Origin of the sequence: Levilactobacillus huananensis (assembly GCF_003946145.1) — a bacterium.
Taxonomy (GTDB): Bacteria; Bacillota; Bacilli; order Lactobacillales; family Lactobacillaceae; genus Levilactobacillus; species Levilactobacillus huananensis.
The window spans coordinates 172,762-230,432 of the sequence record NZ_RHOC01000001.1; the positions used below are offsets into that span (position 1 = coordinate 172,762).

A 57,671-nucleotide genomic window follows, 5' to 3' on the forward strand; every position below is an offset into this window, starting at 1 on the left:
GCCGGGACAGACCGTGGCCTTAGTTGGACAAACGGGATCCGGGAAGACCTCAACGATTAACGTGCTCATGCGGTTTTACGAATTTCAATCTGGCCAAGTGCTCATTGATGATCGCGATATTCGAGAATATCCGGCTCAGGAGTTGCGGCAGAAGATGGGACTCGTCCTCCAGGAACCCCAGCTCTTCTATGGTGATATCCAGACCAATATTCGGATGTTTAATCCAGATATTTCAGATGCTCAAGTCGAACGAGCGGCTCACTTTGTTCAGGCCGATGATTTCATTGAACAGTTGCCTCAAGGTTATGCGACGCCGGTCTTAGAACGAGGAACTGAGTACTCTGCTGGGCAACGACAATTGATTACCTTTGCCAGAACGGTGGTCACTGATCCTAAGATCTTGATTTTGGATGAAGCGACGGCTAACGTGGATACTGAAACGGAAAGTATGATTCAAACCGGTTTGTCACGGATTCAAGAAAACCGAACAACAATTGCGATTGCGCACCGGTTGTCGACGATTCAAAACGCCGATCTTATCCTGGTTCTTCATCAGGGAAAAATTGTGGAGCGCGGAACCAATGATGAACTGATGCAACAACATGGGTATTACTACGATATGATTCAACTCCAAAATACCGCTAAGGATTAAGCTGGCGGCGAAAAAAGTCTCGGACAACTTGTCCGAGACTTTTTAGACTATTTCTTTTCGGCATGTTCCGCGGTAACATCAACATAGTGGAAATCAGGATCGATCTGTTGATCCAAGGCGTCAAAGGCCGCTTGCATCTGTTGTTCAATGGTTGCTTGGCCGTCTTCGTCGAGCTTAAGGTGGCGGTCGATAGTGATGGGATCACCGAAGGCTACGGTGACGCGTTTACGAGAAAATAGGCGTTTGAAGGTCAATGGGCCTTGATAGACAGCTGGCACCAGCGGTACCTTGGCCATCTTCGCGATCAATGCGGCGCCACCCTTTAATTCGGAAGAATGTCGTGATCCGGAAGGAAACATGATCAGGGATAGATCACCACGACGGAGTATACGCACCGGCGTCTTGATGGCGGAAGGTCCGGGATTGTCTCGATTCACCGGAAAACCATTGACATGGTGGAGTAACCATCGGAAAATGGAATTCTGGAAGAGTTCTTCCTTAGCCATGAAGCTAAATTTCCGTGGACTTGCTGCTAAAGCAAAGTAAACGGGGTCGAACCAAGTTCGGTGCGGGCCAACCAGAATGTATGGGCCGTCAGGCAGACGGTCCCGATTCAAGTAGGTTGCCTTACCATTAACAATAAATAAAATTATGCGGATAACCACGCGTAGGAACGAATAGAACATGGGTCGCACTCCTCTCTCGTTGTTACTAATGAATCTAGTATGCAAAAAAAGTCACGGGGTTGCAAGCGATCTTAATAAAAAACAAAGGGTGACAAACGGAAGATGACAGCTACAAACTTAAAACCGGGAGAACGCATTGACCAACTCTACAGCCAAGATATCCAAGTTATTCAGAGCCCGGACGTCTTTGCCTTCTCACTAGATGCCGTGTTACTAGCGGATTTTGCCAAACCATTAGCCAAGGCCAGTAGCCAAACGGTGGACCTCTGTGCTGGCAACGGAGCGGTCGGCCTTTTCATGAGTCACAAGACGCGCGGTAAAATTGCCGAGGTCGAGATTCAACCGCGATTGGCAGACATGGCACGTCGCAGTGTGACACTCAACCAGCTCGACGATCGGGTCACAGTCTATGAGGCGGATTTGGCCAATGTTACGGACCGGATTCCTAAGGATTCAGTGGATGTCGTTACGTGTAATCCGCCATACTTTGCCGATTTACCAGACAGTCAGAAGAATCCTAACGAATACTTGGCGATTGCCCGGCATGAGATTACCACTAATCTGGCAACTGTTGTCGCCACCACCAGTGGTCTGCTGAAGATGGGGGGCAAGGCCTACTTCGTTCATCGGCCGGATCGGTTGCTTCAATTGTTAGACCTGATGGCTACTAATCGCTTGGCTCCTAAGCGAATTCGATTGGTCCACCCGAAGCCAGGTAAAGAGGCAAACATGGTCTTGGTCGAAGCAATTAAGGATGGTAAGCCCGGCGGAATTCGCTTCCTGTCCCCCCTGATGGTGTACGATCAAGCCGGAAAATATACGGCAGAAGTGCAGGCGTTGCTCTATGGCCAGTCATAAAATCTACTATTTTTACGTGCTATTATGTGAAGATCGGTCTCTCTACGGGGGCTTTACCACGGATGTGGGGGAACGGTTTGCTACGCACCGTGCCGGCAAGGGGGCTAAATACACCCGGTTACACCGGCCAATTAAGGTGCTATTCAGTCAGGCTTTCGATAATAAGCACGATGCTCTCCATGCCGAGTGGGCCTTTAAACATCAGTCACGACAAAAGAAGTTAGCCTTTCTAGCCGAGCAAGGTGTCACGATTGACTAAAGTTTGGGCACGCATTGTCGAGGCCCAGGCAAGTGGTTAACTCAACTAAGCAATTTGACCAATAAATGACTTACTCTATGGTACACTCTAAGCACATCAGCAGACTATTTTAAAATTTGTGAAGGAGGAACTGACCGTGAAAATTATTGCTTATGGCATTCGAGAAGATGAACGGCCTTACTTAGAAGAATGGGCGCAGGACCAAGGAATTGAGGTCCGTGTCGTTCGAGAGTTATTGGATGAACAAACGGCTGATCTCGCTAAGGGCTATGATGGGGCAGTTGTTTACCAGCAGAAGCCTTACTCTGGGGCAATTTTAGATCGATTAGCCGCTAATGGCGTGACAAACCTCTCGTTACGTAACGTTGGGGTGGACAACGTGGATGCGGATGCTGTGAAACGCCATGGGTTCAAGGTGACAAACGTTCCAGCTTATTCACCAGCGGCTATCGCGGAATTTACTGTGACGCGGCTTATGCAATTACTGCGTCGGACGCCAACCTTTGATCGGAAGCAGGCCCTGGGTGACCTGCGTTGGGCACCGGATATTGCAGATGAACTCAATACGATGACGGTGGGAATCGTGGCGACTGGCCGAATTGGCCGAGCTGCCATGAAGATCTATCAGGGATTTGGCGCCAAGGTCATTGCTTATGACGTTTACCACAATCCCGAATTGGAGAAACAGGGAATCTATGTCGATACGCTCGATGACCTTTATGCTCAAGCCGATGTGATCTCGTTACACGCTCCTGCCACTAAGGACAATGAGAAGATGTTAAACGATGCGGCTTTTGCCAAGATGAAGCCCGGTGTTTGGATTCTAAATCCTGCTCGAGGAGCATTGATCGATACGGACGCTCTGATCAGGGCCTTAGACAGTGGTCAGGTCGCCGGTGCAGCACTGGATGTTTATGAAGACGAGGTAGGGATCTTTAACACCGACTTCGGGAGCTTTGCGGCAATTCCAGATGAACGACTCAAAAACCTGATGGAACGTGACAACGTCTTGGTTAGCCCACACATTGCGTTCTATACGCGGACAGCCGTGAAAAATATGGTGCAATACGCTTTGACTAACAACCGAGATCTGATTGCCACCGGTCATGCCGAAAATGAAGTGCAATTCTAAACTTTAAGACAAATAAAAAGCGTCGCCAATCGGCGACGCTTTTTTGAGACCTAAGCCTCTGAAATTGTGGTGAGTGCAAGAAGTAAATCCTGAAGTTCAAAGGGATCGGTGACCGTTTGGTCGGGGATCCACTGACCATCAGGTTCCTCTAAGTCACGGTGGTTAAACCAAAAGGATTGCCAGCCGGCTTGTTTAGCTGCTCTGACGTCCATGCTGTAGCAGTCGCCAACATAAGCGACTTCACTAGCCCGTAGATTTAATCGACGGTTCATTAGGGTGAAAATTTGGGGATCCGGTTTGGCCAAGCCGGCTTCTTCCGAAGTCACGATGGCCTCTCTGTCAATCCAACGATGCATTTGGAGTTGCATCACCTTTGCCAATTGAAATTGGGTGTTACCATTTGTCAGGATTCCCAGCTGATATTGTTGGCTGAGACTATCGAGGGCCGTTGATAGGCCGGGGAAAAGTTTAATGTCAGCCAAACCAGTGCGATAGGCTTCTTCGAAGCGCAATGCGTTTTGAGCATCGACGGTGGGCAAATGCTGGGCCAGCAAGGCGGTATTCAATCGCTTGACGGCCATCTCTTGTTCAGACCAGTGTCCATTAACCACATGGGCGTACGCCTGGCGACTTTGCTGGCGATACGCTTGAAACGTTGTATTCAGATCAACCTCTGGTGCCAATCCTAGAATTGGCGCGAGAGCGGCCTCAAAGGGCGCCTTTTGATCATAGAGCGTGTCATCGACATCGAAGACGACCGCTTTAATCATGTTCGTTTCCTCCTCAGTAGTGCCTAAGCAGTGTAACATACCCAGGAATAAATGCCAATTTTTTCAAAAAGACTGTCGAATTAACTTGTGTTCAGTTCAGTTGTTTTGTATAATGATTGTCGGTGCTTATGCGCCAATTCACACCTCGCGTGATGGTCGAAGGGGTGCTCGTAAGAGTTCTTCGACTGTGAGAGCGTGGGGGAGGAAATCAAAAACTATTTGGAGGCATTTTATCATGGCTGTTATTTCAATGAAACAACTGCTCGAAGCCGGTGTCCACTTTGGTCACCAAACCCGTCGTTGGAACCCTAAGATGAAGCAATACATCTTTACGGAACGTAACGGTATCTACATCATCGACTTACAAAAGACGGTGAAGTTAATTGACGTTGCTTACAACTACATGAAGGACGAAGCTGCTAAGGGCGCCGTTGTTCTGTTTGTTGGGACTAAGAAGCAAGCTCAAGACTCTATCGAAGAAGAAGCTACCCGTGCCGGTCAATACTACGTTAACCACCGTTGGTTAGGTGGGACTTTGACCAACTGGGAAACCATCCAAACTCGGATCAAGCGTCTTAAAGATTTGAAGAAGATGGCTACTGACGGTACTTTTGACGTTCTTCCTAAGAAGGAAGTTTCCTTACTTAAGAAGTCACAAGACAAGTTGGAACGTTTCTTAGGCGGTATCGAAGACATGCCTAAGCTCCCTGACGTTATGTTCATCGTTGACCCTCGCAAGGAACAAATCGCTGTTCACGAAGCACAAAAGTTGAACATTCCGATCGTTGCTATGGTTGATACGAACACTGACCCAGACGAAATTGACGTGGTTATCCCATCTAACGATGACGCTATCCGTGCCGTTCGTCTGATCACTTCTAAGATGGCTGATGCCATTGTTGAAGGTCGTCAAGGTGAAGACCAAGTTGACGAAAAGACTTTCGAAGGTAAGAAATCAGCTGACAAGAAGAGCACAAAATCTTCTGACAACTCGATGGAAGACATCGTTAACGCCGTTGAAGGCGACAACAAGTAATTTAATGCAAGGTGGCGGGCAACCGCTACTTTCCAAATACTAGATTTAAAGCACCTTAGGCTGGCTTAATGTTTAGGACCGTTCATGGCCTGAGATTGAGTCAGTCTTTTTTGCGACTATATGCCTAACATTGATAAAGGAGGCCATTAAACATGGCAAGCAAAATCACTGCAGCACAAGTTAAAGAATTACGTGACAAAACCCAAGTTGGGATGATGGATGCTAAGAAGGCTCTTGTTGCTTCTGAGGGTGACATGGACAAGGCGATCGATTTCCTGCGTGAAAAAGGGATTGCTAAAGCTAAGAAGAAGAGCGGTAACGTTGCTGCTAACGGTTTAGCTCGTGTGATGGTTAGCGGTAACACTGCGGCGATCATTGAAGTTAACTCTGAAACTGACTTCGTTGCCACTAACGACACGTTCAATGCTTTGGTTGACAAAGTTGCCAACACGATTGCTACAAAGAAGCCTGCTGACATGGATGCAGCCTTAGCCTTAACTGCCGACGATGGCGAAACGTTAAACGAAGCCATTATCAAGACGACACAAGTAACGAGCGAAAACGTTAAGTTACGTCGTTTCGCGGTTGTTAATAAGACGGATAGTCAAGTATTCGGTGCTTACTTACACCAAGGTGGCCAAATCGCTGCTGTCGTTGTTTTAGACGGTGCCGATGAAGCAACCGCTAAGGACGTGGCTATGCATGTTGCAGCCATTAACCCAGAATTCGTTTCCAAGGATGATATTCCTGCCGACCGTTTGGCTCACGAACGTGAAGTCTTGAAGCAAGAAGCCTTGAACGAAGGTAAGCCTGAAAAGATCGTTGAAAAGATGGTCGAAGGCCGTCTTCACAAGTTCTTGTCAGAAATCAGTTTAGCTGACCAACCATTCGTTAAGGATGGTGATCAAACTGTTGGCCAATTCGTTGCCAGCAAGGGTGGCAAGTTGGTAAGCTTCGTCCGTTACGAAGTTGGTGAAGGAATCGAAAAGCCTAAGTCTGACTTGGCTCAAGAAGTCCAAGACCAAATCAACGGTTAATTTTGACCGAAAAGCGTAGTTTCCGTTCGGGAACTGCGCTTTTTTATTAAGTTAGTGCGGCAAAACGGTTAAATCGCTGACCCGTGACTATCACTAGTGGCGGGAATATGATAGAATTATTGTCAGAATACAATAGGAGGAAACACAATGGCGGACGTAAAGTATAAACGGATTATGCTGAAGCTCAGTGGTGAGGCTTTAGCCGGTGACAAGGGCTTTGGTATTAATCCGCCGGTAATTAAAACCGTAGCAGAAGAGGTTAAGAGTGTCTATGAGTTGGGCATTCAGATCGCTATTGTGGTAGGTGGCGGTAACATGTGGCGTGGTGTCTCCGGAGAACAAATGGGGATGGAACGGGCCCAAGCCGATTATATTGGGATGTTAGCGACCATCATGAACGCTTTAGCGCTCCAGGATAATTTAGAGTCAATTGGGGTGCCAACCCGAGTTCAAACTTCTATTGAGATGCGGCAGATTGCTGAACCGTACATTCGGCGTAAGGCAATTCGGCATCTCGAAAAGGAACGTGTCGTGATCTTTGCTGGGGGGACGGGTTCACCGTACTTTTCAACTGACACGACGGCCGCATTGCGGGCAGCAGAAATTAATGCCGACGCAATCCTCATGGCTAAGAATGGGGTCGATGGTATTTACTCCGCCGATCCTAAGAAAGACCCAGATGCTGTTAAGTTTGACCAATTAACGCAATTGGACATCATTAACAAGGGCCTGCACGTGATGGATACAACGGCCAGTTCGCTTTCAATGGATAATGATATTCCGTTCGTCGTCTTCAATCTCAATGAGAGTGGTAACATTCGCAAGGTGGTTGAGGGAGAGAACATCGGAACTACAGTAAGGGGTAAATAGATATGGCAGATCAGATCATTACAGATGCACAGGATCGTATGAAAAAGGCAGAGGACGCACTCAAACGTGAATTGGGAACAATTCGTGCTGGGCGGGCCAATGCTAGCATTTTAAACCGTGTTATGGTGCAATATTACGGTGTGGCGACGCCATTGAACCAAGTGGCTGCCATTACCATTCCAGAACCACGGATCTTAATGGTAACGCCCTACGACAAGTCTGCTCTTGAAGATGTCGAGAAGGGAATTCTGGAATCTGACGTTGGAATTACACCAGCTAACGATGGGACTGCTCTTCGTTTAGTGATTCCGCAACTGACTGAGGAACGTCGGAAGGAATTAGCTAAACAAGTGAAGGCAACCGCCGAACAAGGCAAGGTTGCTGTTCGTAACGTTCGTCGCGACGCCATGGATGACGTCAAGAAGGGCCACAAGAACGGCGATTACACCGATGATGATCTCCACAACATGGAAGACCAAGTTCAAAAGGTGACGGATAAGTCTATCAAGGATATCGATGCCATCTCAGCGGACAAGGAAAAGGAAATTTTAACAGACTAGACTAACCCTTTTGGGGAAGGAGCGTTTTATTATGGCAGAAGAGAATCAAAATAACCAAGACGATATCGAAATCACCCCCGGTTCTAAGGAATTTGGGAAGATGGTCTTTCGATTAAGCAACGCGGTCAATGCTGAAAACGTGTCAATCTTGAACTACAATGGTGCGGAACTTGAAGAAATTCAAGAAGGGGTTTATGCCCAACCTGCCTTTGTTAGTGATGATTTCAACCTGTTCTTCGTCGTTACGCAACTGATTGGAGATGACTGGATTGTGGCCTTCTCTAAGGCAACAATCGAGCATGGTAACGAAATTACCGACTTGTCTGATCCAATGCCAACTGGTGAAGGCCTGAACCTGCTAGGGCAAGTCAGTGCCGATGATGCCAATAACTTGCTGAGTTATTTCGGAACGTTGGCCGATGCTAAGCGCGGTGACTGGCGGTTAATTGAATAGCGAGAAACCTTAAAGTTTTCGCTCAATTTGAGAGCTGGGATAGTTTCCCGGCTCTTTTTTTGTTATGATGGGAGGTTGTAAAGACTTAATGGAGGTGCGCTGTGTTTTCATTTTTAAATAAAGATCAGGCGACGGGCGAAGTCACGGAACGGCAATTGGACGAAAACAATATTCCCGCTCACATCGCCATTATCATGGATGGCAACGGTCGGTGGGCGCAGCAACGTCATTTACCACGGATCGCTGGTCATAAACAAGGTATGAATACGGTCAAAACGGTGGCAAAGGCTGCCAGTCACTTGGGGGTCAAGGTTCTCACGTTATATGCCTTTTCAACGGAGAATTGGTCACGGCCGTCGACGGAAGTGAATTATCTCATGAAGCTTCCCGTTGATTTCTTTAGCACGTTTGTGCCGGATCTCATCAAAAATAATATTCGTGTCAAGGTGATGGGCTACGTGGACCAACTGCCTAAGGCAACACAAAAGGCTGTTCAAGACGCGGTTGCTGATACCGCTGACTGTACGGGCATGGTGCTGAACTTTGCCCTTAACTATGGTGGTCGCGCGGAAATTATTACGGCGGTGCAAGAGCTTGCCAAGCGCGTTCAGACGGGTGATTTGGCTCCTGAAGATATTGATGAAGCACAGATGGACCATGAGCTCATGACAGGCGACCTGGGTAATCTGGCCGATCCGGATCTGATGATTCGGACCAGTGGCGAGCAACGACTCTCTAATTTTATGCTGTGGGAGGCTGCTTACAGTGAGTTTGTCTTCGTCCAGGAACATTGGCCAGACTTTGACCAAAACGCGCTTGAAACAGCGATCTATACCTATCAGCAGCGTCATCGCCGCTTTGGTGGGCTGGAAACGACGGAATAAAAATAACGACATTGAGGAGCATGTAGAATGAAACAACGGGTTATTACGGCGGTTGTCGCCTTAATTATATTTATCCCCATCATCATTGCGGGGCATATCTGGATAGATTTAGCCGGTTTTGTCCTGGGACTAGTGGCTTTATCAGAAGTCTTGATTATGCGCAAGAAGCTTTTGGTGAGTCCCGAAGCTTTTATCTCTGGCTTGGGAATTTTAGCAGTTATTGCGCCAATAGGCTGGTGGGAGGATTTGCCTCACTTTCTCGATCCTTGGTACATTATCTACTTATTTGTTCTGCTATTATTGATGCGGACAGTGGTTTCTCGTAACCGGTTCTCGTTTGATGATGCTGGGGTGATTACGCTGAGCATGCTCTATATCGGGATTGGGTTCCATTTCTTCATCGCCGCACGGGACGTTAGTCTAGTGGCCTTGTTATACGCACTATTCATCGTCTGGACGACGGATTCCGGTGCCTACATGATTGGCCGGAAATTAGGGAAGCATAAGTTGGCGCCACACATCAGTCCTAATAAGACCTGGGAAGGGTCGATTGGCGGATCACTGGTGGCCACGATTGTCGGCAGTGTCTTCTGGTACTTCTTTCCAACGGGGCACTTCAGTCTGGGCGTTATGATTCTTTTAACCCTAATCTTTTCGATCGTGGGTCAATTCGGGGATCTTGTGGAATCTGCGCTCAAACGGTATTACGGCGTCAAGGATTCTGGAAAGATTTTGCCGGGTCACGGGGGTATCCTCGACCGATTTGATAGTCTATTGTTGGTTCTGCCCGTGATTCATCTCTTCGGGCTGATCTAACGACCGCAAGTCACTTGCACCACGACTATTGCTTACGGTATGCTAGACAGCAGAAAAAAGTAAGTGAAGCCAACAGGAGAAGGGACGACAGCTGTGATTACAACCATTATTACCTTTATTATCGTGTTTGGGATTTTGGTCATCGTGCACGAATTTGGGCACTTTTACTTTGCTAAACGCGGTGGGATTCTGGTCCGCGAATTCTCAATCGGAATGGGTCCCAAACTCTTCTATCATCGAGGCAAAGATGGCACCACGTATACGGTACGGTTACTGCCAGTCGGTGGGTATGTCCGGATGGCCGGTGCTGAAGATGACGAGGAAGAACTACAACCCGGAACGCCGGTGAGTCTCTATCTTGGCAAGAACGATTTGGTTGAGCGGATTAACACTTCCAAGAAGACCAGTCTCTTTAACGGAATTCCCTTAGAGGTGACCGCTACCGATCTCGAGAATGAACTGTGGATTGAAGGATACGAAAATGGGGATGAATCCGCCGTTAAACGTTATCCGGTTGCACATGAGGCCACGATCATCGAGAGCGATGGGACCGAACTGCAAATTGCTCCCAAGGATGTTCAGTTCCAGTCAGCGTCACTGGGTCGGCGATTAATGACCAATTTTGCCGGACCAATGAACAATATTTTCTTGGCAATTGTGACGTTCATGTTAATGTCCTTTGTTCAAGGTGGGGTTGCCATGGGCACCAACCAGGTTCAAGTGGCGAGTTCACCAGTATCCGTCGCTAAGAAGGCTGGTTTGAAGACCAATGACAAGATCCTTGCGGTAAATGGGAAGGCTACCAAGGACTGGACCGCGTTGAGTACGGCGATTCAGCCCCGGGCTAACCAAAAGACCACACTGACTATTCAACGTGGTCAGAGCAAGAAAGCGCTGACGTTGACCCCAGAGGGCCAGAAGTCCAATGGGAAGACTGTCGGCATGATCGGGATCACGCAAGCACAAGACAAGCACATCGGAGCCATTCTAGCGTCTGGATTTACCCAGACCTGGTCGATGACTAAGGCCCTGTTTGGTGCCCTTTGGAGCATGGTTTCCGGTCACTTCAGCTTAAATGATTTGGGTGGACCCGTGGCGATCTTTGCCACGACCTCTCAAGCAACTAAATTTGGCCTGGTGGGGATCCTGAATTTCTTGGCCTTTCTGTCAATTAACTTGGCAATTGTCAATTTACTACCAATTCCGGCCCTCGATGGTGGTAAAATATTATTGAACTTTATTGAAGCCATCCGGCGCAAGCCACTCTCAGAAAATGTTGAAGCAGGGATTACGCTGGTGGGGGTCGCATTCTTAGTTTTACTGATGTTATTGGTCACTTGGAATGATATTGAACGCTACTTTATTCACTAAAGATTTAACGTTGTAACGAGAAGGGGATACAAGACGATGAAACAATCTAAACTATTGATTCCAACCCTAAAGGAGGTGCCGAATGACGCCGAAGCCCTGAGCCATCAAATGATGCTGCGGGCCGGATACATTCGGCAGGTCACGGCGGGAATGTACGCCTACCTACCCTTGGCCTACCGGGTCTTAACCAATATTGAAAAGATTATCCGTGAAGAAATGGAAAAGATCGACGCCGTTGAAATGTTGATGCCAGCCGTTCTACCAGCCTCACTGTGGCAGGAATCCGGTCGATATGAGACATATGGTCCCAACTTGTTTAAGTTCAAGAACCGCCACGACAGTGACTTTATTCTGGCCCCAACGCATGAAGAAACTTTCACGATGCTGGTCAGAGACGCTATCAAGTCTTACAAGAAGTTACCACTGGTGATGTACCAAATTCAACCCAAGTATCGTGACGAAGATCGGCCACGTTATGGTCTCTTACGAGGACGGGAATTCATCATGAAGGATGCTTATTCCTTCTCAATTGATGATGAAGACCTCGACCGTATCTATGACCAAATGGAAACGGCTTACGAAAACATTTTCAACCGAATTGGCTTGAACTATCGGGCCATCGTTGGAGATGGTGGTGCCATGGGGGGGAGTGACTCCAAGGAGTTCTCCGCCATTGCTCCCGTTGGGGAAGACACGATCGTCTACTCCGACTCATCCGACTATGCTGCTAACCTTGAGATGGCACGGAGCCTCTTTATCAGTAAGAAGTCTCATGCGCCATTGGCCGAACTTAAGAAGATTGAGACGCCAGGGGTTCACAGCATTGACGAACTCGCAGCCTTTTTGGACGTGCAACCCAACACGCTTGTTAAGAGTATGCTGTACGTTGTCAACAAGGAACAACCAGTGATGGTCTTGGTTCGTGGGGACCACGAAGTTAATGAAACGAAGCTGAAAAATTACTTGAATGCTGACTTTTTGGATCCAGCAACGCCAGAGCAAGCGCAAGAATTCTTAGGGGCTAACTTTGGTTCCTTAGGCCCCGTAGGTGTTGGTGAGGACGTTAAGATCCTAGCTGACCAATACGTGGGTGACATGGTGAACGTTGCTGTGGGTGCCGATGAAGACGGTCACCATTACATCAATGCCAATGTCGATCGTGATTTCCGGGTGGACGCTTACGCCGATTTACGGGCAGTTCAGCCTGGTGATTTATCACCAGATGGAGCTGGGGTCTTGAAGTTCACCAAGGGGATCGAAATCGGGCATATCTTTAAGTTGGGCACCCGTTATTCCGATTCATTAGGGGCCACGGTTCTTGATGCTAATGGCCGCCAACAGCCAGTTGTCATGGGATCCTATGGAATCGGTGTCAGCCGGTTACTGTCAGCTGTTGCCGAACAGCAAGCTGATGAAAATGGATTGGTTTGGCCACGAAACATTGCGCCATTTGATATTCACTTGATTCCAGTTAACTTGAAGAAGACCGACCAAGCCGATCTGACCGAAGAACTGGACCAACAGCTGACGGCTGCTGGTTACCGGGTTCTGACTGATGACCGTAAGGAACGTCCTGGTGTGAAGTTTGCTGATTCCGATCTGATGGGAATCCCTGTGCGGATTACTATTGGGAAGAAGGCCGGCGAAGGCATCGTTGAGATTAAGATTCGTAAGACTGGTGAAACGGTCGAAGTCATCAAAGATGAAGTCGCTAGCACCGTTGAAATCCTCTTTAAGGACATTGATTAATAACTAAAACGACAGACGTCAGTTGACGTCTGTGACCGAATCCAAGGGGGCTGGGACAATTGTCCTGGCTCTTTTTTAGACAAGATGAAAGGAGTTCGCTTGTGGACGAAGATCGCCATGCATTATTCAAAAAACTATTACAACAACTGGACTTAGCTGGGGAAGCTGAGCAACCTTATTTTGCTACGGCCAGTATTGACCGTCTAACGGTGCACGAACAGTCCCGACGATGGCAATTTTATCTCAAGTTCGACCAGTTACTTCCGTTCACGGCATTCGTTGACTTTCAGAATCATTTACAGGTTGCCTTTCGAGACATTGCGACAGTCGAGGCGACTTTTCTAGTTGATCAACCGGAGCTCACCAATCGCGTGCTGGGAGACTACTGGGAATGGGTCGTTAAAAACAGTCAGCTGACGGGAAGCCTCGTGCAGGAACTCTGCCAGTCGCAGGTGCCTCAACTCGATCCGGATGGCCGCGTGTTGTTGTACGCCCAAAATGAAGTCGTCAAAAACTTCCTCAGTAACCAAGCTTTGGGGCCGTTGGAGGCCACTTACCGGCAAGTTGGGTTCCCAAAATTCAATATTCAGGTGAAGGTCGACGAGTCCAAGTCGCAGGCTAAGATTGAGGAATTCAAGGCTCGACAACAAAAGACTGATGCCCAGTTGGCACAACAGGCCGCTGCGGCCATTGAGAAGGCTAATCAAAAGCGGCAGAGCCAAGGAGACGTTGTGGCTGCTAGTGGGCCAACACAAATCGGAAAGACCATTAAGGGAGACCAACCGGTCACACAGATGGTTGAGATCACGCAAGAGGAACGGTCCGTCATCGTTGAGGGTTACGTTTTTGACAAGGAAGTACGTAAACTGCGTTCTGGTCGTCAACTTCTGACCTTAAAGATTACAGATTACACCTCGTCAATTGTGGTCAAGAAGTTCTCCCGCGGGGCGGAAGATGAGGCTCAATTTGCCGGAGTTGATGAAGGCAGCTGGGTCAAAGTTCGTGGGAGCGTCCAAGAGGATAGCTACATGCGCGACCTGGCTTTGAATGCTTATGATATCAACGAAGTGAAACACGCCACGCGTCAAGACACAGCACCCGCCGATGAGAAGCGCGTTGAACTTCATCTGCACACGACCATGAGTCAGATGGATGCTACTAATCCAATTGGGGATTACGTTAGTCGGGCTAAACAGTGGGGAATGCCGGCCATGGCCATTACGGACCATGCCGATGTTCAAGGCTTCCCGGCGGCCTTTAATGCCGGCACGAAAGCCGGAGTCAAGATGCTTTACGGTGTCGAGGCCAACCTGGTTGATGACGGGGTTCCGATCGGGTATAACAGTGCCCATGTGCCATTAGACGGCGCAACCTATGTTGTTTTTGACGTGGAAACCACTGGATTATCTGCTATTTATGACAAGGTGATCGAACTTTCCGCCGTGAAGATGGAGCATAAGAACGTTGTCGACCAATTCGAAGAATTTATTGATCCCGGATTTCCTCTATCGGAACAGACAACCAACCTGACCAGTATTACTGATGATATGGTGGCTGGGTCAAAGTCTGAAGAAGAGGTCTTCAGACTCTTCCGGGAATTCTGTGGGGATGCCATCATCGTTGGGCATAATGTGACCTTCGATGTTGGGTTCATGAATACCGGGTATCAGCGTCATGGTATGCCGGAGATTCCTAATCCCATTATTGATACGTTAACCTTGGCACGTTTTCTTTATCCGACGTTGAAGAGTTACCGGCTGAATACGTTAGCCAAACGTTTCCACGTCAGCTTAGAGCATCATCACCGGGCGGTCTACGACGCTGAGTCAACGGGTCATTTGAACTATCTCTTCTTAAAGGACGCCGAGGACCGCTATGACATCCAGTATCACGACCAGTTGAATGATCACATGACGGATAACGATGCTTATAAGCACGCTCGTCCCAGCCATGCGATTCTGATCGCGAAGACACAGGATGGATTGAAGAATATGTTCCGGCTGGTGTCTGCCTCCAACGTAGATTACTTCTATCGCGTACCACGGGTGCCACGAAGTCTGTTGGATAAGTACCGTGATGGCATCATCGTGGGCTCTGCTTGCTCTTCGGGTGAAGTGTTCACAGCTATGATGCAAAAGGGTCAGGTAGAGGCCGCTGCTAAGGCCAAATACTATGATTATCTGGAGGTTCAACCCAAGGCGGCTTACCAGCCATTGATTGACTCTGGCTTGATCGCTGATGAGGCGAACCTCGAAGAGATCGTGAAGAACATGGTAACGTTGGGGCATGATCTCAACAAGCCCGTGGTGGCTACGGGGGATGTTCATTACCTTGATCCCGAGGATTACATCTATCGTAAGATTTTAATTCATTCACAAGGTGGGGCGAACCCGCTGAATCGACAGGAATTACCAGACGCCCATTTCATGTCAACCAACGAGATGTTGGACGACTTTGCTTATCTGGGGGCCGAGACGGCTAAAGAAATTGTGGTTACCAATACCCAAAAAATTGCCAACGATGTGGATGAGGTTCACCCGTTGAAAGACAAACTCTACACGCCACGAATGGAAGGGGCCGAAGACGAAATTCGGCAACGGACCATGGATACGGCGCATGCGTGGTATGGTGATCCACTTCCTGAATTGGTGCAACATCGTGTCGACCGGGAATTAAAGTCGATCATTGGAAATGGGTTCTCCGTGATTTACTTGATTGCCCAACGACTGGTAGCTAAGTCTAATAAAGACGGTTATTTGGTTGGGTCTCGTGGGTCCGTTGGATCCAGTGTTGTGGCGACATTCACCGGAATTACTGAAGTAAATCCCTTACCACCACACTACCGCTGTCCAAACTGTCAGTATTCTCACTTCTATACCAAGGGGGAATACAGTTCCGGATACGATTTGCCAGAAAAGAACTGTCCTAAGTGTGGGACACTCATGATTGGTGATGGCCATAATATCCCATTCGAAACCTTCTTAGGGTTCAAGGGAAACAAGGTGCCTGATATTGATTTAAACTTCTCTGGGGACTACCAGCCCATCGCTCATAACTATACCAAGGTGTTGTTCGGAGAAAAGAATGTTTATCGAGCCGGAACCATCGGAACTGTGGCCGATAAGACTGGTTACGGGTACGTCAAGGCCTACGAACGTGATACTGAACAGACATTACGTGGGGCCGAGATTGATCGGTTAGCGAAGGGTGTGACTGGGGTTAAGCGAAACACAGGGCAACATCCCGCGGGAATTATCGTTGTGCCAGACTATATGGATATTTACGATTTCACGCCGATCCAGTATCCAGCCGATGACCAGAACGCGGCTTGGCAAACGACCCATTTTGATTTCCATTCGATTCACGATAACATTTTGAAAATTGATATCCTGGGGCATGATGATCCTACGATGATCCGGACCTTGCAAGATTTGTCTGGCGTTGATCCGCAGACAATTCCAATGGATGATCCGGGTGTCATGGCGTTGTTCTCCGGAACGGATTCACTCGGGGTTACACCCGAGCAGATTCAGTCCAAGACTGGGACGCTAGGTGTGCCTGAATTTGGGACGCGATTCGTTCGTGGAATGCTGGAAGAAACGCATCCACAGAACTACTCACAACTCCTGCAAATTTCTGGACTATCCCACGGGACCGACGTTTGGTTGGGAAATGCTGAAGAATTGATCAAGAATGGTACGGCTACCATCGCCAACGTTATCGGTTGTCGGGATAACATCATGACCGACTTGATTAACTTCGGATTGGACTCTGAAACTTCCTTCCAAGTCATGGAACACGTGCGGAAGGGTCGAGGGATTCCTGATGAATGGCAAGAAAAAATGAAGGCAACCGACTGTCCAGACTGGTATATTGATTCTTGTTTGAAGATTAAATACATGTTCCCACGGGCCCATGCTGCAGCCTACGTGTTGATGGCACTCCGAGTAGCTTACTTTAAGGTCTATTTCCCGATTATTTATTACGCAGCTTACTTCTCCGTCCGTGCTGATGACTTCGATGTCGTGGCGATGTCTCAAGGCAAAACGGCTGTGAAGGCTGCGATGAAGGCCATCAATGACCAGGGGATGGACGCGTCTACTAAGGATAAGAATCTCCTGACAGTGTTGGAACTCGCAAACGAAATGTTGGAGCGGGGTTACAATTTCAAGATGATCGACCTAGAGAAGTCAGATGCTGCCGATTGGATTATCGATGGTGACACACTGATTGCGCCGTTCCAAGCCGCACCTGGTTTGGGGTTGAACGTGGCCAAGCAGATTGTGGCTGCCCGTAACGACCGACCATTCATTTCCAAGGAAGACCTGGCCAAGCGAGGCAAGGTTTCCAAGACCATCATTGACTTTATGACTGAGAATGGCGTTTTGACGGGCTTGCCCGATGAGAATCAGCTCAGCTTGTTTGATGATATGATGTAGACCTTTCCAACCCGCAAATAACCGGCTTAGACACCATGGCAACGCTTACAATACCCGCTAAGTATGTTACAATAAAAGTGAGAAATAAAGAACTTTGATCACTTTAACGAAAGCAGGTGTTCACCATGCTCCGGCACTTTACGAGGTTACCAGATGGGTGGATTTTTCTGGCAGGTTATTGTTTGATTGGTTTAGGTTACATTCTGTGTGGACTTGTAGCTAGCGTCACGGCCGTCCCGTTTCTGACGGTCGTGGTGGGTTACTTCTTGATAGCGTTCATTTTGACAACGATTAAGGCCTTTAGTTTAAAAGAAATGGCCCTGAATCGACTTAATTTATTGGTATTTGAATTTATCACGATTGTGGGATTTGTGATCCTCTTGGTGACAGAGTTCTAGTCACCGGCGGATCGGTTGCAATCCCGCGGCAGATGTAGTAAAGTAATGGTTGTAGTTAAACTCGTTTTTAAATGAGTGAGCAGTTTATGCTCACTCTTTTTAATGGAAAAATGTAGGAGGCGGAATTCTTTGAGTACTGTCGTCGAGAGCGTGACGGCCTTAGCCCAGCCAATTGTGGCGCATCATCAGTTTGAATTAGTTGACGTGGAGTTTGTCAAAGAAGGTAAGAGCTGGTACCTACGGGTCTACATTGATAAGCCCGGAGGCATTAATATTGAGGAGTGTGCAATGGTTAGCGACGAACTATCTGAGAAGTTGGATAGCTTGGATCCAGACCCAATTCCTCAGGCCTATTTTCTCGAAGTATCCTCTCCGGGTGCTGAGCGGCCATTGAAGAAGCCGGCCGATTTTGAACGAGCCGTGGGTGATTACATCCACGTTTCCCTGTATCAAAAGATTGGTCAGAGCAAGGTTTACGAGGGAACCTTGGAGAAATTAGAGGCAGAATCCCTAGATCTCAAGGTCAACCTCAAGGGACGCATTAAAACGTTAACCATTCCACGTGATGCGATTGCCCAAGCCCGGTTAGCCGTCAAGTTCTAACTTAATTAAGGAGCGAAACACAACATGAGTAAAGAATTATTGGGTGCCTTAGACGTCCTTGAGACGGAAAAAGGAATCGCAAAGTCAGTGGTTATCGATGCCTTAGAAGCAGCCTTAGTGTCTGCTTACAAGCGTAATTATGACCAAGCACAAAATGTCGAAGTCGAATTCGACCAGAAGAAGGGGAACATTCACGTCTTTGCCGTCAAGAAGGTTGTGGACCAAGTCTACGATTCTCGTTTGGAAGTCGGCTTGGATGAAGCTTTGGCGATCAACAAGGGTTACGAATTAGGCGATGACATCAAGTTTGAAGTGACGCCTAAGAACTTTGGCCGGATCGCTGCACAGACGGCTAAGCAAGTTATCTTGCAACGAGTCCGTGAAGCCGAACGGAATATCATCTTCGATCAATACAGTCAATATGAAAATGAAATCGTGACAGGTGAAGTTGAACGTCAGGATTCTCGATTTGTTTATGTGAGTCTGGGCAAGGTGGAAGCTGTTATGGGTCGTCAAGACCAAATGCCTAACGAAACCTACCGAATTCACGACCGCATCAAGGTTTACGTGACGCGGGTGGAAAATGCCACCAAGGGCCCACAGGTCTTCGTTAGTCGGACTCACGCTGATTTATTGAAGCGTCTGTTTGAAGAAGAAGTTCCTGAAATCTACGACGGAACCGTTGAAATCATGGCAATTGCCCGTGAAGCCGGCGACAGAGCTAAAGTTGCCGTTCGTTCGAACAATCCTGACATCGATCCTGTTGGGACCAGTGTTGGCCCTCGTGGACAACGTGTTCAGACGATTGTTAACGAACTCGGTGGCGAAAACATGGATATCGTTGAATGGACTGAAGACGAAGCCAAGTTCATTGCCAACGCTTTGAACCCAGCTGAAGTGCTCGACGTTATCTTTGATCCCAACAACGAACGTGCTTGCGAAGTCATCGTACCTGACTATCAATTGTCATTGGCGATCGGTAAGCGTGGACAAAATGCCCGGTTAGCCGCAAAGTTGACAGGTTACAAGATTGATATTAAATCAGAATCCGAAGCGTCTGCTATAATGGAAGCTGATCAGGAAACGACTGCCGATGAAACTGAAACACCCGCTGATGAAAATGCTACGGCTGCTTCAGACCAAGAGGCACCAGTTGCTGACAGTGAAGCTGCCGCAACTGATGTGACTTCGTCAGACGCCCCTGATGACACCAGCGACGATGATTCAACGACGGCAGAATAATACCCATCTCAAGGAGGTTCGGGGCTTATGAAACAACGTAAGGTTCCGTTACGTAAAGATATTGTAACGGGAGAAATGGCACCCAAGAAGCAGTTGGTGCGTGTGGTTCGCAACCAACAGCAAGAGGTCAGCATTGACCCGACCGGGAAGCAATCCGGCCGTGGGGCCTACATCGCTTTAGATGTTGCCGTTGCAAAACGGGCTAAGGCGGAACGGACTTTTGACCACGTGTTTGACGTTAAGATCGATGATCAGTTCTATGATGACCTGATCGCCTACGTCGATCACCAACAAGCGCGTCGAGAATTATTCGATCATGACTAATTCCGAGCGTGCCTTACAACTCCTAGGTTTGGTTCGGCGAGCAGGTAAACTGATCACCGGCGAAACCTTTGTCTTAGCCGCAGTACGTGATGGCTCCGCCAAATTGGTCTTACTCGCAAGTGATGCGGGTCAGAGTAGTCAGAAACAATTTCGTGACAAGACGACGAGTTACGATGTTCCATTAAACGAAGACTTTACGAAAGACCAGTTGAGCACGGCCATTGGGTCGGCGCGCACGGTCATCGCAATTACAGATCCGGGATTCGTCCGGAAGTTACAAACATTACTTGCTAAGTAGCCGCCTGACGTTCTCGTGATCGATAGAAATTAAAGGAGTGTGAAGATATGGGGAAAAAGCGAATTTATGAACTCGCCAAAGAAATTAATGTCTCCAGTAAACAAATCATCGCGAAGGCCGAAGAAAAAGGCTTTCCGGTGAAAAACCACATGTCAACGCTCGGCGAGAACGAAGAACGTCAGTTACGGGCTGCTTTTTCTAAGAAGCAGCCAGCGGCATCCCAATCCAAGCCTGCCAAGACTCAAGCTGCACGACCAGCACAACATCGGGCCGCTAAGCCAGCAGGTCAGACGAGCCAAAAAGGCAAGCCAGCGGGACAAAGTCACGGCCAAGCCAGTGCCTCTCACCAGGCCAACGGCAACAGCCGTCCGAAGTCACAGACGACCAGTCAACGGTCCGGTCAGAACAAGTCACAAGGCCAGCAACACAATACTAATAAAAATAACAGCCAGTCTGGAAGTCACCGTCAAGAGCAACACAATTCCGGCACCGGCAGATTTGGTGGAAGTTTGAATAATAATACGAATAATAGTAATGGACGCCGTTCCAGTACCAACAGCCGCGGCGGCCGTAATAACCGCAACAACCGGAACAATAACCGGCGGCGGAACAACAATAACCGTTACAAGAAGAACCAACGGATTAAAGATGTAAACCAACACAAGGGTGCACCAGAACGTAAGAACAAGGCATTGCCAGATGTTTTGGTTTATTCCGATGGGATGAATGCGCAAGACCTGGCAAAGATCTTACACCGTTCATCTGCTGAAATTGTCAAGAAGTTATTCATGTTGGGCGTGATGGTTAACCAAAACCAGTCTCTCGACAAAGATACGATTGAAATTTTGGCTGATGATTACGGTATCCAAGCTGAAGAAAAGGTTCAAGTTGACGTATCCGATATCGATAAGTTTTTCGATGCTGAAATGGCTAATACGGATCACCTAGTTCCTCGGGCACCAGTTGTCACGATCATGGGACACGTTGATCACGGTAAGACCACGTTATTGGACCACTTACGTCACTCTCACATCACAGCTGGTGAAGCCGGTGGGATCACGCAAGCCATCGGGGCCTACCAAGTGCACTACAACGATAAGACCATTACGTTCTTGGATACCCCAGGACATGCGGCCTTTACCGAAATGCGGGCGCGTGGTGCTGAAATCACCGACATCACGGTGCTGATTGTTGCCGCTGATGATGGTGTGATGCCACAAACCATCGAAGCTATTCACCATGCGAAGGCTGCTGGAACACCAATTATCGTCGCAGTTAACAAGATCGATAAGCCAGGTGCTAACCCCAACCACGTTATGGAACAGTTGACAGAATATGAATTGATTCCTGAAGACTGGGGTGGTGACACCATCTTCGTTGAAATCTCAGCGAAGTTTGGGAAGAACATCGATGAGTTACTCGACATGATCTTACTCCAGGCTGAAGTGTTGGAATTAAAGGCTAACCCAGAACAAAATGGGGCCGGTTCTGTCATTGAAGCACGTTTGGACCAAGGTAAGGGTTCCGTTGCCACATTGCTGGTTCAACAAGGAACCTTACACGTTGGGGATCCAATCGTGGTTGGGAACACCTTTGGACGTGTCCGGACCATGGTTAACGAACGGGGTCGTCGTATTAAGGACGCCGTTCCGGCAACGCCAGTTGAAATCACTGGGTTGAGCGATGTGCCTGAAGCCGGGGACCGTTTCGTGGTCTTCGATGATGAAAAGACGGCCAGAGCTGCTGGTGAAGAGCGGGCTAAGGAAGCCTTGATTCAAGACCGGAAGAACACGAGCCACGTCACGTTAGACAACCTCTTCGATTCCCTCAAGGAAGGCGAAATGAAGGAAGTTGACGTCATCATCAAGGCTGACGTTCAAGGTTCCGTTGAAGCCTTGGCAGGTAGCTTGAAGAAGATTGAAGTTTCCGGTGTGCGGGTGAACATTATTCACTCTGCCGTTGGGGCCATTAACGAAAGTGATGTAACCTTGGCCGAAGCTTCAGACGCGATCATCATCGGGTTTAACGTTCGTCCTACGCCACAAGCACGTTCACAGGCTGACTCCGACAAGGTTGATATTCGCTTACACAATGTCATTTACAATGCCATTGATGAAATTGAAACAGCCATGAAGGGTCTGCTTGAACCAACGTATAAGGAAGAAGTTATTGGTCAAGTTGAAGTTCGTCAAATCTACCATGCATCCAAGGTTGGCACGATCGTTGGTGGGATGGTTACGGATGGTAAAATAACATCCGACAGTGACGTCCGGTTAATCCGTGACGGCGTTGTGATTTACGAAGGTAAGCTGGGATCACTCAAGCGCTTCAAGGATGATGCTAAGGAAGTTAAGCAAGGCTTTGAATTAGGATTAACGATTGAGAACTACAATGACGTTAAGGTGGACGATGTTATTGAAGCCTACGTGATGAAGGAAGTTCCTGTTAAATAAAGAATCGGAGGCAAACAGTCATGGCACAATATCGAGTTGGCCGGTTGGAACAAGAAATCCAACGGGAAGTTACGGATATTTTACTAAAACGTGTTCGCGACCCACGGGTTGATGGCGTCACCGTTACCGGTGTCGAAGTTACCGGTGATTTACAACAGGCGACGATTTACTACAGTATTTTATCGGACAAGGCTTCTTCCGCTGAAAAGACGGCAGAAGGTTTGAAGAAGGCTACGGGACTGATTCGTTCCGAACTAGGTTCGCGGCTAAGTATCTACAAGACGCCGGAATTGATGTTCGAACAAGACGCGTCCGTTCGTTATGGTAGTCGGATCGATGAATTGCTCAATGATCTCCACCACCAAGAGTAGGAAACACGGGTTGTAGAGAACAGGAAGGCGTTGGTCCAATCGGACCAACGCCTTTTTTTGCCCCCAGATGAGATAGGTTTTGAAATGGAGGAAGACACATGGATGGAATTATTCCCCTGTATAAAGAACGAGGACTCACCAGCTTCGACTGCGTGGCAAAGCTGCGCCATATTCTGCATACCAAGAAAGTGGGTCACAGCGGGACGCTTGACCCTAGCGTTGATGGGGTCCTCCCCATTTGTATCGGCAGTGCGACCAAGGTTGTCCCATACCTCATGGGCTCCGGGAAAATTTATCGTGGCACCTTAACCTTGGGTCTGGCCACAACGACCGAGGATTTAGATGGCGACGTGGTCGAACGTCAACCATTGACCAAGGCTTTTACGGCTGATCAATTGAGTCGGGCTGCCATGGCCTTAACCGGAACCATTCAGCAGACACCGCCGATGTACTCCGCGGTCAAGGTTCGTGGACGCAAACTTTATGAGTATGCCCGGGCAGGTGAGACGGTAGCGCGGCCGACGCGAACGATTACGGTCACGCGTTTTGATTTGACCACGCCCGGAGACTTTGATGTCGAGCAGGGTACCCAGACGGTAGCATTTGAGATTGCCTGTTCCAAGGGAACCTATGTGCGAACATTAGCCGTTGACTTGGGACGCCAGCTGGGTGTGCCGGCCGTTATGGCTTCACTCACGCGGATCAAAAGTGGGGGGTTCACTCTGGACCAGGCCGTCACGTTAGACGAGGTCGCAGCTGCGATGGCCGCTGAGGACTTATCGTCGATCTTACGGCCAATTGACTATGCTCTGACGCAGTACCCACATGTGGCCCTCTCGGAGCGTCTATGGGGATTGGTTAAGAATGGTGTTTTCCTCGATCAGGCTCAAGTTGGCAGTACCGAACCGATCGTTGCCCTAAGTTATGCGGGGACAACGAAATGTCTGTATCAATTTTTACCGGAGAAGCAGCAGTATAAACCACTCAGAATGTTTGCAGTGGACTAAGATTTTTGGAAAGAGGCGTCAAACATGGAAATTATCCGTATTCACCATCCACTGGACCCACGCCAAATTCCGGCAGATCCCGTGGTACTTGCGATGGGGTTCTTCGATGGCTTGCATCGGGGACACCAGGCCGTCATTCGACGAGCCAAGGCCTTGGCCCAGGAACGACACGTTAAGCTGGCGGTTCTGACCTATGATCATCATCCGGCGATTGTTTACCGAGCATTAACCAGAGATGACCAGAAGTACCTCAGTCCCACCGAACGAAAGCTCAATCAGCTGGACCGGATGGGCGTTGACCGAGTCTTTCTAGTGAACTATACCGGTGAGTTCTCGGCCCAATCACCTCAGACTTTCGTGGACAACTACTTGGTGGCGTTTCACACAGTAGTGGCCGTGGCTGGTTTTGACCATACTTATGGCAAGAAGGATGTCGCCACGATGGCGCGTCTGCCCCAGTACGCGCAGGGACGTTTTGAGGTTGAAACGGTCGATGAACAGATCAGCAAAGCCGATAAGATTAGCTCAACTCGGATTCGAGCAGCCATGAAGCAAGGCCAAATTGACACGGTGAATGACCTTCTTGGTTACCTTTATCGGACGACTGGGACGGTGGTGCACGGCGAGGCCCGAGGCCGAACCATTGGATTTCCGACGGCAAATATTCTGACGCCTAATGATGAATGGTTACCAGGTATCGGGGTGTACACGGCACGTCTTAAGGTTAGCGCCATTTGGTATCCAGGTATGATGTCCGTGGGACGTAACGATACCTTTGGTAACAATCGCCCCGTGACAGTCGAAATGAATCTCCTTGATTTTCAGGGCAACCTTTATGGGGAACCCGTGGAGGTTGAGTGGCATCACCGGTTGCGTGGTCAGGTTAAATTTGCTGGTGCCGATGAATTGGTCACCCAACTGAAGCAAGATGAGGTTGCCACTCGGGCCTATTTTGCCCAGGTAGCCGCCGAATAAACCGAAATTAGCACTTGATCCCACTGATTGCTAAAAATCCTACCAGATTTCTTGACTTCAAAACCTGGTTTTGCTACATTATATATGTGTCTTAGCACTTGATTAGTTTGAGTGCTAAAAAAGGGGTGATTGTGATGCTTTCAGAAAGACAAATGATGATTCTGCGAGCCGTTGTCCGCGACTTCACTAACACAGGTGTGCCAGTGGGGTCCAAGACATTAGCCAAGCAGTTACCCATCCACGTAAGCTCGGCGACAATTCGTAATGAACTGGCAGCCTTGGAGGAGCAGGGACTCATCGAGAAGACCCACTCCTCTTCCGGCCGGATTCCTTCTGGTGAAGGCTATCGGTATTACGTTGACCATTTGGTCAAACCAGATCCGTTGCGGCCAAATGATATAGATGTGATCCAGTCCTCATTGGGCGGTGATTTTCATAAGATTGACGAAATCATTTCACAATCCGCGACGATCCTGTCAAATCTGACGAGTTACACGGCATTTACACTGAAGCCAGAACTTAAGGACAGCCGATTGAGTGGCTTCCGTTTAATCCCATTGGGCAAGCGGCAAGTTATGGCCATCCTGGTTACCGACAGCGGTGACGTTGAAAATCAGACGTTTGACGTTAATGAGAAGGTTACCGGTGAACAGTTGGAAGCCGTCGTTCGCTTAATCAACGACCAACTGGTGGGGTTAACCTTGCCAGAGGTCCTGAAGAAACTTCAGCAGGATATTCCACTGAAGATTGCCAATTATTTGCAGAGTCCCGAGGGGTTCCTCGACATTTTTGGCGACGTGCTCACCCGAGCCGCACAGGAGCGCTTCTATGTTGGCGGTCGTTTGAACCTGTTGAACTTCTCACAGGATAGCGACGTCGATTCACTGAAGTCGCTGTATGCGATGCTCGATAAGACGGATGACATTGCCGATGTCTTGGGGCAGCCCAGTGACAAGATTTCCGTTCGGATTGGGAATGAAATGACCAATGATGCGCTACGTAACTTCAGTTTGATTACCGCGACTTACGATGTTGACCAACATGGCCAAGGAATGATTGCCATTCTGGGGCCGACGCGGATGCCTTATTCGCGGATGCTGGGAATTGTCGGGGCTTTTCGTGAAGAGCTCGCGAAAAAACTACTGGATTATTACCGGTTTTATGACGAGTAAAGAAAGGGAGGTTTTTTATCGTGGCTGACAAGCAACAACCGTCCACAGATGACCAAACCGCGGCAAAGGCCGCCAAGAAAGCAACGGATGCACCTAAGCAAGCAAAAGCTGAGACTGTAAAGCCTAAGCCAAAACTTGTTGCTAGTGCTGAAGAAGTCGCCAAGCTTAACAAGCGCGCCGATGACTTCGAAGACAAGTACCTTCGTGCCGAAGCTGAAGTGCAGAATGTTCAGGCACGCTTTCAAAAAGAACAGGCAACCTTGATCAAGTATGACGGGCAACAGCTCGCCAAAGATATCTTGCCTGTGATTGATAACTTGGAACGTGCCTTGGCCGTTGAGACCAGTGATGAGGCTGGTGAACAGCTGAAGAAGGGTGTCCAGATGACCTATGATCATTTGGAAGATGCTTTGAAGCGAAACCACGTCACCGAAATTGCCGCACTTGGCCAGAAGTTTGACCCAACGCAACACCAAGCCGTTCAATCGGTTCCGGTTGAAAAAGGTCAGTCGGCCGATACAGTGGTCAACGTGCTTCAAAAGGGTTACCAGTTAAAGGACCGGGTTCTCCGGCCCGCCATGGTTGTCGTGGCACAATAATTTGCAAACAAAAAACTTAAAAAAAGAGGGAATTTTTGATGGCAAGTAACAAGATTATCGGGATTGACTTAGGGACGACCAACTCAGCCGTTGCCGTTCTTGAAGGTAGTACCCCTAAGATTATCGCAAATAAAGAAGGCGCTCGGACGACGCCATCTGTTGTCGCATTTAAAGATGGCGAAACGCAGGTTGGTGAAGTTGCTAAGCGCCAAGCCATCACAAACCCGAACACCATTTCATCTATCAAGAGTCACATGGGTGAAGCAGGTTACAAGGTTTCCGTTGATGGAAAGGATTACACGCCACAACAAATCTCTGCAATGATTTTACAACACTTGAAGGCCTTCGCTGAAGACTACATTGGTGACACGGTTGACAAGGCCGTTATCACGGTGCCAGCTTACTTTAACGATGCGCAGCGTCAAGCGACTAAGGATGCCGGTAAGATTGCTGGCTTAAACGTTGAACGGATCATTAACGAACCTACGGCTGCTGCCTTGGCTTACGGCTTAGATAAGCAGGACAAGGATGAAAAGATCATGGTCTACGACCTTGGTGGTGGGACTTTCGATGTTTCCGTTCTTGACTTGGGTGATGGTGTCTTTGACGTTCTCTCAACGAACGGTGACACGCACTTAGGTGGGGACGACTTCGACAAGAAGATCATGGACTGGTTAGTTGATGACTTCAAGCAAGAAAACGGCGTTGACTTGTCCAAGGACAAGATGGCCTTACAACGTTTAAAGGATGCTGCCGAAAAGGCTAAGAAGGACCTCTCTGGGGTTACCGAAGCACAAATCAGCTTGCCATTTATCTCTGCTGGCGACAATGGTCCACTGCACTTACAGAAGTCATTGAGCCGTGCTAAGTTCAACGAATTGACGGCCGACCTGGTTGAAAAGACGCGGATCCCTGTTGAAAATGCGTTGAAGGATGCTGACTTGAAGGCTGGCGACATTGATGTCGTTATCTTAAACGGTGGGTCCACTCGGATTCCAGCCGTTCAAGAAGCCGTTGAAAAGTGGACGGGTAAGGAATCCAACCATTCCATCAACCCTGATGAAGCTGTTGCTTTAGGGGCTGCTGTTCAAGGTGGGGTTATCACCGGTGATGTTAAGGACGTTGTGTTACTTGATGTGACGCCATTATCCTTAGGTATCGAAACCATGGGTGGGGTCTTCACGAAGTTGATTGACCGTAACACCACGATTCCTACCAGCAAGTCTCAAGTCTTCTCAACCGCTGCTGATAACCAACCAGCCGTTGATATCCACGTCTTACAAGGTGAACGGCCAATGGCTGCTGACAACAAGACGTTGGGTAACTTCCAACTTGCCGACATTCCAGCTGCACCACGTGGGGTTCCTCAAATCCAAGTGACGTTTGATATCGATAAGAACGGGATCGTTAACGTTTCTGCTAAGGATATGGGAACGAACAAGGAACAAAAGATTACCATCAAGAGTTCCGGTGGTTTATCCGACGAAGAAATCGATAAGATGATGAAGGAAGCTAAGGAAAACGAAGCTGCCGACAAGAAGCGTAAGGAAGAAGTCGACACCAAGAACGAAGTCGATCAATTGCTCTTCCAGACTGATAAGACGTTGAAGGACGTTAAGGGTAAGGTTTCAGATGATGAAATCAAGAAGGCTGAAGACGCTCGCGATGCCTTAAAGAAGGCCCAAGAAGCCAACAACTTGGATGACATGAAGACCAAGAAGGATGACCTGACTAAGATTATCCAGGACCTCTCCGTCAAGTTGTATCAACAAGCCCAACAAGCACAAGGTGACGCTGCTGGCGCCGGTCAAGCTGCTGGTGCTGATGGTGCCAAGACCGATGGTAAAGACGGTGACACTGTCGATGGTGACTTCCACGAAGTTCACGACGACGATGACCAAGACAAGAAGTAAGGTCAGCTGTTAAGTTGTCAATAATCGGGCAAAAAGTCAGAGTCCGCTGGGCTTTGGCTTTTTGTTTCGAGTATGCTATTCTTACTAGTAGCGAAAATTTTCGGAATTGATTGGGAGGAAAACGATGGCGCAAACGGACTTTTATGGCGTATTAGGTGTCTCCAAGGATGCTAGCCAAGATGAAATTAAGAAAGCCTATCGTAAGTTATCAAAGAAGTATCATCCAGATTTAAACAAGGCCCCGGATGCGGCGGACAAGTTTAAGGAAGTTCAAGATGCTTACGATGTTTTAGGCGATAAGGACAAACGAGCTAATTACGATCAGTACGGTTCTGCCGATGGTCCCCAAGGATTTGGTGGCTTCGGTGGCGGCGATGCTGGTGGTTTCGGCGGCTTTGGTGGTGGCGCCGGTGACTTTAGCGACATCTTTAGCCAAATGTTTGGCGGCGGTGCCCAACGAAATCCCAACGCGCCTCGTCCGGGTCGTGACCTGCAGTACCAGATGGACTTGAAGTTTGAAGAGGCCATTTTTGGGAAGAAGACCAAGATCAAGTACACGCGTGAAGCTCAGTGTCACACCTGTGGTGGTAATGGTGCTAAGCCAGGCACGTCACCTGAGACTTGTCATCAATGTGGCGGTTCCGGTTACGTGACGACTGAGACTAACACGCCATTAGGGCGGATGCGTCGCCAGCAACCATGTCCTGTTTGTCATGGGACGGGTCAAGAAATTAAGGAGAAGTGTCCAACCTGTGGTGGATCTGGCCATGAAGAAGAAAAGCACGAAGTTGAAGTTACAATTCCAGCCGGAGTTGATGACGGTCAACAAATGCGGTTACAAGGTCAGGGTGAAGCCGGTCAAAACGGTGGCCCTTATGGGGATCTCTTCATTATCTTTGAAGTGACGCCTAGCAAGGACTTCCGGCGTGATGGCACTGAGATCTTCTTTGATCAACCCATTTCCTTCGTCCAAGCGGCAATGGGTGATGACGTGACGGTGAAGACCGTCCACGGCGATGTGAAGTTGAAGGTGCCTGCTGGTACTCAGGGTGGCACCATCTTCCGGCTACGTGGCAAGGGTGCCCCTCGTTTGCGTGGTAACGGCAATGGTGATGAACATGTCACGATCAAAGTCTTAACCCCTAAGAACTTAAATAAGGGACAACGGGATGCCTTACGTGACTTTGCCAAGGCTAGTGGTGAAAGTGTTTCCGGCTCGGGCAAAGGTAACTTATTTAACAAAATGAGAGACAAATTTAATGAGAATTAGTTATGGGGCCAACTTGCTCAAATAGCTAATCTATCAAGGCCGCTGAAGGTTTTCGGCGGCCTTTTTTGTGCCCAAACAATTACATCAAAAATTATGAAAGAAAAAGAAAGTGTTAAGCTTGAGTAGTGTTGATTGCAATCCGGTTTTGGCAATGCTAATCTCAAAACATAAGGAACGTGGCGGAGCCACGGAATTCCTCCCTGTGCAGCTTGGATTCGTCGGGGAAAAGACAGGTTGTATGGGTGCGAACGGAAGCTGATTTGGGGGACGAATCAATCAGCAGAACCTGGGGGTGAGTTTCATGAGAGCAAAGTGGCTGGCGTTTTGGCATCAGCCAGTGGTCGCCTTTATTGGCTGGACAGCGTTTTACTTTGTTATTTTGATGGTACTAGTTTATTTATATGGGTATAGTGGGTTAAATAATTCCACGTTTATCTATAACGAATTCTAATCGTTTGGGGTCAACCGACTAGATTAGATAGAAATTCTATTGGGGGGGATATAGAATGATTGAAAATATGATTACAACTATTGACCATTTTGGTCAAGTCGATCCCAACCGGATCGCTTATGATTACCTGGGTCAAACCAACACTTATGGTGAGCTGAAGAGTCGTTCGGACGCTCTCGCTGCACATTTAGACGCCATGCAGTTACCGGCAAAGGCTCCCATCTTAGTTTATGGGGGACAAACCTTTAACATGCTGGCGACTTTTTTAGGCATTGTGAAGAGTGGTCACGCCTATGCACCGATTGACACGCATTCACCATTAGAACGAGTTACGACGATCAATGAAATTGCACAGCCCGCAGCGGCCATTGCCGTTGAGGCCTTACCAACTACACTTGGGTCAACGCCGGTGATTACGCCGGATGCCCTAGACAACATTTTCAATGGTCCCGTTGTGGATTACCAAGTCGATCACGCCGTTGCAGGGGATGATAACTACTACATCATCTTTACCTCCGGGACGACTGGGAAGCCCAAGGGGGTTCAGATTTCACATACGAATCTTTTGAGCTATGTTAACTGGATGTTGAGCACGGACTTCGCGTTACCTGACGCGCCTAGGACGCTGTCACAAGCGCCATACTCATTCGACCTATCTGTTATGGACTGGGGGCCAACCTTGGCTGCTGGTGGGACGTTGGTAGCATTACCTAAGCAGATTACGGATAATTTCCGTCAGCTCTTTGAAACCTTGCCAACGATGGACCTGAACGTCTGGGTTTCCACACCGTCCTTTATGGATATTTGCTTGTTGGAGCCCACTTTTGATGCCGAACATTATCCACATCTTAGCCGGTTCCTGTTCTGTGGGGAAGAATTAACCCACGGAACCGCGCAGACGCTGTTGGATCGATTCCCAAGTGCGCGGATCTTCAACACCTATGGCCCAACCGAAACGACGGTTGCCGTCACCCAGGTTGAGATTACCGCAGAACTTTTGGCAGATAATCCTCGATTGCCAATCGGGTACGCCAAGCCAGACACCACGATTACCGTGGTCGATGACGAGTTGAACCCGGTTCCTGCTGGCACAGAGGGTGAACTGCTAATTAGTGGGCCATCAATGTCTAAGGGTTACCTCAACAACCCGGAAAAGACGGCAAAGGCCTTTGTGACCAGCGATGGTCATGAAGTCTACCGTTCGGGTGACCTAGGAGTTCAACTGACTAACGGGCTTATCATGTACCGTGGTCGGACGGACTTCCAGATCAAGCTTCATGGTTATCGGATCGAACTTGAAGAAGTCAATCACTACTTGACGCAAGAGGCGCACATTCAGGTAGGGGTTGCCGTTCCTCGGTATGACCGAAACCACAAGGTGAGCCAACTGATTGCGTGGATTGTCCCGAGCAGTTCGGATTTCGCCAACGAATTGGCGCTTACGAAGGCCATTAAAGAAAACTTACAAGGTGGCGACATGATGGAATATATGATCCCACAGCGATTCGTGTATAAGGAAAGCCTGCCGATGACTCCCAACGGCAAGGTTGATATCAAATCAATTATCGCTGAGGTCAATCAATAATGTTGACCTTTGAACCGTACGGTAACCCAACTTATTTCGCCCTGTTGGGAGTGGCACTCTTGCCACTGATGATTGGTATTCTGTACGGCAAGCGGTCGCGTCTGTATGAAACGTTAATTTCAATTTTCTTCCTGGTTCTCACCTTCGGCGGTCCGAAGTGGACGCAAGGAGTAGCTTTGATCATTTACATTTTGTACGAGGTGGCGTTGACCTGGGGGTATGCCGTTTACAGAAAGCAACATAATTCGGGGCCCGTCTTCTTTATGACGGTGATCCTGTCCATCTTACCGTTAACCATCGTGAAGGTGACACCGGCTGTGGCCAATGGTCAGTCTTCACTGATTGGTTTCCTGGGTGTTAGTTATCTTTCGTTCCGTGCCGTTCAAACAATCATGGAAACACGTGATGGCACACTGAAGGATTATCAGGTGATGACCTTCCTACAATTCATGCTCTTCTTCCCGACGATTTCATCCGGGCCAATCGACCGTTATCGGCGTTTCGAAGCCGATTATCGGACGGTTCCCGATCGGGATAAGTATCTGGGTATGATTCAAAAAGGGGTTCGCTATATTTTTGTGGGATTTCTGTATAAGTTCATTCTGGCGTATTACTTTGGAACGATCTTGATGCCGAAACTGCAAATTATGGCTATGAACTCACGAGGTGGTTTCTTAGATCTTTCTTGGCCAGTCGTGGGTTACATGTATTGTTACAGTGCCGACTTGTTCTTTGACTTTGCTGGTTACAGTTTGTTTGCCGTCGGGACCTCTTATCTTATGGGGATTGAGACGCCGATGAACTTCAATCAGCCTTGGCGGTCACCTAACATTAAAGATTTCTGGAATCGTTGGCATATTACATTGTCATTCTGGTTCCGAGACTTCATTTATATGCGGTTAGTCTTCTGGTTCATGAAGCACCGGGTATTCAAGAAGCCAACCACCACAGCCAATGTCACGTATATTATTAATATGCTTGTCATGGGTTTCTGGCATGGGGTCACGTGGTATTACATCACTTACGGTCTGTTCCACGGGGTCGCGTTGGTGCTCAATGACGCGTGGTTACGGTATAAGAAGAAGCACCGCCAAAGTATCCCGCATAACGGGTTTACCCAGGTGTTTGCTATCTTCCTAACAGCAAATATGGTTTGTTTCAGTTTCCTGATCTTCTCTGGGTTATTGGATAAACTGTGGTTTCACTAAACTAAGAGTTTCATAATTCGATCGAGGGGGAAATTATAATGGATATCAAAGCAACGGTTTTACAAATTTTAAACGATTTAACGGGGAACGATGTTAGTGGGGCCATGGACGATAATTTATTCGACAATGGTTTATTAGACTCCATGGGTTCCGTTCAATTGTTATTACAACTTCAAAGTGACTTAGGTGTTAATGTACCAGTTTCTGAATTTGAGCGGTCAGAGTGGGACACGCCCAACAAGATTATTGCGAAAGTAGAAAGTCTGGCTTAGTTTATGGCCAAGCGACTACTACGGATCTTTGGTCCGTTAATTCTCGCGGCTATTCTAGTTTTCGCGGTATTGGTTTCGCCGGTTACCTTTGGTTTTAAGCACATGAGTGCCGCCAAGGAACGGCAGGCTGCTGTTTCACTGTCACCCAATATTTTGCGGGGGAAGCACGTTAAGGAAGCTGCACTCGGTGATGGATACGTGCCGTTCTTTGGGTCATCAGAATGGTCACGAATCGACCCGATGCACCCGTCCGTGCTCGCTCAGAAGTATCACCGGGATTACCGGCCGTTTCTCTTGGGTGCCCGGGGCACACAGTCGTTAACACAGTTCTTCGTGATGCAAAACATCCAGAGCCAGTTACGAAATAAGAAGGCAGTCTTCTTCATTTCGCCACAATGGTTCGTTAAGGGTGGGACGCGTAAGGATGCCTTTGGGTTCTACTACTCACAACTGCAAACGAGTGAATGGTTGAGCCATTATCGGCATGATGCGATTGATCAGTACGCTGCCAAGCGGTTGCTTCAAATGCCCGCGGCGAAGTCCGATCATTTCATCAACACGGCCTTACAGCAGGTGGCCGATGGAAAGTCTCTAACTGGTTACCAACGTTTCTACCTGCAATCGCGTAAGAATATGTTGACCCAGGAAGACCAATTCTTCTCTGGAATCAATTTACCATCACGAAACTTAGCTCGAGTTAACCAGCAAGCCCAGAAGTTACCCACTCATTATTCTTACTCGGCGCTGGATTCACTCGCAGGCCGCATCGGTAAAGCACAGACCGGTAACAATAGCTTCCACATCAGCGATCAATTCTACAACCATGGTCTCAAACAGGAGTTAAAGAAGGGGAAGCTGAAGAACTTCCAGAAGAACCTCTCTTACCTGAAGTCACCGGAATACAGTGATTTCCAACTTTGTTTGGATCAGTTTGCTCGGTTGAATACCAACGTGCTCTTCATCATTCCACCGATTAATCAGAAGTGGCAGGAGTACACGGGGTTGTCGCCAGAGATGTTGCGGCAGTTTGATCAGAAGATTCGCTACCAACTTGAGTCCCAAGGGTTTAACAACATTGTCGACTTGAGTGATAAGGGGAACGTGCCGTACTTCATGACGGATACGATTCACCCTGGTTGGCGGGGTTGGTTAGCGATTGACCAACGGGTTAACCCGTTCCTCAGTCAAAAACAAGCGCAACCAAAGTATGATATTAGTGACAAGTTCTATTCAAAGACTTGGCAACAATTGGGACCTTCTCAACTGAGCCAGTACGAACAGACATCGAAGTAAACAAGGAAGACCCGAAACTAGTTGTTTCGGGTCTTTTGCGTTCATTGAGAGTCGTTAGCAGTGTTCCTTTTAGTTTGTACTTGCTGCGGATGGTTGGTATAATTGTTGGGACATGGTGTTATAGGAAAGTAGGAAATCAACATGGATCTTGAAAAACTTAAAAACCATCAAAAATATATTCGAAACTTTTCCATCGTGGCCCATATTGACCATGGGAAGTCGACCTTAGCCGATCGTATTCTGGAATTAACGGATACAATCTCCAAGCGAGATATGCAAGATCAAGTGTTGGATAACATGGATCTTGAACGAGAACGTGGGATTACGATCAAGTTAAATGCCGTAGAATTGACGTATCACGCCAAGGACGGCCATGACTATGAGTTTCACCTGATCGATACGCCAGGGCACGTGGACTTCTCCTATGAGGTCTCACGAAGCTTGGCGGCGTGTGAAGGGGCTATCTTAGTGGTTGATGCTGCCCAAGGGGTTGAAGCGCAGACGTTGGCCAATGTCTATTTGGCTTTGGATGATGATTTGGAGATTGTACCGGTCATCAATAAGATTGATTTGCCAGCCGCCGATCCAGAGAAGGTTAAGAATGAAATCGAAGAGGTCATCGGTTTGGATGCCTCCGATGCTGTGCTGGCAAGTGCTAAGCAAGGGATCGGTATTCCGGAATTACTGGAGCAGATCGTGGATAAGGTTCCTGCCCCAACTGGTGATTTAGACGCACCACTTAAGGCTTTGGTCTTTGACTCCGTCTACGATGACTATCGTGGGGTTGTCTTGAGTGTTCGAGTCTTTGAGGGAACGGTTCAGCCCGGCGATAAAATCCAATTGATGAATAGTGGTAGTGTCTATGAGGTGACTGAAGTGGGGGTTAACTCACCGAAGCCGATTTCACGCGAATACCTTATTGCTGGGGATGTGGGTTATATCACCGCCAGCATCAAGGATATTACGGACACCCGTGTTGGGGATACCGTCACCAATGCGGCAGATCCCGCTGAAAAAGCGTTACCGGGTTATCGTGAAATGGCACCAATGGTTTATGCCGGATTGTATCCCACGGATAATGCGAAGTTAAATGACCTTCGTGAGGCCCTAGAGAAATTGAAGTTAAATGACGCGGCTTTGGAATTTGAGCCAGAAGCGTCACAAGCGTTGGGCTTTGGGTTTCGGTGTGGTTTCTTGGGAATGTTGCATATGGATGTCATCCAAGAACGACTCGAACGTGAGTTTAATCTCGATTTAATTACGACGGCACCATCCGTTACGTACCACGCTTATTTGACCGACGGGACGATGAAGGAAGTCGAAAACCCCGCAGAGATGCCCGAGGCTTCTTCGATTAAACGAATTGAAGAACCGATCGTGAAGGCGACGATTATGGCACCTAACGAGTATGTTGGGGCGATTATGGAGCTGTGCCAACATCGACGTGGTCAATTCTTGACGATGGAATATTTGGATGAATATCGCGTTAATATCATGTACAACATGCCTTTGTCAGAGATTATTTTTGACTTCTTTGACAAATTAAAATCCAGTACCCGTGGGTATGCGTCATTGGATTATGAGACTAATGGGTACATGGAAGCTGATTTGGTCAAGATTGATATTCTGTTGAACGGCGACCAAGTGGATGCCTTGAGTTTCATTGCGCACCGGACATTTGCCCCACAACGGGGGCGTGAGATTGCGTCACGGTTGAAGAAGATTATTCCGCGGCAAAACTTTGAAATCCCTGTTCAAGCGGCTATTGGCGCCAAAATTATTGCCAGAACGACTATTAAGGCCTACCGGAAAGACGTTACGGCTCATCTCTATGGGGGTGACCGTACTCGGCGGATGAAACTGCTCGAGAAGCAAAAGGCCGGAAAGAAACGGATGAAGGCTGTCGGGAAGGTTGACATCCCGCAGGAAGCGTTCATGGCCGTTTTGAAGACTGATGAGGATGAAACTAAGTAGTGACGCGGGTTATATGCAACTGCCTTTTCGGTATCCAACATTTATCCTGCGTGTATCCGACGAAAAGTTGAAATGGTAGGATAAAATAGTTTTTGGTGCCGGATTAGGCATCATGGTTCATCATCTTTTCAAAGATGTCGACTGTTTCAGTACTCATCTTTTTTGTGATATGAGAATAGGTATCAAGTGTTGTAGAGATTCGAGAGTGCCCAAGGCACGCTTGAATCTTTTTTATATTGGTATCATTTTCGATTAACATTGTTGCATGTGTATGTCGAAACGAATGAAAGTCAAATGGAAGACCTAATTCTTTCTGAATTTTATCAGCGTGGTACTTGATAGAAGATGGGGAACAGGTGCCTCATTTTCTTTTGTACATACAAAATTGGAATCATGGTACTTCCGTACCACAATTTTGAACCATTTGGTCCCTACGTTTTTTCTTTAGTAGATCGACTGAAGACTGGACAATCAATATATTTAGGTAGCTGACCTCGTTTTTTAGGAGGGCAATTTCAAAACTTACCTTTTCATGTTTAATTTCTTTATTCAAATTGTAGGATGAAGTGTCGGATAAACCATGCTTTTTATCTTCCCGACGCTTTTTTTGGAGAATTGTAACATATCTTGGTGAACATCTATGGTTTGTGCTTCAAGGTCGATTGCGTCCATTCAAAGCCACAAACTACGTCGCTTCGTATATCGTTCTCAAAGTCTATTTGTAGAGGCATGTTAAACGGACTAGGAAAGGATATCACAGAAAGGATTATCTGACATTGTTCTATGGTAATTATCATTAAATCGAAGCGTTTTCTACCTCTTCGTTGCTCATATTTTGGCATTTTACATAGTCTCCCAGATTCTCTTTAATAAGTTGGATGGGGAAGACGACCATTTTAAATTCTTTGCAAAGGACAGTGAGTATGATTTCTACAGCGTGTTTGGCTAGGTCAGTGTCCCCAAGGTCATTCATTATTTTTTTGCAATGAAGCAGGTCTAATCGATTTACATTGGTATTTTCTAATGGCAGGATCGATATATTTGTTAATTACATTTGAGTAGTTTACTTGAGTGTGTCCCTTTAGATTTTTAATAGATAATTCTCATACCAATATTCAAAATAATTGCTAACACTCATATTAGAAAAGTTAATCGGTACACCACAATTTTCGTATTCTAAAATATTTTTTCGAAGTATAATTTCGACCTCACCAAGGGTATTTCCACCAAGACGTTCAATACGGGGCTATTTTCCTTTTCATATATCAAAGGAGTAGTACCAGTATTTGTAATGCTGTTTAACTGCTTCCTGTATACAAATTCCTTCAAGAATATGTTTCTAGTGGTTGGTTCACGAGCAAACATGTGTTCTTTTTGGCTTAAATAAAAAGCCCCAATAGGGGCCATGTAGCTATTTAGATGATTTTAGTGGAATGGTTATATCGTAGGTATGCAGAGTTCCTGAGTCTCCTGTGTCGGCGTCCATTTTCAAACGAATGGATGAAAATTGATTAGTCTTGTTTAAGTGAGGAACAAAGAAAACTAGAACTGCTTTTTTGGTTGCACCAGAGTTAATATCATCAATTTTTTGGCTTTCCATGGACGCAATATTTATTTGCTGACCATCACTGGTATTCAAGACGGATTGGCCGTCAAACAAGGTCATATCTGCGCCAGCGGTGAATGATAAGCTAACCGCAATGAATCCTTCCTCGGATGTGTTTCCATTATCGTCATCATCATAACTGAATATATCCGTAGTAGCGACATTAACGCCTGTTACCTCTAGATCTGAATTGTTAAAACTGGTATCCCCATAGTTGCTTTTAAAAGTTTGCCGTTTTTTAATAGATACATCGGTCCCATCAGACAGTTGGACATCTGAATCGTCGGATGTACTATCATTGGTATCCGATTCGGAGTCACTATCAGTGCCCGATGAGTTACTATCCTCAGAGGAGGATGATTCTAGAACCGCTTCGGTTCCTTGATCCTGTGACTGTAGTCGTTGCTGGTGAACCGCAAATCCAACTCCTCCGATTACAATGATAACAATTGTGATTCCAAGCCATATGTACCAGTGTCCATACCACTTAACTCCAGTTTGTTCCTTAACTACATATATTTTTCCGTCTTCACCCTTAATGGTCTTTTTGGCCATGTGAAATTCCTCCTAGTATGTATCCCAGCATGGGACTTTCAGCTTTTATAGTCATCAGTTTTGGACTACGATTTATGTCCGGAACAAGGTGATGAATCGTAGTCCAGAGCGCCGGTATTATTGATGTTTTTTCCGTTCACTGCTATAAGTACAGCCTTAACGATTGAGTTATCTGTATTGCGGAGAGAACTTAGAGTTAATGGTAATTTTGGCAAAATTGTATTTTAACATCTGTATTTTCCATAATCATTTCCCCCAAAAAAATATATAGTTTTAAATGGTTGAAATCATGTGCGCTATTAATGGCACTTGATTTCAGTACTTAACTTCATCGTAAGGTAGTCCATATCGATATTGCTTAGCCAATTTCTTATATGAACCGGCTAAGCAATTGTTATCCTTAATATAAAGAGCTTTCAATTAGTATCGCAAAGAAGTCCATCAGCTTATATTCTGTGTCGAACTTAGAGTGAGTGCAGGTGCAATATCCAACCGAACCTTCATGTATAATCACATGGCCAAGTTTGTGGACCATAATAGAGTATTGGTAGGGTTTGTACTGATGGACTCGTTAAGTATGGTGCTACTACTGTCGCTTACAAAAATAGATAATTTTATAAGCGACAGTAGTAGCACCATTCAACTTGGATATTCAACTTCTCTGCGATGATAAATGGATTAGCGGTTTGGTAGCGGGAAGTGACTGCCCTAACGATATTACTTATTTTCAAGCACCCACTTATTTTTTCTCTTTCTTTTTTTCATTCCAGAAGATTGTTGCCATCGCTACTCGTACTTGAGCATCTTGCTCAGGGGTCAAATCCACGCCGCCAAAAGTAATTGAACCTTCATTAGACTCAAGGAACTCCTTGAGATCTTTTGTATCCTGTTTAGTTGCCCAACTTGGAGTTTGATTTTTCCCGAGTAGATAGTCGGTCGTGACCTTGAAAAGATCTGCGAACTTCGCAAGTTCCTCGTTCGTAACTGCGCGATTACCATGCTCAATTTTGTTCATAGTAACCTTATTGAAACCCATGCGATCGGCTAATTCTTTTTGCGTCCAATCATAAGCTTCACGCAAATTGACTATTCTTAAAACTAGTTTATTGTTCATCATGAGCCTCGCTTTCGTTACTGTATTGACAACTAAATGATAGCACTGTTACTTTTTTAGAAACAAAAAAGTTTCAAAAAGAGTAACTATTTACATTGGAATACTAAAATAGTAACTATATTATATAGTTATGGGTAACATATCAGTAACCGAAAAGAGGTGCGAACATGATGGGATTAGATTTGAAACTGATTAAGAAACGCCGAATCGAGCTTAGATTGACGCAGCAGGATATGGTTGACCGCCTAAGCCTAAGAACTAGGGCGAATTATTCTCGATACGAAAGCGGCAAATACACTTTCGGTGCTGATTCTGTTCCGGTACTACATCCGGTACTTAAGATGCCGACGACTAAACTTTTTACACAAAGGTTACTGAAATAGAAACCGGCATCGATGATAAGTCTGAGGAGGCGAGCTGATGAAAAAGAGGTAGGTAATTCATTTTTGCAAATCGGGTGGATTTAACCACTTAGTGAATGTATTTGTGGGCAATAACTTGTTTGCGGCAGTTACATTTACTGATGAAGAAGTGAAAAATATTTTGCAAAAATATCCACTAGCCCAAGGTAATCTCTTTGCACTAGTGGAAGGGGTAGAAATTAAGCTAAAAAGTTAGAAGCCTAATCGATTTTTAATAATTTTAGCGGCAGCGGCGCTAACGATACTGAGAGAGGCAGAACCAACTTTTGAAATAACAGTGTCTTTTGTTTCTTTCCAGACACTGTTGTCACGAATATTGTCTAAGTATTTGTGGCCTTCCCATGTTAATTTGGTTGATTACAATTGTTCCACCTTGAATAACTGCGCCACCATCAAGTAAACTTGCTTCATCCAATAGGGCAACACAATAGATAACTTCACCTTTTCCCCATTTGTCTTTCATTTCGTCAATGAGATCGTCAGTATAACGAGGATTTCCAATCGGTACGTTGTTTTCAACCCAAATTAATATATCTCGAACACAATCATGTTCTAGTTTCAATTTTATTCACTTCCTGTTCATATCTATTATGACACAGGGATGAGCACAGAGAAGGTGAGCTGATGGAAAAAGAAAGCCATGCTGAATGTTTCGGCAACCGTCTACAATTTAGACGACATAAAAGGGTTGCTACCATAAATAGTCGCCTTAGAGGGAAAATATGATGTTGAATTAACTATTTCTTATTCGGATTGTTCCAAGGATCAATTTCTCCCTGAACAGTTTTTAAAAGAAAATCGTAATCCTGAGTAACGGTAACAACGCATAGCATCATCCTTACTTGTGTTGATTTGTACACGGCTGTTATTATTCTAGCGTTGCCTTGGTTAATTCAACAGTGAGTTCTTTATCAGACTTCTCTGGTATATTCTTCACCGCCATCCATACTAATTGGACCAAAAGAGGTGATGGGTATTAATTTACCAATGAACAAAGAGAGGTGAGTTAATGAAGAAAGAATGCAAAGAAATTCTCGAACAACAACTGCAATTGCTGTCTGATAGTTCCAAGAAAGCAAGTCCTGATGAACTTATGGAATTAACTAACTGTATGAATCGAATTCTACAGGTGCTTGTAGATGGGGATGCCAAGCTGAACTTGAAAACACAATTGTGTGAGAATGATCAGCAAAGGATAGATATGCTTGAGAGTCATATTTAGTATATCGAAAGGCTTCATCATTAAATAATGGAAGTGAATTAATGAATGGCGATGATCTTCTTTACTTCTTTTTTATTAGTACACCGGCCATTATCATTCTTTCTATAGCGGGGAATATTTTCCTCTACGTACTTTTACCCCATTCTTACAATTGTTGCGCTTCTGTATTCTCTCGCGACCGTATTTTCCAGTTAGTAGCATCCATCGCTGTGAAGCCATTAATGATTTCACAGTATTTCTAGTTCAAAGAATGCTGTCCAGTTATGAAAGCAGTTTAGAGATCCAGTTAAACAGGCCGACTAAAAATTGTATGGCCTCATAGTAGCCTTTGACTTGCACGATGAAGTCAAACAGAGATTTTATATAAATCCAGAAGAAAGTTATGTCGAGTGATGACATATCATCGGAGGTGAGCTCATCATCAGAAAAGTTTTCCGCATGATATTTAGCTTCAGCAATATCATCTTCAAGACCATTAGAAGGTTGTTCTCGTACTATATTCTCTTTTTGACCATTATCGCCTGGATTACTAGTGGTATTTTCACTAGCAGACTTGGAGTCATTCAAGGCGTCACTATGATTATTGCCATTGTAAGTTTGTTCTCTCGTAGGGTGAGAAGATTGCGTATAGAAATCTTTAAATGGTTGTTGTGACAACAATCTTTGAAAATTAGCTCGTTGACGGGATGTCAATAATTCGCTAGAAGATCCGATTAAGTTTTTGACCTGATTATATGAAGTTGCTAACAGCATATTCTGCTTTGTTGCAACATTGAATGAGCTAGATTGAATTAGTGATCCCTTGTCTTTAATAATTTCCTTAATCCATGGAGAATCTTTAGCTAATTGTGAATAAGCATTTGTGTTCTTTGAAAAAATGGACGGATTTTTCCTTTTAAATTCATCGAGAAAATTAAAATTTTGTTTCGCCATTTTCATTTGTTGTGCAGTTAGCTTGTTCATAGATTTTATTTGTCCTAAGGCAAGTTTACGAGAGTCATAAAAAGGCTGGTTTTGCTTGAGATGCTCTTGGAATTTCTTGAAATCGTCCGAGTTATAAAACTCAAAATCGTCACTCATTTTTCCACCTCGTTGTAAGGTGAAAAGTCAAAGAAGTCACGAACTGAGATGCCAAGTCCATTACAAACTTTATATACCGTATCAATTCTAGGAGCTGATCCACGATTAACGATGTTGTTTAGTGTAGTGGCTCGTATTCCAGACAGAACAGCAACTCGATTCAAGATGATATTTTCTTGTTTCATAAATGTGTACAGACGATTAACGAAGTAGGAACCGTGTTCAGATTTCATGTTTACTATGCTCCTTACACCCAAATGGGTAACTATATATATAGTAGTGTAGCAAACTATATTTTAAAACTGTATACCCGAATAGGTTTACTTTTATCACAAAATGGTATTCATTATGATGAATGTGCCAAAAAGTGTCAATGAACTAAGGTGATTATATGATTGGTGGAGAGAGCTTAATTCGAATGTGAAAGCAGTGTGGCTTGTCCCAAGCCCGATCGTCGGATCAAAGTGGGCTTCCACAAACGACTATTAGCGGTATTGCGAATGATTCAAAAACACTAGGCCTGAAAAATGCAATTAAATTGGCTAAAGTGTTCGGAGTTCATGCTGAAGAATTATTGCTAGAGGAGGTGACCAAGTAGTGGAAGTAACGGAAGAACAACTGCAGCAAATGATTCAAGTGAAGGTTAAAAAGGCGGTTGCAGATAGCAATTTTGAAAGTGGCTTCAGTGACCTGACAATCTTAGAAAAGATTACTTACTTTGCAAAGTAAGATTCGGAGACACCAGCTCAATTCGTAAAAAACATCACTCAGTTAAGCGAGTGATGTTTTTTCAAAAACTAGAAATTGTAGTTCCGGCTACTAATGTAATGCCAAGAACCTTTCTTGTACTTGTAAATTGTAATGTAGTCCCCATGTTGCCACTGCCATTCGTGATGTTTGGGATTGATTTTCAAGTCGTTGTCAAAGATAACTTTTTTATACTGAGTAGGTTTGAAATCGGAAAGTATCGAACTATCCTGGTCCTTGGAGTAAAAAGTATTGACCTTATCCATCGTTACTTCAGTCGCGATGCGATAGCCATGGAATGGCAGGTACTTTGTCATTTTGAACCAACTCGTATTGTTACCACCTTTGCGGACCGAGTACGTGTACTTCTTACCGGAATTAAAGCGGCCGGACTGCAAGGCCCAACGCGTCTTTCCAGTCCAATGGCTCAGGCTGTAGCGGGTGCCGGATTTTACGGTGTAAGTTTTAATCTTCTTCGACGTCGAATTTTGAATCTTATCAACCTTGACCGTTTTGGTCAGATCGACCCATTGAGCCTTTTGCCAGTGACTGGCGGCATGTGCAGTGGTGGTTGAGCCAGCTACACCAAGCGCAGCCAAGACCACAGCAGTCAGAATAAATGTTTGTTTCTTCATGTTATCCTCCCAGGAATATGTACAGCTTTTAACGTCATCAGTTTTGGACGGTGTGATTTTTAAGGAGCCCTTCTTTTGCCGGTTCAAAGACTGAGGCAATGTCTCTGAGCGACTAGTTGGAATAAAAATTCCGCACTTTAATCAGCCATCAGTCATTCAAATGAACTAAAGATTAATGGTCAGAAGTGACGATAAATTAACTCGGTAATTAGTTAGCGTGTTTATTATACAACGATTATTTTTATCTGCGCAATAAAATTATAGAGATGGCCGAGGTGGGTTAGTTTATAAATCACGCTTTCTTAGGCGGTGGCGGGGCAACAGAATTGCTGAAGGCCATGATAAGCTAGTTCTATCGATGAAATACTTGGCGACTATGGGGGTAATTAGGATGGAATTTGTCTTTAAGAATGGTATTCAGGGATTTAGTCAGCGCCTACACGAAGTCATTGATCAACTTGATGATACGGATTTAGGACTCTTACAGGTTTTGTTAGATATTGCAGTTAATCCGGACCAAGAGATCACTTTTAAAGTCATTGAGGAACGCTTAGCGGTGACGCCAAAGGAACTTGACCATATTCTCATGCGTCTCGAGCACTTTGGACTGATTACTTGGCAGGCGGAACCAGCTCGGGCAACGAAATAAGGAGAGGGTCTGGGACAAAAATCCCAGGCCCTTTTGTGCCGCTCACTTTTTTCGATCAAAAAAGCGTAGAACAAATGAGTTGTTCTACGCTGACTTTATTCGCGTTCGGCATCTTCGGCCAATTCCAGCCAGATGGTCAGGGCAGACGGGATGTAGTCTGGCCATTCTTCCATCTTCTTGGCACAGCGCTGTAAGACGTGGCTAACCTGATCTTTGGCAAGATCTTGGAAGACGGTTAAAGCGAGTTCATTGTCTTCTAAATCGGCCATGAGGGTCGGAACGGTGTGTTTCCATTCATCGACTAAATCTTGATAAATAACAATACGTCGGGCTTCTTTAATCGTGTAGTCAACGCCCTTGGTTTGTAACTGTTTAACGAAACGATCATATTCCGCAAAAACGGACTTTTGTGCGCGTTTCCAGTCAACCTTCGTAAACGTTCTATCTTCTACTTCCATGCTTTCGACCTCTTTATTCCCACGTGAATTTGTGAAAACTTATCGAATAATTATAAGAACTTTAAAACCGTACCTTCACATAGTATAGCATTTTTCTGAAGAATGAGTAGTGACGCTTTTTAGCATTCGGCTAAACAGCGGGATGGCGGTCTTTTACGTGACTCATAGAAAATAAAAAGAGCCATCTTAGGCTCTTTTTTAAATCTAATAACAGCCTCTGATACGGCACTGTTTATAATGATGTTTCTTGGCCCACTTGAGCGTGACACGTTTGACCTTACGGGCCCGGCGTAACCCACGACATTTCTTTGAAAAATGATACTTTTTCCCTTTGTAAGGGGCGATCCACACGTGTGATGATCGTGCTTGCGCGATGGTGACTGGTGCGGCGAGGGGTTCTGCGACACTTCCAAGAGTGAAGGCAACCGCGACGACCGACAATGCCCGTCGTAAGATTTTCATATGTATATTCCTCCCTGAAACTAAAGTTGACAGCTTTTTACGTCGTCAGTCATTGGACAACTAATCTAGCTGACGCGACTATATCCTGTGGCGCGACTATATCCTGTGGCATAATCGATATGATAACCGGGTTCAATGTTAAAGATATAGACGTTGAAGCGTACCGCGTTACTCCCAATGGATTGGGCTCGCATCTGAACTCCGCGGGCGACGAGTTCGTTACCTTTAAAGATTGGTGTCACGGCGTAGCGAACATAATTATTTCGGCTGGCCTTGAGGTAAGTTGCAACGTCCATTTCGTTATGCAGCATGCTGGGATTGTTCAGCGTTCGAGTTCCAGTCATGAGATTCTTCATATTGTTATTTTGTCCGGTAAATTGGTAACCGATCAGATGACTACGGTTGTAGAGCCAACCATGAGCTGTCCGCTTGTTATGCCAACCGGTTGGGTCGACTGTGAGGGCTTCCCGTTTACTCTTAGGCATCAAGGATTGGTTTAAGAGGGCAGCCGCGCCGGTTACGCGGTTCAAGCTATCTAAATCATGGTAGGTTTGCCAGGCCCCCTTAGCCGTTGATAGCTGGTGATGACTGAAATGGGGGTTATTGTCGTCAATCGTGATCTCCTGTTGGCCATTGTAGGACAGGGTGGATAAATTCGTTTTAGCGGACTTTTTGGTTTTCTTATGATGTGCTTCCTTTTTCAAGGCAGTTTGTTGCTGATTCAAGCGGGTTTGTTCGCGGTCGAGACGCTTCTTTTCCGCGGCATTTGCTTTTTCGAGCTTAATGGCCTTCTTTTCTGGTCCGTGGTCCCGGACGATCTTCGTGGCATTAGCTGTCGAATGACTGGCCTGTTGGGAACTGCAACCACCAAGCAAGAGGGTGAGGCCTGTAAGTATGTATAGCGTGAGACGAAATTTCTTTGACATTAGCGACGCGCCTTTCTATAGCCAGCGGCCTGAGCCTGAGCCTCAGTCTGGAAGTACACCGCATTTTGACTATTCATGTGGTAGCCAGCTTGGTCTGCTGTGTGGTAAATTTTAGAATTCCGATTGCCGATGATTTTTCCCTGCTGGCTGGTATTCAGATTACCCCGGTGAGTTTTATGGGAATCGGTATTGGTTGACGCGGCCTGACTGGTCGTCGTCTCGGCTTTACGAGTACTGGCAGCTTCACTAGCAGCTTTTTTCTGGCTAGCCTTCTTGGCCTTGGCTACCGACACTGTAGAAGCGCTCATCGAACTGCTCTGGTCAGCGAGCGCTTCACTGGCCTTGGATTGTTGACTCGCTGAATCAGACAGACGTCTGGACTCGGCCTGAGCTTTGGCTAGTCGGGCGGTGCCGACCTTAATGGTTTTAGTGGGCGTGGTTGAATCGCTTGAGTTTCCCAAACCGCCGAACCCCATTAGAATGACCAGTACGCCGAGAATGCCGATGATCCAGTGACGCTTGGATGTCTTGAAGAAGGCCCACCAGACGCCGTAACCGCCAAGTAGGAAACAAATTAATAGGAATATAATGACAATGACCTCCCCTAATCTCGTGATTTTCGGCTTTGGCGCGGCAATTAAGCCCCACAGATAATTAAGCCGCCTCACTAATTTTAAGAGAAGAGGTGGCGATCCGCAACCCAAAGTTTGACTTTTTCGTTAAGTTTGGGGCGATGATAAAATAATAGGAGCGTTATGACGTACAAAAAAACATCCCCATGACTGGGGATGTTTCGGTCGTGCTAATTTTTTTCCTTGAGCAGGTCCACAATTTCCTTGAGGTAACGTTCCTCTGGTGTGGTAGTGTCCACTTCTGGCTCGGGTTTTTTGGCTACGAGCTTATTAATCAATTTGATTAAGAGGAAGACAACGAAGGCAATAATCAAGAAATTGATGATTGAGTTGATGAAAGCCCCGTACTTGAAGTGGGCCTTCCCAACACTGAAGACCAGGTCGGAGAAATCGATGCTGCCAATGAAAATTCCGAGTAGGGGGTTGATGAGGTTATCTACCAGGGAATTCACAATGGCGGTAAAAGCGGCCCCGACGATGACCCCAACGGCTAGGTCCATGACATTTCCTCGGGCGATAAATTCCTTAAATTCTTTAAGCAAAATGACTCCTCCTTCACAAAATTAGTTCTTACTTATATTTTTAACGATCTTATTATAAAATGCAACCAATATGCGGTGGTTGGATTACCCGCGGCATAAGACTTTTGATAGAAGCAGCTCTAAAACTATGGTAAAATGTAAGTGGTTTCAGGATGAGATGATGTTTCTTGAAATCGACTATCATAAATTGTTGGTTTTCGTGTCGTTTCGCTTGCAATCGTTAGTGAAATCAACTATTATCAATTATTGATACATTTTAATCCGACTTAACTCTCGAGCGATTGAAATGAAGAACGAGTAAATAGTCATTAGGAGGTGATTACCATGCTGAGTCGAACCAAACAATTCTTACGGCAACATAACTATCGTTATGAAAAGTCGTATATTCGGCCGTTGATGGCACCCGAAAGTGTGTATGTCTTCAAATTTGGTCGAGATTCGCTCAATAACCGGGTAATCATTCGTTATGGACATACGTGGACCGGACGGCAGCGAATTAACGAAATTGATTTGCGGCTGCACAAACAGAAGCATCCGCGTGTATTCCAAAATGAGGCGGATATGTTAGATTATTTAGAAACACGTCTAGCCCAGCGGGATCATAAGGACGCTGAAAATCCGACCGATGCCGAAAAGATCTAAAGCGATATTTTTAAATGTTTTAGTGGTGAGCTAGAGACAATTCTTTGTCCTGGCTCTTTTTTTAAATTAATTTTTCAAGGAGGATGTCATTTATGGAATGGACAGCAGTTAGTGTGCTGACGACCAATGAAGCGGTCGAAGCCGTTAGCAACATCTTACAGGAGGCCGGAGCTAGTGGCGTTAAGATTGACGATGCGGCTGACTTTAAGAATTTAAAACCGGGAAAATTTGGGGAAGTCGTGGATCTTGCGACGATTCCACATCGCGATCATGGCGCGGAGATTACCGCTTATTATCCGGAAACCATTTTCATCCCAGAAATTTTACCGACCATCAAGCAGCGAGTCAACGACCTGGCTAAATTCGGTCTGGATCCACTGCCTGGAACTGTGACGACGGCTGCTGTCGATGATGAGAGTTGGGCAACGTCTTGGCAGAAGTACTATCATCCAGTCCGGGTCACCCGTTATTTGACGGTAACGCCAAGTTGGGAAGATTATCAACCGAAGCAGGCTGAAGAAAAGGTGATTCGGTTGGACCCAGGGATGGCCTTTGGAACGGGGACACATCCAACCACACGGCTGTCATTGACGGCCTTAGAGATGGTGGTTCGCGGTGGTGAAACCATGTATGACGTGGGAACAGGTTCTGGTGTGCTGAGTATTGCGGCGAAGCTCATGGGGGTCAAAGACATTACAGCTTTTGATCTCGACGAGGTTGCAGTGCGTTCGGCTAAAACCAATCTTGATCTGAATCCGGTTGCTAGTGATGTTGTGGCCAAGCCTAACGATCTTTTGAAAGGTATTCATCAACCCGTGAACTTGGTTGTGGCCAACATTTTGGCTGAGATCATTTTGCCTCTGGTACCCCAAGCCTGGGAAAATCTGACACCCGGTGGTTACTTCTTGACGTCTGGAATCATTGCTGACAAGTTGGAGACCGTGGTGGCGGCACAGAAGAAGCAAGGCTTTATTATTGATAACATTCTACAAATGAAGGATTGGCGTGGTGTGATTGCCCACAAGCCAACGGAGGACGAATAGGCATGCAACGTTATTTTTTAGATGACCCGCATCGGACTGGCGATCAACTGATCTTACCGGAAGCCATCACGCGTCACTGGATTCGTGTTATGCGGGCTCAGGTGGGCGATCGGGCAGAATTTGTCGATAGCACAGCACACCTTTTTGTAGGAGCACTCGCGGTCATGGAACCCGAGGCCATGGTGACACTGACGATGGTCCCCACGCCTGAAGTTGAATTGCCGGTGGCGGTGACCATCGCCTGTGGGTTACCAAAACAGGAGAAGGCCGAATGGATTACCCAGAAGGCGACGGAATTAGGGGTGGCGAACATTGTCTTCTATGCCGCTGATTGGTCGGTGGCCAAGTGGCAAGGCAATAAGGTAGGCAAAAAGATCGCCCGATTGAATAAGATTGCGGCAGCAGCGGCCGAGCAATCTCATCGTTTGCACCGGCCAGAAGTCACCTATGCAGCCAGCCTGGCTGACGTGCTTGAACAGCCAGTAGATGTCCGTTTGATGGCTTATGAAGAATCAGCCAAGCAAGGGGAACAGAGCGCCTTAAATCAGCAGTTAACCGCTTTGACGCCGGGGCAAACGCTTCTGACGATCTTTGGTCCAGAAGGTGGGATTAGTCCTGCCGAAGTTGCGCAGGCGACGGCGGCACAGACCACCTTAGTGGGTTTGGGACCCCGCATTTTACGAACTGAAACGGCGCCATTATATCTCTTAGCGGCGACGTCAATGGTTTTGGAGTTACAGACGCCAAGATAACTTAATGAAATCTGGCTGAAAACATGCTAAAATGGTTGCAATTATCATGAGAGATGGGTGAGGGCATATGGCAGTTCTAGAAAGAATCGGCTGGCGTTACTGGCTGGTTAGCCTAGGAATGGGGTTACTGGTTCCGGCATTAGCAACTTGGCTTGGAATTAGCCCGGTTTGGCGTTTTGGGGGCCTCTTGATCGTCATTAATGGTGTGTTAGCTGTGACGTTGGGGCGTTGGATTTTTCGACGATCGCAACCTGGTTGGTGGGTCATTATTTGGCCCGTGGTATATTTAATTGGGGCCATGCTTTTCTTACCCCGATATACCCGGTATTTTGCAATTGTTTATCTTTGCCTGTCTTACTTAGGCTACGGGTTAACACAAACAAAGAAATCTGTTGAATCATAAATTTTAAAATTCAAGGGTGGTGGCGTTCAATATGACCAAGGAACGCATCTGGACAGCTGAAGAAGTAATTGCTCGAGTTAGCAAATATATGAATGCACAACACGTGGAAATGGTGGTTAAGGCCTGTCATTTTGCGACGGTAGCGCACAAAAATCAATTCCGTCAATCTGGTGAACCTTATATCATGCATCCCATTCAGGTTGCCGGTATTTTAGCCGATCTGAACATGGATCCCGAAACAGTTTCCGCCGGCTTCCTACACGATATCGTGGAGGATACCGGGGTGACCTTGAGTGATGTGCGTGAGCTCTTCGGTGACGACGTGGCCTTGATTGTGGATGGCGTCACCAAGCTCGGTAAGATCAAGTACAAGTCGAACCGAGAGCAGTTGGCGGAGAACCATCGGAAACTCTTGCTAGCGATGTCTAAGGATATTCGGGTCATGATCGTCAAGTTAGCCGATCGACTCCATAACATGCGGACATTACAGCACTTACGACCAGACAAGCAACGGCGAATTGCCAATGAAACGTTGGAAATTTATGCACCACTGGCCGATCGTTTAGGGATTAGTACGATTAAGTGGGAACTCGAAGACATTTCGCTCCGTTATCTGAATCCCCAGCAATATTATCGGATCGTGCATCTCATGAATTCACGGCGAGACCAGCGAGAACAGTATATTGCTGCTGCGATCAAGGTGATTCAGTCGTCGATCGCGGACTTAAATTTAAAGCCTGAAATTTATGGTCGGCCTAAGCACATCTATTCCGTTTACCGGAAGATGAAAGACCAACACAAGCAATTTAGCCAGATCTATGATCTGTTGGCCATCCGCGTTATCGTGGACACCATCAAGGATTGTTATGCGGTATTAGGAGCCATTCATTCTCAATGGAAGCCTATGCCCGGCCGTTTCAAGGACTACATTGCGATGCCTAAGGCTAACATGTACCAATCCCTACATACCACGGTGATTGGACCTGAAGGTAAGCCCCTTGAAGTGCAAATTCGGACTAAGGAAATGCATGCCGTTGCTGAATACGGGGTTGCGGCGCACTGGGCTTACAAAGAAGGTGTCAAGGACAAGGTTCAAGAAACCAACTCCGGTGACAAGCTCAATATCTTTAAGCACATCATTGAATTACAAGAAGATACTGATGACGCTTCCGACTTCATGGACAGTGTCAAGGGAGAGCTCTTTGGCGACCACGTTTATGCGTTTACCCCTAAGGGTGATGTGTTGGAACTGCCCAAGGGTGCTGGTCCACTAGACATGGCTTATGCTATCCATACCGAGGTGGGGCACCATACCACCGGGGCGACCATCAACGGAAAGATTGTTCCCTTGAATTATGAGATTAAGAATGGGGATATCGTGGATATTCGCACGTCGTCTAGTTCTGCTGGTCCTAGTCGAGATTGGATGAAGTTGGTCTCGACACGGCGAGCGCGCAACAAGATTAAGCAGTTCTTCCGGCAGAGCGATCGCGAACAGAACATTGTTCAGGGTCAGGACGCCATCGAACGACTTTTACGTGAAATGGGGTACGATCCCAAGGTCCTGATGGCCAAGTCTAATATGGACAAGGTCATCGGTAAGATGCATTACCAACATGCCGATGACTTATTGGCAGCGATTGGTTTCGGAGATGTTCAACCACGAGGTGTGGTGAACCGGTTGACGGATGATGTTCGTCAGGCCGCTGAAGTTGAACGCCGCCGGCAGGAAGAACGAGAACTACTAGAAGAGCATCAAACAATTAAGAATGATACCGAAAATGACAAGAAGGATCGCAAGAACAAAGACACCGATGGCGTGGTTATCGAGGGTGTCGACAATCTGCTGATTCGGTTGAGCCATTGTTGTTCACCGGTTCCTGGCGACGACATTATTGGGTACATCACCAAGGGGCGCGGGGTTTCCGTGCACCGGAAGGATTGTCCGAATGTTCAGCATGCCGAAGATAACGGTGAACGAATTGTGGCGGTTCGCTGGGGAAATCTGGCTGGTGATAAGACCAATTACAACGCCGATATCGACGTCCAAGGTTACAACCGTAATGGATTGTTGAACGATGTCCTTCGGTCCATTAACAACAGTACCAAGTACCTCACATCTATTAATGGGAAGGTGGATCACAACAAGATGGCCACTATTTCTATTAGCCTGGGGACACGGAATCTAGTTGAATTGCAACGGATCATGGATAACATTAAAAACATTGCGGACGTCTACGTTGTTAAGCGGGCGTTCCACTAGAGAGGGGTCAATATGCGAATTTTATTGCAAAAAGTCAGCGAGGCCTCTGTCACCATTGATGGTGAAGTTCACGGAGCCATTAAAAAGGGATTCTGCCTGTTGGTAGGTGCCGAGGATAGTGATACCAGTGAAGAGGTTGAATATCTGGTGCGTAAGATTAGTAAGCTGCGGGTATTCGAAGACGCTGATGATAAGATGAATCTGAGTCTGAACGATGTCGATGGTAGTGTGTTGTCCGTCTCCCAGTTTACGCTTTACGCTAATACTAAGAAGGGTAACCGGCCAAGCTTCGTAGATGCCGGCGATCCAGCACATGCTGAAAAGATTTATGCCGAGTTCAACCAGAAGATGGCAGCCACGGGGATTCCCGTCGCAACCGGTGTTTTTGGCGCCGATATGCAGGTGGCCTTGGTGAATGATGGACCAGTCACGATTTGGTTTGACACGGATCACAAATAGACAATGATCACGAGGGGTCGGCACAGTCCGGCTCCTTTTTTAGGAGGAAAATGATGCGTTATCAACATTACTTTTGGGATTTCGATGGCACGCTGGTCAATACCTACCCGGGGATGGTGCAGGCTTTTAGTGATGCCTTGATCGCTAGTGGAATCAATGACTTTGAACTTGATCCGGAAGCCATTTATCAAGCCATGCGACAACACAGTGTGGGGACGGCCTTCCAACGGTTCACGGCCGAGTATCAGTTGGATGAGGAACGCTTACGGAAAATTTATCAGCGGTCTGTAGGTGAAGCGATCGCAGATGCTGGGGTCTTCGCGGATGTAACCGATCTCTTGTCAGCGATCGTAGCTGCCGGGGGCCATAATTACTTGGAAACGCATCGGGATAAGGGGGCGTTGACCTTCTTGGCCGATCTGGGTCTAGCAGACTACTTTACCGATTTGGTAACGGCCGATGATCACTTTCCCCGGAAGCCAGATCCGAGTGGGTTACAATCTTTATTGACGCGCTATGACATCGATCCGAAAACGGCGATCATGGTTGGTGACCGCAATCTAGATATTGCGGCGGGTCACCGAGCCGGTATGGCTGGGGCAATGTTTGATCCGGAACACATGATTGTTGATGAGAGCCAACCTGAAGTCCGGGTGACTCGGATGGCAGAGTTGCAAGAATGGCTATTTAGGACAAGTGATAACTAGATAATCTTTGTCTGGGATCAGCTGACCTTTTACACATGTCGAGAGATAGAGGTGATCACAAGAAGGCGTCCTGCCAATTTTGGTAGGACGCCTTCAGCGTACATAAAATGCTTATCCACGTTCCAAGACACTATCCACGGCTCCGCCATAAGTTTCCCCAAAGAGGTTCAGGTGAGCCAACAGGTAATAGAGCTGGTAGTGGGGCAGCCGATCCTGATAACCCGCAGCTAACGGGTACCGTTCTTGATAACCACGATAGAAATCGGCAGAAAAACCACCGAAAATGGTGGTCATGGCGAGATCGAATTCTCGGTCGCCATACAACACGTCGGGATCAATCAAGGTCGGTGTTCCGTCGGCTGTGAAGAGGTAGTTGCCGGACCACAGATCACCGTGAAGTAGGGATGGGGTAATCTGTCGATCACGATTTTCAGCGATGATGTTTTGGCGGACCCGATCATAGGCTTGTTGCCGGCCGGCATTCCAGAGGTGATGTTCTTTAGCCCGTTTGACCAAAGGATCGAGACGTTGTTTCAAATAAAAGTGGGTCCAGTCATCCTGCCAAGCATTGTTTTTAGGCAGCTTATCGGTTAAATTGTTTTGATCGAAGCCAAATTGTGGGGCGGTGACTTGGTGTACACGGGCCACGGCTTCGCCAAGTTCACGCTGACTCCCTTGACCAATCTCCAAGTATTCCAGAATCAGGTAGGCATCGCCGTCGATTTGTCCCGACCCGATGACCTCGGGTACATTGATGGCTTGACTTAAGGCATGGAGTCCCGCCACCTCATGGTCATAAAAGGTGGCTGGTGTGTGGGACTGGACTAACAAAAAATAAGGTCCCTCGTTGGTTTGAAGGCGATAGGCATCGTTGATGTCACCACCGGAAACGGGTTCCACCTCGGTGACTTGCTGGAGAGGAAGTTGAGCTAGCCATTCAGAAGATAACATTGAAAAACCTTCTTTCACGAAAATAGAGGACGTCGTGAGCCAGATGATCCTGACTTACGACGTCCTCTGACGACTCTATTGTAACACCATGACTAAGCGTTACCGGCCTTGAAGTAGGTACGCAAGCCCTTGACGACTCGAGTAGCCACTTGTTTTTGATACTGGGGGCTTTGAATGTCGTGGAAGTCCTTCTTAGTATTGATGTATCCCATTTCGAGTAACAGGGAAGGCCGATTGTTATCGCGAATGACCTCGAAGTTGCCGTACTTAATGCCACGATTCTGGAGGGGCAGGTCGTTCATCTCACCGTTGATATCTTCGGCTAGCTCATAAGATGTGTCGCGATGGTAATAGTAGGTCGTGGTTCCAGAAGCCAAGTTACTAGAAGGCGAGGAGTCAAAATGAAAACTGATGAAGGCACTGGCCTGATTGGTGTTGGCTAACGCTGGTCGATCTGCCAGGCTGACATACTTGTCACTGTCACGCGTCATGATGACGTGGGCGCCCGTTGCTCGGAGTTGCTTGGCAACTTGTTGGGCCATAGCCAACGTATAGGTTTTTTCGTTATGTTTCTGGTCGATGGAGAGAGCCCCAGAGTCATTACCCCCGTGTCCCGGATCGAGCACGATGGTGGCTTCGGAAAGGCTGGTGGCACGCTTTAAGTTACCAGGATGATCGACCAGCCAACTGGCGACCCAGCCGAAATGGTTGTTGTGATCGCGGACGTGGTACCAGTTGTCCTTTTCACCAATAATGGTTAAACGGGTATTTTTTTCAATTTTGTGGGTGACCTTGTAGGTCAATCCGGGACCATCACGCAGGTTTAGGTTACTGATAGTAGCAGTCACAGAATTACTGCGGGTGAAGCTAAAGAGCAACCCTCCGGCAACTAAGAGGATGACTAGCGCGGTGATGATTCCAGGCCAGTTGTGTGGTTTAAAATGCATATGAAAGCTCCTTAAGTAAATTAGTTTTTATTATACCACGTTGGGCTTTCATTCCCGTTGAATTTCAGGTAAGTCACCTTGACTTTTCACGTCCATTTCAGTAAGCTTAGGAAGAATAAAATAGATTGCCAATGAGAAAGACTAGTAGAGGGAAGCCCGTTTCAAGAGAGACCGTGTTGCTGAGAGCGGTTAGCGGTGTGACTTCGAAGACACTTTTGAGGCTAATGACGGTTGTCCGTCATTCGTTTGCAACGTTATCCTGCAGAGAAATTATTAAAGGTGGTACCGTGCATACCTGCGCCCTTGTCTATTGACAGGGGCGTTTTTTATTTTCAGCAGGCGTAGAAAGGGAGAATGCTCATGCGTTATCAACGACCAAAGGGAACGGCTGATATCCTGCCAGGCGACTCACAGATCTGGCAATACGTCGAAGCGACCGCGCGCAAACTGTTTGCAACCTACCGCTTTGATGAGATTCGGACCCCAATGTTTGAAAATTTTGAGGTCTTCTCACGTACTTCGGGGGATACGTCCGATATCGTGACTAAGGAAATGTACGACTTTAAGGACAAGGGTGATCGACACCTCTCCTTACGGCCAGAAGGAACGGCCGGCGTTGTTCGGGCGTTTGTGGAAAATAAACTTTACGGTCCTGAGACCCAAAAGCCTTACAAAGTTTACTACATGGGGCCAATGTTTCGTTATGAACGGCCGCAATCAGGTCGACAACGCCAATTCCATCAGATCGGGGTGGAAGCCTTTGGGAGTGACGCTCCTGAATTAGACGTCGAAGTCATTGCCCTGGGGATGAGCCTCCTAAGTAAGTTGGGCTTGAAGCATCTGCGTTTGGCCTTGAACACTTTGGGTGACAAAGAATCCCGGGATGCTTACCGTCAGGCATTGATCGACTTTTTGGAACCACACTTTGATGAATTAAGTGACGATTCCAAGGTTCGTCTGCACAAGAATCCATTACGGGTTCTTGACAGTAAAGACAAACATGATCAGGCCATCGTGGCTGATGCGCCATCCATCTTGGACTTTCTGACACCAGCTGCGACCAACCATTTTGATCGTGTTAAGGCGAGCTTAGATGCTTTAGGAATTGCCTATGACGTCGATTCAACCATGGTGCGGGGGCTGGATTACTACAACCACACCATCTTTGAAATCATGGCCGATTCACCAGCCTTGGGTGAAGGTTACACCACTGTTCTTGCCGGGGGCCGCTACAACGGTCTTGTGGAAGAACTCGGTGGACCAGAAATGCCTGGTGTTGGTTTTGGTCTCGGGGTGGAACGCCTCGTCTTACTGATGCAGGCCGAGAAGGTTGCCGTACCAAACGACAATGCCTTAGATGTCTACGTGGTCGGTATCGGGGACGAAACGTCATTGGAAACTTTGAAGTTGGTTCAGTCGATTAGAGCGGCTGGTTTAACTGCCGACAGAGACTACCTGGGTCGCAAGCCTAAG

At 46.9% G+C, this 57,671-nt stretch carries 62 protein-coding genes and 1 pseudogene (2 of these 63 only partly in view); 45 read left to right on the forward strand and 18 right to left on the reverse strand.

Translation table 11 applies throughout. The features are described 5' to 3' along the window. Window positions 1-652 carry the 3' end of an ABC transporter ATP-binding protein gene (locus EKM71_RS00855; protein WP_125572797.1) on the forward strand. 1,139 nt of this gene lie to the left of the window's left edge, so only the last 652 of its 1,791 coding nucleotides appear in the window; its start codon lies off the left edge, out of view; the stop codon is at window positions 650-652. 47 nt (window positions 653-699) lie between these two features. Here the strand turns inward: EKM71_RS00855 and EKM71_RS00860 are convergent, their stop codons facing one another. Next, window positions 700-1,338: a lysophospholipid acyltransferase family protein gene (locus EKM71_RS00860; protein WP_125572798.1), complete on the reverse strand. Its 639-nt coding sequence runs from the start codon at window positions 1,336-1,338 to the stop codon at window positions 700-702. Between the two features lie 102 nt (window positions 1,339-1,440). Between EKM71_RS00860 and EKM71_RS00865 the strand changes: the two genes are divergently transcribed. The 3 genes from EKM71_RS00865 (at window position 1,441) to EKM71_RS00875 (ending at window position 3,587) form a co-directional block, all read left to right on the forward strand. Beyond that, a complete protein-coding gene (locus EKM71_RS00865) occupies window positions 1,441-2,196 on the forward strand; it encodes a tRNA1(Val) (adenine(37)-N6)-methyltransferase (RefSeq protein WP_125572799.1) in 756 nt (251 codons plus the stop codon). After that, complete coding sequence (locus tag EKM71_RS00870) at window positions 2,183-2,455, forward strand: GIY-YIG nuclease family protein (RefSeq protein WP_125572800.1); 273 nt, start codon at window positions 2,183-2,185, stop codon at window positions 2,453-2,455. The genes EKM71_RS00865 and EKM71_RS00870 overlap by 14 nt, the downstream gene beginning before the upstream one ends. 136 nt (window positions 2,456-2,591) lie before the next feature. Further along, window positions 2,592-3,587, forward strand: a complete 996-nt coding sequence (locus EKM71_RS00875) for a D-2-hydroxyacid dehydrogenase (protein WP_125572801.1) — start codon at window positions 2,592-2,594, stop codon at window positions 3,585-3,587. A 50-nt stretch (window positions 3,588-3,637) separates the two neighbouring features. Here the strand turns inward: EKM71_RS00875 and EKM71_RS00880 are convergent, their stop codons facing one another. Then, on the reverse strand, window positions 3,638-4,357 hold the full coding sequence (locus EKM71_RS00880; protein WP_125572802.1) for an HAD family hydrolase: 720 nt from the start codon (window positions 4,355-4,357) through the stop codon (window positions 3,638-3,640). 235 nt (window positions 4,358-4,592) lie between these two features. Here EKM71_RS00880 and rpsB point away from each other — a divergent pair, with 235 nt between their 5' ends. From rpsB to lepA, 29 genes are all read left to right on the forward strand, one after another. Next, on the forward strand, window positions 4,593-5,393 hold the full coding sequence (gene rpsB / locus EKM71_RS00885) for a 30S ribosomal protein S2 (protein ID WP_125572803.1): 801 nt from the start codon (window positions 4,593-4,595) through the stop codon (window positions 5,391-5,393). A 152-nt stretch (window positions 5,394-5,545) separates the two neighbouring features. Beyond that, complete coding sequence (gene tsf, locus EKM71_RS00890; RefSeq protein WP_125572804.1) at window positions 5,546-6,430, forward strand: translation elongation factor Ts; 885 nt, start codon at window positions 5,546-5,548, stop codon at window positions 6,428-6,430. A 147-nt stretch (window positions 6,431-6,577) separates the two neighbouring features. Further along, window positions 6,578-7,300, forward strand: coding sequence for a UMP kinase (gene pyrH / locus EKM71_RS00895; RefSeq protein WP_125572805.1), 723 nt, complete (start codon window positions 6,578-6,580; stop codon window positions 7,298-7,300). Between the two features lie 2 nt (window positions 7,301-7,302). Continuing rightward, the gene (frr, locus tag EKM71_RS00900; protein WP_125572806.1) at window positions 7,303-7,860 is read left to right on the forward strand and encodes a ribosome recycling factor; all 558 of its coding nucleotides are present in this window, start codon (window positions 7,303-7,305) and stop codon (window positions 7,858-7,860) included. 31 nt (window positions 7,861-7,891) lie between these two features. Then, entirely contained in the window at window positions 7,892-8,314 is a 423-nt protein-coding gene (locus EKM71_RS00905; protein ID WP_125572807.1) for a hypothetical protein, read from the forward strand. A gap of 101 nt (window positions 8,315-8,415) precedes the next feature. Beyond that, window positions 8,416-9,198, forward strand: coding sequence for an isoprenyl transferase (locus tag EKM71_RS00910; RefSeq protein WP_125572808.1), 783 nt, complete (start codon window positions 8,416-8,418; stop codon window positions 9,196-9,198). Window positions 9,199-9,225: 27 nt separating this feature from the next. Next, window positions 9,226-10,014, forward strand: a complete 789-nt coding sequence (locus EKM71_RS00915) for a phosphatidate cytidylyltransferase (RefSeq protein ID WP_125572809.1) — start codon at window positions 9,226-9,228, stop codon at window positions 10,012-10,014. A 93-nt stretch (window positions 10,015-10,107) separates the two neighbouring features. Continuing rightward, complete coding sequence (rseP, locus tag EKM71_RS00920) at window positions 10,108-11,385, forward strand: RIP metalloprotease RseP (RefSeq protein WP_125573016.1); 1,278 nt, start codon at window positions 10,108-10,110, stop codon at window positions 11,383-11,385. Between the two features lie 36 nt (window positions 11,386-11,421). Next, a complete protein-coding gene (locus EKM71_RS00925) occupies window positions 11,422-13,134 on the forward strand; it encodes a proline--tRNA ligase (protein ID WP_125572810.1) in 1,713 nt (570 codons plus the stop codon). Between the two features lie 101 nt (window positions 13,135-13,235). Next, on the forward strand, window positions 13,236-17,573 hold the full coding sequence (locus tag EKM71_RS00930) for a PolC-type DNA polymerase III (protein ID WP_125572811.1): 4,338 nt from the start codon (window positions 13,236-13,238) through the stop codon (window positions 17,571-17,573). A gap of 125 nt (window positions 17,574-17,698) precedes the next feature. After that, complete coding sequence (locus EKM71_RS00935) at window positions 17,699-17,971, forward strand: hypothetical protein (protein ID WP_125572812.1); 273 nt, start codon at window positions 17,699-17,701, stop codon at window positions 17,969-17,971. A 129-nt stretch (window positions 17,972-18,100) separates the two neighbouring features. Beyond that, entirely contained in the window at window positions 18,101-18,574 is a 474-nt protein-coding gene (gene rimP, locus EKM71_RS00940; protein ID WP_125572813.1) for a ribosome maturation factor RimP, read from the forward strand. 24 nt (window positions 18,575-18,598) lie between these two features. After that, window positions 18,599-19,816, forward strand: a complete 1,218-nt coding sequence (gene nusA / locus EKM71_RS00945) for a transcription termination factor NusA (protein ID WP_125572814.1) — start codon at window positions 18,599-18,601, stop codon at window positions 19,814-19,816. Window positions 19,817-19,843: 27 nt separating this feature from the next. Next, window positions 19,844-20,140: an RNase P modulator RnpM gene (gene rnpM / locus EKM71_RS00950; RefSeq protein ID WP_057877583.1), complete on the forward strand. Its 297-nt coding sequence runs from the start codon at window positions 19,844-19,846 to the stop codon at window positions 20,138-20,140. Next, window positions 20,133-20,438 carry a L7Ae/L30e/S12e/Gadd45 family ribosomal protein gene (locus tag EKM71_RS00955; protein WP_125572815.1) on the forward strand — a complete coding sequence of 102 codons (306 nt, stop codon included), beginning with the start codon at window positions 20,133-20,135 and terminating at the stop codon, window positions 20,436-20,438. The genes rnpM and EKM71_RS00955 overlap by 8 nt, the downstream gene beginning before the upstream one ends. Before the next feature lie 47 nt (window positions 20,439-20,485). Continuing rightward, entirely contained in the window at window positions 20,486-22,891 is a 2,406-nt protein-coding gene (gene infB / locus EKM71_RS00960) for a translation initiation factor IF-2 (RefSeq protein ID WP_125572816.1), read from the forward strand. Between the two features lie 20 nt (window positions 22,892-22,911). Continuing rightward, window positions 22,912-23,262: a 30S ribosome-binding factor RbfA gene (gene rbfA / locus EKM71_RS00965; protein WP_125572817.1), complete on the forward strand. Its 351-nt coding sequence runs from the start codon at window positions 22,912-22,914 to the stop codon at window positions 23,260-23,262. A gap of 98 nt (window positions 23,263-23,360) precedes the next feature. Further along, entirely contained in the window at window positions 23,361-24,269 is a 909-nt protein-coding gene (truB, locus tag EKM71_RS00970) for a tRNA pseudouridine(55) synthase TruB (protein ID WP_125572818.1), read from the forward strand. Window positions 24,270-24,293: 24 nt separating this feature from the next. Next, window positions 24,294-25,244 carry a riboflavin biosynthesis protein RibF gene (gene ribF, locus EKM71_RS00975; protein ID WP_125572819.1) on the forward strand — a complete coding sequence of 317 codons (951 nt, stop codon included), beginning with the start codon at window positions 24,294-24,296 and terminating at the stop codon, window positions 25,242-25,244. A gap of 134 nt (window positions 25,245-25,378) precedes the next feature. After that, window positions 25,379-26,416 carry a heat-inducible transcriptional repressor HrcA gene (gene hrcA, locus EKM71_RS00980; RefSeq protein WP_125572820.1) on the forward strand — a complete coding sequence of 346 codons (1,038 nt, stop codon included), beginning with the start codon at window positions 25,379-25,381 and terminating at the stop codon, window positions 26,414-26,416. Window positions 26,417-26,436: 20 nt separating this feature from the next. Next, window positions 26,437-27,015, forward strand: coding sequence for a nucleotide exchange factor GrpE (gene grpE, locus EKM71_RS00985; RefSeq protein WP_125572821.1), 579 nt, complete (start codon window positions 26,437-26,439; stop codon window positions 27,013-27,015). Between the two features lie 38 nt (window positions 27,016-27,053). Beyond that, window positions 27,054-28,928 (forward strand): molecular chaperone DnaK, encoded by a 1,875-nt coding sequence (dnaK, locus tag EKM71_RS00990; protein WP_125572822.1) that lies wholly within the window; start codon window positions 27,054-27,056, stop codon window positions 28,926-28,928. Window positions 28,929-29,052: 124 nt separating this feature from the next. Continuing rightward, window positions 29,053-30,198, forward strand: coding sequence for a molecular chaperone DnaJ (gene dnaJ, locus EKM71_RS00995; protein ID WP_125572823.1), 1,146 nt, complete (start codon window positions 29,053-29,055; stop codon window positions 30,196-30,198). A gap of 301 nt (window positions 30,199-30,499) precedes the next feature. Next, window positions 30,500-30,649 (forward strand): teichoic acid D-Ala incorporation-associated protein DltX, encoded by a 150-nt coding sequence (locus tag EKM71_RS01000; RefSeq protein ID WP_057877593.1) that lies wholly within the window; start codon window positions 30,500-30,502, stop codon window positions 30,647-30,649. A gap of 55 nt (window positions 30,650-30,704) precedes the next feature. Continuing rightward, a complete protein-coding gene (gene dltA, locus EKM71_RS01005; protein ID WP_125572824.1) occupies window positions 30,705-32,234 on the forward strand; it encodes a D-alanine--poly(phosphoribitol) ligase subunit DltA in 1,530 nt (509 codons plus the stop codon). Next, window positions 32,234-33,442, forward strand: coding sequence for a D-alanyl-lipoteichoic acid biosynthesis protein DltB (gene dltB / locus EKM71_RS01010; RefSeq protein ID WP_125572825.1), 1,209 nt, complete (start codon window positions 32,234-32,236; stop codon window positions 33,440-33,442). The genes dltA and dltB overlap by 1 nt, the downstream gene beginning before the upstream one ends. 38 nt (window positions 33,443-33,480) lie before the next feature. Further along, a complete protein-coding gene (dltC, locus tag EKM71_RS01015; RefSeq protein WP_125572826.1) occupies window positions 33,481-33,714 on the forward strand; it encodes a D-alanine--poly(phosphoribitol) ligase subunit DltC in 234 nt (77 codons plus the stop codon). 3 nt (window positions 33,715-33,717) lie between these two features. Continuing rightward, window positions 33,718-35,007: a D-alanyl-lipoteichoic acid biosynthesis protein DltD gene (gene dltD / locus EKM71_RS01020; RefSeq protein WP_125572827.1), complete on the forward strand. Its 1,290-nt coding sequence runs from the start codon at window positions 33,718-33,720 to the stop codon at window positions 35,005-35,007. A 141-nt stretch (window positions 35,008-35,148) separates the two neighbouring features. Further along, window positions 35,149-36,981, forward strand: a complete 1,833-nt coding sequence (lepA, locus tag EKM71_RS01025; RefSeq protein WP_125572828.1) for a translation elongation factor 4 — start codon at window positions 35,149-35,151, stop codon at window positions 36,979-36,981. Between the two features lie 103 nt (window positions 36,982-37,084). Here the strand turns inward: lepA and EKM71_RS11280 are convergent, their stop codons facing one another. The 6 genes from EKM71_RS11280 to EKM71_RS01060 form a co-directional block, all read right to left on the reverse strand. Continuing rightward, window positions 37,085-37,321, reverse strand: a complete 237-nt coding sequence (locus EKM71_RS11280; protein WP_125573017.1) for a tyrosine-type recombinase/integrase — start codon at window positions 37,319-37,321, stop codon at window positions 37,085-37,087. Between the two features lie 625 nt (window positions 37,322-37,946). Then, window positions 37,947-38,075: a tyrosine-type recombinase/integrase gene (locus EKM71_RS11285; RefSeq protein WP_125573018.1), complete on the reverse strand. Its 129-nt coding sequence runs from the start codon at window positions 38,073-38,075 to the stop codon at window positions 37,947-37,949. 317 nt (window positions 38,076-38,392) lie between these two features. After that, window positions 38,393-39,142 (reverse strand): hypothetical protein, encoded by a 750-nt coding sequence (locus tag EKM71_RS01040; protein WP_125572829.1) that lies wholly within the window; start codon window positions 39,140-39,142, stop codon window positions 38,393-38,395. A gap of 739 nt (window positions 39,143-39,881) precedes the next feature. Further along, window positions 39,882-40,256: a helix-turn-helix domain-containing protein gene (locus EKM71_RS01045; RefSeq protein ID WP_125573019.1), complete on the reverse strand. Its 375-nt coding sequence runs from the start codon at window positions 40,254-40,256 to the stop codon at window positions 39,882-39,884. A 614-nt stretch (window positions 40,257-40,870) separates the two neighbouring features. After that, window positions 40,871-40,993, reverse strand: coding sequence for a hypothetical protein (locus tag EKM71_RS11290; RefSeq protein ID WP_404819376.1), 123 nt, complete (start codon window positions 40,991-40,993; stop codon window positions 40,871-40,873). Then, entirely contained in the window at window positions 40,986-41,240 is a 255-nt protein-coding gene (locus EKM71_RS01060; RefSeq protein ID WP_125572831.1) for a DUF2513 domain-containing protein, read from the reverse strand. Before EKM71_RS01060 ends, EKM71_RS11290 begins: the two co-directional genes overlap by 8 nt. A 447-nt stretch (window positions 41,241-41,687) precedes the next feature. On the opposite strand from EKM71_RS01060, the gene EKM71_RS01065 reads away from it, so the two are divergent. Next, window positions 41,688-41,900, forward strand: a complete 213-nt coding sequence (locus EKM71_RS01065) for a hypothetical protein (protein ID WP_125572832.1) — start codon at window positions 41,688-41,690, stop codon at window positions 41,898-41,900. A 261-nt stretch (window positions 41,901-42,161) separates the two neighbouring features. Here the strand turns inward: EKM71_RS01065 and EKM71_RS01070 are convergent, their stop codons facing one another. Both EKM71_RS01070 and EKM71_RS01075 read right to left on the reverse strand, forming a co-directional pair. Then, window positions 42,162-42,980 carry a hypothetical protein gene (locus EKM71_RS01070; RefSeq protein ID WP_125572833.1) on the reverse strand — a complete coding sequence of 273 codons (819 nt, stop codon included), beginning with the start codon at window positions 42,978-42,980 and terminating at the stop codon, window positions 42,162-42,164. Beyond that, on the reverse strand, window positions 42,977-43,213 hold the full coding sequence (locus tag EKM71_RS01075) for a helix-turn-helix domain-containing protein (protein ID WP_225417967.1): 237 nt from the start codon (window positions 43,211-43,213) through the stop codon (window positions 42,977-42,979). The genes EKM71_RS01070 and EKM71_RS01075 overlap by 4 nt, the downstream gene beginning before the upstream one ends. A gap of 203 nt (window positions 43,214-43,416) precedes the next feature. Here EKM71_RS01075 and EKM71_RS11295 point away from each other — a divergent pair, with 203 nt between their 5' ends. Both EKM71_RS11295 and EKM71_RS11205 read left to right on the forward strand, forming a co-directional pair. Further along, the gene (locus tag EKM71_RS11295) at window positions 43,417-43,578 is read left to right on the forward strand and encodes a helix-turn-helix domain-containing protein (protein ID WP_125572834.1); all 162 of its coding nucleotides are present in this window, start codon (window positions 43,417-43,419) and stop codon (window positions 43,576-43,578) included. Continuing rightward, window positions 43,578-43,709 (forward strand): hypothetical protein, encoded by a 132-nt coding sequence (locus EKM71_RS11205; RefSeq protein ID WP_263853557.1) that lies wholly within the window; start codon window positions 43,578-43,580, stop codon window positions 43,707-43,709. Before EKM71_RS11295 ends, EKM71_RS11205 begins: the two co-directional genes overlap by 1 nt. A gap of 68 nt (window positions 43,710-43,777) precedes the next feature. Here EKM71_RS11205 and EKM71_RS01085 read toward each other — a convergent pair whose 3' ends face one another. Beyond that, a complete protein-coding gene (locus tag EKM71_RS01085) occupies window positions 43,778-44,362 on the reverse strand; it encodes a hypothetical protein (protein ID WP_125572835.1) in 585 nt (194 codons plus the stop codon). 391 nt (window positions 44,363-44,753) lie between these two features. Between EKM71_RS01085 and EKM71_RS01090 the strand changes: the two genes are divergently transcribed. After that, the gene (locus EKM71_RS01090; protein ID WP_125572836.1) at window positions 44,754-45,011 is read left to right on the forward strand and encodes a hypothetical protein; all 258 of its coding nucleotides are present in this window, start codon (window positions 44,754-44,756) and stop codon (window positions 45,009-45,011) included. A 95-nt stretch (window positions 45,012-45,106) separates the two neighbouring features. On the opposite strand, the gene EKM71_RS01095 is transcribed toward EKM71_RS01090, so the two are convergent. The 5 genes and pseudogenes from EKM71_RS01095 to mscL form a co-directional block, all read right to left on the reverse strand. After that, window positions 45,107-45,469 carry a hypothetical protein gene (locus EKM71_RS01095; protein WP_125572837.1) on the reverse strand — a complete coding sequence of 121 codons (363 nt, stop codon included), beginning with the start codon at window positions 45,467-45,469 and terminating at the stop codon, window positions 45,107-45,109. A gap of 204 nt (window positions 45,470-45,673) precedes the next feature. Continuing rightward, window positions 45,674-45,931 (reverse strand): hypothetical protein, encoded by a 258-nt coding sequence (locus EKM71_RS01100; RefSeq protein ID WP_125572838.1) that lies wholly within the window; start codon window positions 45,929-45,931, stop codon window positions 45,674-45,676. A gap of 65 nt (window positions 45,932-45,996) precedes the next feature. Continuing rightward, window positions 45,997-46,857, reverse strand: coding sequence for a DNA/RNA non-specific endonuclease (locus EKM71_RS01105; protein ID WP_125572839.1), 861 nt, complete (start codon window positions 46,855-46,857; stop codon window positions 45,997-45,999). Continuing rightward, window positions 46,857-47,021 (reverse strand): annotated as a pseudogene (locus EKM71_RS11330) (sunset domain-containing protein); the annotation flags it as partial. The gene EKM71_RS01105 and the pseudogene EKM71_RS11330, both read right to left, overlap by 1 nt. Before the next feature lie 638 nt (window positions 47,022-47,659). Continuing rightward, the gene (gene mscL / locus EKM71_RS01115) at window positions 47,660-48,031 is read right to left on the reverse strand and encodes a large-conductance mechanosensitive channel protein MscL (protein ID WP_125572841.1); all 372 of its coding nucleotides are present in this window, start codon (window positions 48,029-48,031) and stop codon (window positions 47,660-47,662) included. A 324-nt stretch (window positions 48,032-48,355) separates the two neighbouring features. Between mscL and EKM71_RS01120 the strand changes: the two genes are divergently transcribed. The 7 genes from EKM71_RS01120 (at window position 48,356) to EKM71_RS01150 (ending at window position 54,300) form a co-directional block, all read left to right on the forward strand. Next, window positions 48,356-48,673, forward strand: coding sequence for a hypothetical protein (locus EKM71_RS01120; protein WP_057879152.1), 318 nt, complete (start codon window positions 48,356-48,358; stop codon window positions 48,671-48,673). 92 nt (window positions 48,674-48,765) lie between these two features. Then, window positions 48,766-49,716 (forward strand): 50S ribosomal protein L11 methyltransferase, encoded by a 951-nt coding sequence (gene prmA, locus EKM71_RS01125; RefSeq protein ID WP_125572842.1) that lies wholly within the window; start codon window positions 48,766-48,768, stop codon window positions 49,714-49,716. Between the two features lie 2 nt (window positions 49,717-49,718). Then, window positions 49,719-50,468 carry a 16S rRNA (uracil(1498)-N(3))-methyltransferase gene (locus tag EKM71_RS01130; protein WP_125572843.1) on the forward strand — a complete coding sequence of 250 codons (750 nt, stop codon included), beginning with the start codon at window positions 49,719-49,721 and terminating at the stop codon, window positions 50,466-50,468. Between the two features lie 67 nt (window positions 50,469-50,535). Further along, window positions 50,536-50,871 (forward strand): hypothetical protein, encoded by a 336-nt coding sequence (locus EKM71_RS01135; RefSeq protein ID WP_125572844.1) that lies wholly within the window; start codon window positions 50,536-50,538, stop codon window positions 50,869-50,871. 31 nt (window positions 50,872-50,902) lie between these two features. Continuing rightward, window positions 50,903-53,134 (forward strand): RelA/SpoT family protein, encoded by a 2,232-nt coding sequence (locus tag EKM71_RS01140; RefSeq protein ID WP_125572845.1) that lies wholly within the window; start codon window positions 50,903-50,905, stop codon window positions 53,132-53,134. Window positions 53,135-53,146: 12 nt separating this feature from the next. After that, window positions 53,147-53,593, forward strand: a complete 447-nt coding sequence (dtd, locus tag EKM71_RS01145; protein ID WP_125572846.1) for a D-aminoacyl-tRNA deacylase — start codon at window positions 53,147-53,149, stop codon at window positions 53,591-53,593. A gap of 53 nt (window positions 53,594-53,646) precedes the next feature. Next, window positions 53,647-54,300 carry an HAD-IA family hydrolase gene (locus tag EKM71_RS01150; RefSeq protein ID WP_125572847.1) on the forward strand — a complete coding sequence of 218 codons (654 nt, stop codon included), beginning with the start codon at window positions 53,647-53,649 and terminating at the stop codon, window positions 54,298-54,300. A gap of 111 nt (window positions 54,301-54,411) precedes the next feature. On the opposite strand, the gene EKM71_RS01155 is transcribed toward EKM71_RS01150, so the two are convergent. Further along, window positions 54,412-55,251, reverse strand: coding sequence for a fructosamine kinase family protein (locus EKM71_RS01155; RefSeq protein WP_125572848.1), 840 nt, complete (start codon window positions 55,249-55,251; stop codon window positions 54,412-54,414). A 92-nt stretch (window positions 55,252-55,343) separates the two neighbouring features. Continuing rightward, window positions 55,344-56,198 carry an N-acetylmuramoyl-L-alanine amidase gene (locus EKM71_RS01160; protein ID WP_125572849.1) on the reverse strand — a complete coding sequence of 285 codons (855 nt, stop codon included), beginning with the start codon at window positions 56,196-56,198 and terminating at the stop codon, window positions 55,344-55,346. Between the two features lie 360 nt (window positions 56,199-56,558). Here EKM71_RS01160 and hisS point away from each other — a divergent pair, with 360 nt between their 5' ends. Continuing rightward, a protein-coding gene (gene hisS / locus EKM71_RS01165) for a histidine--tRNA ligase (protein ID WP_125572850.1) crosses the window boundary here: on the forward strand, window positions 56,559-57,671 show its 5' portion. 183 nt of this gene lie beyond the right edge of the window; only the first 1,113 of its 1,296 coding nucleotides appear in the window; its start codon is at window positions 56,559-56,561; its stop codon lies off the right edge, out of view.

Bases quoted from the DNA above. Each gene is read 5' to 3' on its own strand.
- EKM71_RS00860 (WP_125572798.1), bottom strand. From the start codon at position 1,338: ATGTTCTATTCGTTCCTACGCGTGGTTATCCGCATAATTTTATTTATT.
- EKM71_RS00865 (WP_125572799.1), top strand. From the start codon at position 1,441: ATGACAGCTACAAACTTAAAACCGGGAGAACGCATTGACCAACTCTAC.
- EKM71_RS00870 (WP_125572800.1), top strand. From the start codon at position 2,183: ATGGCCAGTCATAAAATCTACTATTTTTACGTGCTATTATGTGAAGAT.
- EKM71_RS00880 (WP_125572802.1), bottom strand. From the start codon at position 4,357: ATGATTAAAGCGGTCGTCTTCGATGTCGATGACACGCTCTATGATCAA.
- rpsB (WP_125572803.1), top strand. From the start codon at position 4,593: ATGGCTGTTATTTCAATGAAACAACTGCTCGAAGCCGGTGTCCACTTT.
- tsf (WP_125572804.1), top strand. From the start codon at position 5,546: ATGGCAAGCAAAATCACTGCAGCACAAGTTAAAGAATTACGTGACAAA.
- pyrH (WP_125572805.1), top strand. From the start codon at position 6,578: ATGGCGGACGTAAAGTATAAACGGATTATGCTGAAGCTCAGTGGTGAG.
- frr (WP_125572806.1), top strand. From the start codon at position 7,303: ATGGCAGATCAGATCATTACAGATGCACAGGATCGTATGAAAAAGGCA.
- EKM71_RS00905 (WP_125572807.1), top strand. From the start codon at position 7,892: ATGGCAGAAGAGAATCAAAATAACCAAGACGATATCGAAATCACCCCC.
- EKM71_RS00915 (WP_125572809.1), top strand. From the start codon at position 9,226: ATGAAACAACGGGTTATTACGGCGGTTGTCGCCTTAATTATATTTATC.
- EKM71_RS00925 (WP_125572810.1), top strand. From the start codon at position 11,422: ATGAAACAATCTAAACTATTGATTCCAACCCTAAAGGAGGTGCCGAAT.
- EKM71_RS00935 (WP_125572812.1), top strand. From the start codon at position 17,699: ATGCTCCGGCACTTTACGAGGTTACCAGATGGGTGGATTTTTCTGGCA.
- nusA (WP_125572814.1), top strand. From the start codon at position 18,599: ATGAGTAAAGAATTATTGGGTGCCTTAGACGTCCTTGAGACGGAAAAA.
- rnpM (WP_057877583.1), top strand. From the start codon at position 19,844: ATGAAACAACGTAAGGTTCCGTTACGTAAAGATATTGTAACGGGAGAA.
- EKM71_RS00955 (WP_125572815.1), top strand. From the start codon at position 20,133: ATGACTAATTCCGAGCGTGCCTTACAACTCCTAGGTTTGGTTCGGCGA.
- infB (WP_125572816.1), top strand. From the start codon at position 20,486: ATGGGGAAAAAGCGAATTTATGAACTCGCCAAAGAAATTAATGTCTCC.
- rbfA (WP_125572817.1), top strand. From the start codon at position 22,912: ATGGCACAATATCGAGTTGGCCGGTTGGAACAAGAAATCCAACGGGAA.
- truB (WP_125572818.1), top strand. From the start codon at position 23,361: ATGGATGGAATTATTCCCCTGTATAAAGAACGAGGACTCACCAGCTTC.
- ribF (WP_125572819.1), top strand. From the start codon at position 24,294: ATGGAAATTATCCGTATTCACCATCCACTGGACCCACGCCAAATTCCG.
- hrcA (WP_125572820.1), top strand. From the start codon at position 25,379: ATGCTTTCAGAAAGACAAATGATGATTCTGCGAGCCGTTGTCCGCGAC.
- dnaK (WP_125572822.1), top strand. From the start codon at position 27,054: ATGGCAAGTAACAAGATTATCGGGATTGACTTAGGGACGACCAACTCA.
- dnaJ (WP_125572823.1), top strand. From the start codon at position 29,053: ATGGCGCAAACGGACTTTTATGGCGTATTAGGTGTCTCCAAGGATGCT.
- EKM71_RS01000 (WP_057877593.1), top strand. From the start codon at position 30,500: ATGAGAGCAAAGTGGCTGGCGTTTTGGCATCAGCCAGTGGTCGCCTTT.
- dltA (WP_125572824.1), top strand. From the start codon at position 30,705: ATGATTGAAAATATGATTACAACTATTGACCATTTTGGTCAAGTCGAT.
- dltB (WP_125572825.1), top strand. From the start codon at position 32,234: ATGTTGACCTTTGAACCGTACGGTAACCCAACTTATTTCGCCCTGTTG.
- dltC (WP_125572826.1), top strand. From the start codon at position 33,481: ATGGATATCAAAGCAACGGTTTTACAAATTTTAAACGATTTAACGGGG.
- dltD (WP_125572827.1), top strand. From the start codon at position 33,718: ATGGCCAAGCGACTACTACGGATCTTTGGTCCGTTAATTCTCGCGGCT.
- lepA (WP_125572828.1), top strand. From the start codon at position 35,149: ATGGATCTTGAAAAACTTAAAAACCATCAAAAATATATTCGAAACTTT.
- EKM71_RS01040 (WP_125572829.1), bottom strand. From the start codon at position 39,142: ATGGCCAAAAAGACCATTAAGGGTGAAGACGGAAAAATATATGTAGTT.
- EKM71_RS01045 (WP_125573019.1), bottom strand. From the start codon at position 40,256: ATGAACAATAAACTAGTTTTAAGAATAGTCAATTTGCGTGAAGCTTAT.
- EKM71_RS01065 (WP_125572832.1), top strand. From the start codon at position 41,688: ATGAAGAAAGAATGCAAAGAAATTCTCGAACAACAACTGCAATTGCTG.
- EKM71_RS01070 (WP_125572833.1), bottom strand. From the start codon at position 42,980: ATGAGTGACGATTTTGAGTTTTATAACTCGGACGATTTCAAGAAATTC.
- EKM71_RS01075 (WP_225417967.1), bottom strand. From the start codon at position 43,213: ATGAAATCTGAACACGGTTCCTACTTCGTTAATCGTCTGTACACATTT.
- EKM71_RS01085 (WP_125572835.1), bottom strand. From the start codon at position 44,362: ATGAAGAAACAAACATTTATTCTGACTGCTGTGGTCTTGGCTGCGCTT.
- EKM71_RS01090 (WP_125572836.1), top strand. From the start codon at position 44,754: ATGGAATTTGTCTTTAAGAATGGTATTCAGGGATTTAGTCAGCGCCTA.
- EKM71_RS01095 (WP_125572837.1), bottom strand. From the start codon at position 45,469: ATGGAAGTAGAAGATAGAACGTTTACGAAGGTTGACTGGAAACGCGCA.
- EKM71_RS01100 (WP_125572838.1), bottom strand. From the start codon at position 45,931: ATGAAAATCTTACGACGGGCATTGTCGGTCGTCGCGGTTGCCTTCACT.
- EKM71_RS01105 (WP_125572839.1), bottom strand. From the start codon at position 46,857: ATGTCAAAGAAATTTCGTCTCACGCTATACATACTTACAGGCCTCACC.
- EKM71_RS01120 (WP_057879152.1), top strand. From the start codon at position 48,356: ATGCTGAGTCGAACCAAACAATTCTTACGGCAACATAACTATCGTTAT.
- prmA (WP_125572842.1), top strand. From the start codon at position 48,766: ATGGAATGGACAGCAGTTAGTGTGCTGACGACCAATGAAGCGGTCGAA.
- EKM71_RS01130 (WP_125572843.1), top strand. From the start codon at position 49,719: ATGCAACGTTATTTTTTAGATGACCCGCATCGGACTGGCGATCAACTG.
- EKM71_RS01135 (WP_125572844.1), top strand. From the start codon at position 50,536: ATGGCAGTTCTAGAAAGAATCGGCTGGCGTTACTGGCTGGTTAGCCTA.
- EKM71_RS01140 (WP_125572845.1), top strand. From the start codon at position 50,903: ATGACCAAGGAACGCATCTGGACAGCTGAAGAAGTAATTGCTCGAGTT.
- dtd (WP_125572846.1), top strand. From the start codon at position 53,147: ATGCGAATTTTATTGCAAAAAGTCAGCGAGGCCTCTGTCACCATTGAT.
- EKM71_RS01150 (WP_125572847.1), top strand. From the start codon at position 53,647: ATGCGTTATCAACATTACTTTTGGGATTTCGATGGCACGCTGGTCAAT.
- EKM71_RS01155 (WP_125572848.1), bottom strand. From the start codon at position 55,251: ATGTTATCTTCTGAATGGCTAGCTCAACTTCCTCTCCAGCAAGTCACC.
- EKM71_RS01160 (WP_125572849.1), bottom strand. From the start codon at position 56,198: ATGCATTTTAAACCACACAACTGGCCTGGAATCATCACCGCGCTAGTC.